The organism is Burkholderia sp. DN3021 (assembly GCF_049805555.1).
GTDB lineage: Bacteria > Pseudomonadota > Gammaproteobacteria > Burkholderiales > Burkholderiaceae > Burkholderia > Burkholderia pyrrocinia_C.
The window spans coordinates 1-56,323 of sequence record NZ_JBNCAB010000042.1; the positions used below are offsets into that span (position 1 = coordinate 1).

A 56,323-nucleotide genomic window follows, 5' to 3' on the forward strand; every position below is an offset into this window, starting at 1 on the left:
GCGCGGCATCGGCCGCGACGGCCGCTTCACCGTCGGCCGGCGCGGCCGAAGCCGTTTCGGCCGACGTGCGCGGCGCCGGCAGGCAGCGGGTCGCGGGCACCGCGCTCAGGTGCCGGTGGCCGGCCGCCGCGAACGCGTCGCAGATCGTGCGGAACCACGCGCGATCGACCACGGCCAGCACGCGGCGCCCGTCGGGCAGCGCGGCCGGATCGAGCGCGATGTGGCAGCCGAGCGGATCCTGGATCAGCTGATCCTCGACGATGTTGGGCAGCGCCTGGCGCAGCTTCGGCCCCTTGAGCGGCGGCACCTTCGCGGCCAGCAGCAGCACGTCGCGCGCGGCGACGATCAACACCGTCGCATTCGCGCGCGGCAGCAGCGCGAGCGCGGCGCGGCCCGCGCGCTGCACCTGGCCGGCCTTGTCGACGAGCGTGAACGGCAGCTCGGGCCACTGCCATTCCTGCAACGGCACGGCAGGCTCGCGCGGCGGCAAAGAAACAATCAACGTGCTCACAAGAGCTCCTCTCCCGAATGGCGTCGTTATAGCTGGTCGCGGATACGCACGACCCGCGTCGAGTGCGTGGTCGGATCACGATACACGAGCGACGTGCGGTCGACCTCCGCACGTTCGTGCTGGATCCGGCCATGCACGATGAAATAGCTCGAATTGACGTCGACGAGGCTCGAGTCGAGCGTCACGTTCGGCGCGCCGGCGCCGCGCAGCGCGAGCTGCACGTCGCCGACGTTGCGGAAAAACACGGTCTCGCGGCGCGACACCAGCGCCTGCGCGGACGACACGCTCATCCCCGGCATGAGCGCCGCGATCACCTCGGCCGGCGCGGTGTTCATGTTCACGGGCGTCGTGGTCGGCAGTACGGTGACGAACGGGCGCAGCCGCGCGACCATCTCGGGCGTCACGCCGTCGACGTCGAGCAGGCTGTCGACGCTCGTCATCATCAGCGGCGCGGGCCCGCGGTCGCCGCCGGACATGCCGGGATCGTCGGTGAAGCCGCCGGTCTGCTGGTCGCTGGTCACCGGCGCAGTGGCTGGCGCCGTGCCGGCGCCGCCGGGCAGCGTCGGCATCTGGAAGCGTGTCGCCGAATGCAGCAGGCCCGCGCGCACCTGCAGCGCGACGCGTTTCGCGAACGCGCCGTCGTAGCCGAGCGTCGTCAGCAGGCGCTGGAACGCCTGCAGCTGCGTGACGTTCAACTGCAGCACGCCGGGCGCCGGCGACGACACGAGGTTGCGCAGGTTGAACTTCGCCTGCGCGTCCTCGATCGAGCCGGAGATATAGGTGTCTTCGCCGCCGTTGTCGTTGGGCGCGCCGATCCGGCCGAGGAAGTCCGACAGCTTCGTCTTCGCGATCGGCACGCCCCAGATCCCGCCGAGATACGTGATGCCGGGCGCCGTATCGCCTTCGGAGCGCAGGATCATCCGCGTCCAGTCGAGCGCGCCGCGCGCGACCCACTGCGCCTGCGCGATCACGCGCTGGTTCTCGATGCGGCGGATCTGCACCTGCTGGCGCCACAGCATCCCCGAGACGAGGATCGCCGACAGCGCGACGACGAGCAGCGCGGTGATGATCGCGGCGCCGCGCTGGCGGCCGCGTGCATGCGCGCGCGCGGCGGCGCGGTTGATGGTGAGCGGACGGTGAGAGCGCGCGCGCATCGTCATTCCCCGACGAGGAACACGCGCGTGACCGGCACGCGCAGCGACGTCGCACCGATGCTGACCTGCAGCCCCGTCACCGCGCGCGGCGGCGGCGCGTTGCCGATCTGCGGCACCTTGAGCGCATCGTTGTTCTGCGCGAGCGCGTCGTCGGCCGTCTGCAGGTTGGTGGTCCAGCCCACGCGCGGCACGTACAGCTTCGCGTCGATCGCGCCGACGCCGCCCATCAGCGCGACCCAGCTCCAGCCTTCGACGCTGCTGTCCTTCAGCACGCCTTGCAGCCGGTTCGCATCGTCGAGCGGCGGCGACGCGTAGCGCACGACGCGCCCGCCAGCGATCCGGTAGCGGACCACCTGCAGCCGCGGCGCGGCGCCCGGCACGTCGAATTCGCGAACGATCTGCAGCGTGTTGCCGGCGACGCCGATCGCCGGCTGGCCGGCCTCGTCGTCGGTCGCGGCAAGCCGCGCGTCGATGCGCATCTGGTCGAACATCTGCGCGAAGACGCGCTCGTCTTCCATCGCGGACGCCACCTTGTCGCGGCCGCGCATGACCTGGTCGAGCCCGCGCCACGCGAGGATGGCGACCACCGCGAGGATCGCGATCGCGATCATCAGCTCGATCAGCGTGAAGCCCCGGGCGGGGCGCGCGGGCGGGCGTCGCATCGGCGCGTCAGAGCGGACGGCTGGTTTCATTCGCGACCACCGTCACCATCTGCGCGAGCACGCCGGCGCGCCCGGGCATGCTCACCGAAACCCGGACGCGCCGGAACACCGGGTTCGGCGTGGCGCTCACGCTCTGCGTGCAGACGAGCTGCACATTGCCTTGCGAACAGTCGAAACTCTGGTCGCCGATCTGCGGCCACGCGTGCGTGAGCCGCAACTGCGCGAGCGCGTTGTCGGCGCTCCAGCCGGCCAGCAGCCGGCGATGGAGGTCGGATGCGTTGGTCGCCATCGTGCCGACCGCGCGGATCGACGCGGCGAGCGCGACCGCGATGATCGCGAGCGCGACCAGCACCTCGATCATCGTGAAGCCGCGCGACGAAGAAACGGGGAAGGGCAGGCGACGACGCATCGTCATTGCACCTCGTAGCGGCCGTTGCCGGTGCCGACGATCGTCGCGCTGCCGACGGCCGAATGCAGCGTCACGCGCACCGGCGTGTCGACGCTCTCGGTGCCGAACACGACGCGATTCGCGCGCGTGTCGGAGCCCGGGTAGTCGATGTCGGCGCCCGTGACGCCGCCATCCCAGTCGCGCGGGCGCAGCAGGTCGTCGCGCAGCGTGCGCCAGCCGTCGGGCGAGCTCACGTCGAAACGGAAGCCGTGCGCGGTCGGTTGCCACGCGATCGGGCGCGCGCGCACCTGTGCTTCATCGCCGGCGGTCTCGAACAGCAGCGCGATGCGCTGCGCTTCCTCGCGCAGGTCGGTGCGCGGATTGCGCGTCAGCGACAGCGACGCGAGCGACACGAGCAGCCCCGCGATCACGAGCACGACCAGCATTTCGAGCAGCGTGAAGCCGCGAGCGAGCGAGCGAGCGCGCCGCACTCCGTGCTTCATCGGCCCGCCATCGGCGCGCGCCGATACGGACGGCGCCGTGCCGCGATGCGCACGGCAATCGCGGCCGCAGCGGGAAGTCGTGCGAATGGCGAGCATGAAGAGCGGGAACGAAGCGTCGGAACGATCAGCGCCGGCTTATTGCCACGAACCGATGTCGGAGTCGTTGCTCTCGCCGCCTTCCTTGCCGTCGGCACCGTAGCTGAACACGTCGATCTCGCCATGTACGCCCGGATTCAGGTACTTGTACCCGTTACCCCACGGATCGTTCGGCAGGCGCTCGAGATAGCCGCCGTCCTTCCAGTTGTTCGGGATCGGATCGGTGGACGGCTTCTGGATCAGCGCGTTCAGGCCCTGTTCCTGGGTCGGATAACGGCCGTTGTCGAGACGGTACAGCTTGAGCGCCTGCATGATCGTGCCGATGTCCTGCTTCGCGGCGATGCGGCGTGCCTCGTCCGGGCGGCTCATGATCTTCGGCACGATCAGCGCCGCCAGGATCCCGAGGATCGCGACCACCACCATGATCTCGATCAGCGTGAAACCGCGCTGACGACGCACGGCCGCGTTGCGGCGAGTGATCCACGTTTGCATGACTGACTACCTCTTTCCAAAAAATGTCGTCGATTGAGTAACGCACCCGGCACACCCGGACGATTACCTGACGGCAACCTTCCGGACCCGCGGGCGCGGAGCACGCATTGTAAGGCGCGCATCGCCGAGGGCTTTCACCCAACGCAAATTTCATATACATCCGTACAATAGCGCGCATGAACGCGCTCTCGATCCGGATCCTTTCCCTAGCCCTCTTCGCGGGTTTGTGCGCGACGGCCACCTACTGGGTCGTCACGCTGTCGGCCCGCGAAGCGCCGCTGCCCGCCGCCGCCGCGCGGCCGCCGATCCGCACCGAGGACGCCGCGGCGCTCTTCGGCGGTCAGCTCGACAAGAATCCCGTGCAGGACATCCACCTGTTCGGCATCCTCGCGCTCCAGCGCGGCGCCGCCGCGATCATCGGCGTCGGCGGCGAACCGCCGCGCGCGGTGTCGCTCGGTGCCGAGGTCGCGCCCGGCGCGAAGCTCGCCGAAGTCCGCCCCCGCTCGATCATCGTCGACCGCAACGGCACCCGCGCCGAAATCCAGCTTCCGGCGAACACGCCGTCCCCCGCGATCTACATGCGCTGAACGGCGACGGCCTCATCGACCATCAGGGGCCGTCACTGCACCATGTTGTTCAGCTCGATGATCGGCAGCATCACGGCCAGCACGATCACGAGCACGATGCCGCCCATCGCCAGGATCAGCAGCGGCTCGAGCAGGCTCGTCAGGAACATCGTGCGGCGCTCGAGCTCGCGCGCTTCGCCTTCGGCCGCGCGATCCAGCATCGTCGTCACGTCGCCCGTCGCTTCGCCGGAACGGATCAGGTGCACGAGCACCGGCGGAAACGTCTTCACGTTGTTCAGCGCGCGCGACAGCGCGGAGCCTTCGCGCACGCGCACGATCGCGTCGTCGATGTTCGCGCGCATCGCGCGGTTCGACAGCGTCTCGCCGGCCGCCTGCAGCGCGCGCAGGATCGGCACGCCGGCCGCGGTGAGGATGCCGAGCGTGCTCGCGAAGCGCACCGTGTTGTAGCCGCGCACGAGCTTGCCCGCGAGCGGCGCGGTCAGCACCCAGCGGTCGAACGCGAGCCGCGGCCCGTCGCGCGACAGCGTCGCCTTCACGAACCACACGATCAGCGCGACCGCGATCAGGATCGCCCACCACCAGTGCCGCACGAATTCCGACAGCGCCATCATCACGACCGTGAGGATCGGCAACTGCTGTTTCGTACTCGCAAACACGTTGACGACCTGCGGCACCACGTAGCTCAGCAGGAACGTGACGATGCCGAACGCGATCAGCGTGACGATGCCCGGATACGTGAAGGCCAGCAGGATCTTCTGTTTCAGCGCGTTGCTCTGTTCGATGTAGTCGGCCAGGCGCGACAGCACGATGCCGAGCTTGCCCGTGTGCTCGCCGGCCGCGACGAGCGCGCGGTAGATTTCCGGAAAATCGCGCGGATGCTGGCCCAGCGCATTCGCGAGCGAATGGCCGCCGAGCACCTCGGCGCGGATCGCGGCCATCAGTTCGCGGATGTAGTCGCGCTCGGCCTGCTCGGTCAGCACGCCGAGCGCCTCGTCGAGCGGCAGCCCGGCGATCAGCAGGCTCGCGAGCTGGCGCGTGAGGATCGCCTGTTCGCGCTGCGACAGCTTGCGGCCGAACGCGAGCCGCTGCGTACGCGCGCCGCGCGTCGCGCTGGCGGCCGGCTCGACGACGAGCGGCGTGAGCCCCTGCGTGCGCAACTGGCTGCGCGCGGCACGCGCGCTGTCGGCATCGACGACGCCTTTCTGCGCGTGTCCCGCCGCATCGATCGCTTCGAAACGGAATGCCGGCATCGCGCTATGCGCCTCCCGTCACTCGCAGTACTTCCTCGAGCGACGTCGCGCCGGCCGCGAGCCAGCGTTCGGCGTCGTCGCGCAGCGTGCGCATCCCTTCCGCGCGGCTGGTGGCCAGAATCTCCGCGTCGGCCGCGTTGCGATGGATCAGCGAGCGGATCGTGTCGTCGACCAGCAGCAGCTCGTATACGCCGCGCCGGCCCGCGTAGCCCGAATGCCCGCACTTGTCGCAGCCGACCGGATGCCACAGCGTGCGGCCATCCTCGTGCCGCTCTTCCTTGCAGACGGGGCAGAGCTGCCGCACCAGGCGCTGCGCGAGCACGCCGAGCAACGACGATGCGAGCAGGTACGGCTCGACGCCCATGTCGGTCAGACGCGTGACGGCCGATGCCGCATCGTTCGTGTGCAGCGTCGCGAGCACGAGGTGGCCCGTCAGCGACGCCTGCACCGCGATCTGCGCGGTTTCGAGGTCGCGGATTTCGCCGATCATGATCACGTCCGGATCCTGGCGCAGGATCGAGCGCAGCGCGCGGGCAAAGGTCATCCCGATCCGCTCGTTCACCTGCGTCTGGCCGATGCCGCCGAGGTCGTATTCGATCGGGTCCTCGACGGTCATGATGTTGGTCGTCGCGGTTTCGAGCCGCGACATCGACGCATACAGCGTCGTCGTCTTGCCCGAGCCCGTCGGGCCCGTGACGAGCACGATGCCGTGCGGTCGCGCGATCAGCTTGTCGAACTGGACGAGCGTGTCGCGGCCCATCCCGAGCGCTTCGAGGTTCAGGCGCTTCGCATCCTTTTCCAGCAGACGCAGCACCGCGCGCTCGCCGTGCCCGGTCGGCAGCGTCGACACGCGCACGTCGACCGGCCGGCCGCCGACGCGCAGCGTGATGCGACCGTCCTGCGGCAGCCGTTTCTCCGCGATGTCGAGCTGCGCCATGATCTTGATCCGCGAGATCAGTGCGCCGTGCAGCGCCTTCTTCGGGCGCACGACGTCGCGCAGCGTGCCGTCGACGCGAAAACGCACGACGGACGAATTCTCGAACGGCTCGATGTGAATGTCCGATGCCTGTTCGCGCGCCGCTTGCGTGAGCAGCGCGTTGATCATCCGGATGATCGGCGCGTCGTCTTCCGATTCGAGCAGATCCTCGACCTCGGGAATGTCCTGCATCAGCCGCGACAGGTCGACTTCGCCTTCGACCTCGCCGACCACCTGCGCGGCGCTGCCGTCCTGGCGCGCGTATGCCTGGTTGATCGCCTGCGCGAGCTCGTCGGCCGGCACGCGGTGCACGGAAATCGAGCCGAAGTTGCGCGCGATCTCCGCGAGCGCGGCGTCGCTCGTGCGTTCGCTGATCCACACCTCGAGCGTGTCGTCGAGCTGGTGCGCGATCAGCACCTGGCCGCTCTTCGCGAAGCCGTACGGCAACAGGCGCGCGGCGAGCGGCGACGGCGGCTGCCGGTCGCCCGGCGCGCCGTCGTGGGCGGAAGATGCGGGCACGTCGCTCACTGCGAGGCTCCCGGGGCGGTCAGCGGCTGTTGCGGCACCGCCTGCTGCGGCACGCTCTGCGGCTGCGCGGGCGTCTGCTCCGGCAACGGTTGGGCCGGGACCGGCGCCACCTGGCGTTGCATCTGCTGGCGGCGCATCTTGTCGAGATCGAACAGGTTCCCGGCCGGCGTACCGCCCTGGCTCGGGCCGAGCGGCATCGGCGGGACGACCGGATCGTCCTTGTCGCGGATCACGTTGTTGTCCGACTTGTATGCGCCCGTCACGCCCTGGATGTAGTCATAGCGGTTGGCCGTGACTTCCTGTGCGGTACTGCGGTCGGAGATGATCACCGGGCGCAGGAACACCATCAGGTTGGTCTTCTGGCGCTGCTTCGATTCCGAACGGAACAACTGGCCGATCCACGGGATGTCGCCGAGCAGCGGTACCTTGCTGTTCGACACCTGGTAGTTGTCCTGCATCAAACCGCCGAGCACGATGATCTCGCCGTTGTCCGCCAGGATCGTCGACTGGATCGAGCGCTTCGTGAAGGTCGGGCCGGTCTGCGCGTTGGTGGTACCGCTGACGACCGCCGAATCCTCCGTGTAGAGCTGCAGCTTCAGAATCCCGCCGTCGGTAATCTGCGGCTTTACGTGCAGCGTCAGGCCGACGTCGCGACGGTCGTAGGTATTGAACGCATTGCTCGTCGTGCCGCTCGTCAGGTTCGAATACGAACCGGTCGCAATCGGCACGTTCTGGCCGACGACGATCTTCGCTTCCTCGTTGTCGAGCGTGATCAGGTTCGGCGTCGACAGCACGTTCGCGTCGCTCACGCCCGCGAAATACTGCAGCAACGCGCCGAGCCCCTGTACGCCGAACATGTTGTGCAGCCAGCCGATGTTGAGGCCTTGGCTCAACGCCCCGAGATTGGAAGCCAGCCCGCCTCCGGTGATCCCGCCGGTGGCGTTGGTCACGCCGCCCGCCGTCAGGTTGACGATGCTGTTGCCCAGGCCCAGCCCGGGGTTCAGGTTCGTGCCGCCGAGAAACTGGCCGCTCGCCACCTGCCACTGGATGCCGAGGTTGCCCTGCGTCGTCGAGTTCAGCTCGACGATCAGCGCTTCGATATAGACCTGCGCACGCCGCGCGTCGAGCTGGTCGATCACCGAGCGCAGGTTCCGGTAAACCGGATCGGACGCGGTGATGATCAGCGAGTTGGTCGCCGCATCGGCCTGGATCATCCCGCCCGGCTGGTTGTCGTCGCTCTTCTCCTTGTCGCCGCCGAGCAGGCCGCCGGAGCCGAGACCGCCGCCGCCCGACGAGCCGCCGTACCCCGACGACGAGGACGACGAGCCGCCGAGGCCGCCCGACGGCAGCGGCGGGGTGCCGGACGTGCCGGTCGAGAAGTTGCCGCTCGACGACGAGCCGCCGCTCTGGTTGAAGCTGTTCGCATCGTTGGACGACGCCGACGAGCCGCTGTCGCTGCCGCCCTTGCCGAGCATCCCGCGCAGCGTCTTCGCGAGCTTCACCGCATCGGCGTTGCGCAGCGGCACGACGTGCATGTTGCCGGGCACCGCGCTCGGCGCGTCGAGCTGCTGCACGAGGCGCTTCGCGGCCGCGAGGCGCGATGCGCTCGACGCGCGCAGCATCAGCGAGTTGGTGCGCGGGTCGGCCGTGACCGACACCTTCAGCGTTGCATCGCTGTTGCCGATCGCGCCCGGATCGAGCATTTTCTGCAATTGTGCGGCGAGGTCGATCGCGTTCGCGTTGCGCAGCGGAACGACCTGCACCTGCGCGCCCGCGGCGCTGTCGACGCCCGCGATGATCTGCGCGATGCGGCGCACGTTGTCCGCATAGTCGGTCACGACGATCGTGTTGTTCGCCGGGTAGGCCGTCACCGTGTTGTTCGGCGAGATCAGCGGCCGCAGCACGGGCAGCAGGTTGTTCGCCGATTCGTTGTGCAGCTCGAACACCTGCGTGATCACCTGGTCGCCGCGCGCCTGCGGCGCATTGCCGACATAGGTCGGCACGCCCTGCAGCTTCGCGTCGGCCTCGGGCACGACCTTCAGCACGCCGTGATCCTGCACGAGCGCGAAGCCCTGCATGCGCAGCGCCGACTGCAGCGTCTTCAGCGCCTGGTCTTCCGGCACCGGACGTTCGGCAACGAGGTTGAGCTGCCCCTTCACGCGGGGGTCGACGATGATGGTCTTGCCGGTTGCGGCGCCGATCGCCTTCGCGACCTGGTCGATATCCGCATTCACGAAGTTGAGCGTGACCTGAGCGTAGGCGGCCTGCGAGACGATGATGCCGGCGACGACGAGGGTCGTGGCAATGCGCCGCATAACGAAGCGATTTCTTGTCATGGATGAATGGGTCGATGCCGGCTCAGGCCGCTTCCGGCGGTAGTGCTGGGATCCAAGTCCGAAAAAGGCGACATTAGCAGTTTTTCATGTCCGAAATATCACATTGATCCGAAGACTGTCTCATATACGACATGTATCGGGCGAGTCGTATGTGATATGTAAGATTCGGTACCATACCGGCATGCCGGCCATCGCCCCCGTCTCGAGATGAACCGACACGGAAATGCGGTATAACCCGGCTGTCGTATTTCCGCATGTCGCAACCTGACGGACTGTCGGTATGATACGGGCGACACGTTTCTCGCCGCACGAATAACAGGCACGGGTTTTCCCGATCCTCGCGCAATTCCTTTTCGTTTTCGCCCCATGAACAGACGGTTCGCTTCGATTGCGTGGATTGCCGCCGGCGTGTGGTTCGCCAGCGCAAACGCTCGCGCGGATTGTTTCGACGAAGCCGCCAGATACCAGCAGGTCAATCCGCTGATCCTGCGCGCGATCGCGTGGCAGGAATCGCGTAACCGGCCCGGCGCGCTGAACAAGAACACGAACGGCTCGATCGACTACGGCCTGATGCAGATCAATTCGGTCCACCTGTCGACGCTGTCGCGCTACGGGATCGACCGCGGCACGCTGATGGAGCCGTGCAAGAACGTATACATCGCCGCGTGGCATCTGAAACAGAAGATGAACCGCTACGGCAACACGTGGCAGGCCGTCGGCGCCTACCATTCCGAAACGCCGTCGCTGCGCGACAAGTACGCGCGGCAGATCGCCGGCATCCTGACGCAATGGAAGCTGCTGCCGCCCGCGCCATGACGCCGCGCCGCATCGCGGCCTGACGCGGCGCCGGCCGCCCGGCGCGCGTTTGATGCACAATGCGGGCTCACGCCGCAAGTTCGCCCGTCCGCGGGCCGATCGCGCCCCGGAAGGGCGCCGCGGCCGCTTTTTCATCTTTTCCGTTGGTGTGTACCGCAATGAACCAGCCGTTGCCCGTCACCGTGCTGTCCGGCTTCCTCGGCGCCGGCAAGACCACGCTGCTCAATCACGTCCTCGCGAACCGTGCAGGCCTGAAAGTCGCCGTGATCGTCAACGATCTCGCGGCGGTCAACATCGACGCGTCGCTCGTGCGCGACGCGCAGGCGCTGTCGCGCGTCGAGGAACGCCTCATCGAAATGTCGAACGGCTGCATCTGCTGCACGCTGCGCGACGACCTGCTCGTCGAGATCCGCAATCTCGCGTCCGAAGGCCGCTTCGACGCGATCATGATCGAATCGACCGGTATCGCTGAGCCGATGCCGATCGCCGAAACCTTCACGTTCGTCGACGACGACGGCGAGTCGCTGTCGAAAATCGCGCGGCTCGACACGCTCGTCACCGTGGTCGATGCGTACAACTTCCTGCGCGACTACGGCTCCGACGACGCACTCGCGACGCGCGGCATCGCCGCATCGGAAGAAGACGATCGCACGCTCGTCGAACTGCTGATCGAGCAGATCGAATTCTGCGATGTGCTGGTGATCAACAAGGCCGACCTCGTCGGCGCGGACGAACTCGCGCGTCTGCAGCACATCCTCGCGCGGCTCAATCCGCGCGCGCACCAGGTCGTGTCGACGTTCGGCAACGTGCCGCTCGACGAAGTGCTGAACACGGGCCGCTTCGATTTCGACGAGGCCGCGAATGCGCCGGGCTGGCTCGCGTCGCTCGATCACGATCATACGCATTGCGACGACCCCGACTGCCATGACGAACATCATGCGCACGTGCACGGCGAAGCCGACGAATTCGGGATCGGCAATTTTGTTTACCGCGCGCGCCGGCCGTTCCATCCGGCACGACTCTGGGCGCTGCTGCACCAGGAGTGGCCGGGCGTACTGCGCAGCAAAGGCTTCTTCTGGCTCGCGACGCGCAACGACATCGCGGGCTCGCTGTCGCAGGCGGGCGGCGTATGCCGGCATGGCCCGGCCGGTCTCTGGTGGGCCGCGCAGGATCGCGCGGAATGGCCGGACGACGACGAGCTGCTCGCCGAAATCCGCGCCGAATGGCACGGCGATCTCGACGATCGCACGGTCGGCGATCGCCGGCAGGAGCTCGTGCTGATCGGCATCGCGCTCGATGCAGATGCATGGCGCGAGAAACTCGACGCGTGCCTGCTGACCGATGCGGAATTCGCCGTCGGCGCGGCAGGATGGAGCGCATTCGACGATCCGTTCCCGGCGTGGGATGTCGATTCGCACGACGACGACGATCACGGCGACACCCAAATCGTGCACGCGTAACGGCATGGTAACGGCTTGTAAAAACAACCGTTAAATCTTGCAAGAGCGGCGCGGACTGTGGCGAAAATGCCGCGCGCGCCCAACAAAAAACCCGCCGAAAGGCGGGTTTTTTTCTGGAACAGGCGCTGGTTTAACGCTTGTTGACGGCGTCCTTGAACGCCTTGCCAGCCGTGAACTTGACCGTCTTGGCTGCCGGGATCTTGATGGTTTCGCCGGTCTTCGGGTTGCGGCCCGTACGTGCTGCGCGCTTGCCCGAACCGAAGCTGCCGAAGCCGATCAGCTGAACCGCATCACCCTTCGACACGGCCTTCTTGATGACTTCGAGCAGCGTGTCCAGCGTTTCGCCGGTTTGAGCCTTGCTAGCGCCCGTTTGGGCGGCGACGGCGTCGATCAGTTCCTGTTTGTTCATTAAGGTTCCTTTATCAGGTTAGGTTGACACGAACAGCGCGAACGCGCCGATTATACGTGCGCGAACCGTGCCGTCGAGAGTCAGACTCCGACGACACAGCGCCGAATCCTGGCCCGCGCGACGCGCCCTCCGGCTTGCCGGCGGCCACCCCGCGGTACGGCGTTGCTATGATAGCGCAGCGCAAACCCAATAACGACAAGGGTTTCAAAGATTTTCATCAGTATTTCGCCGAACGAATCGTCGATTGCCCGTTTTTTGACCTGCGCCAACCGGACAGGATACGCAGCGCGGTCCGCCCGTGCGCCGCCCCGTTGGCTTTTTCCAACGGCCGCTCGGACGACCCCGCGCAATCCCTTGCCAGGCTTGGCTGCCACGTTTTTTGTTTCGCATGCCCGACCGACTTGTTCCCGCCACGCTCGCACTTCGCGACGACGGCACGCTCGTTTCGCCCGAGTACGGCGACCTCCATCGCCGCGCATCAGGTGCGCTTGCGCATCACCTGTGCGTCTCCGGCAACGGGCTGCCGGCGCGCTGGCAAGGCCGCCGCACGTTCACGATCGTCGCGACGGGATTCGGCGCGGGCAGCCACTTCCTCGCGACATGGGCCGCGTGGCGCGACGATCCGGCGCGCTGCGAGCGGCTGCATTTCGTCGCAGTCGAGCCGCATCCGTTCTCGCGCGACGACCTGCGCCGCGCGGTTTTGCATATCGTTGCGAACACAACCATATCGGCCGACGTCGACGCAATGGTCGACGCCTGGCCGATGCTCGTGCCGGGCCTGCACCGGCTGGAATTCGACGCAGGGCGCGTGGTGCTCACGCTCGCGTTCGGCGATGCAGTCGACATGCTGACCAGGCTCGTCGCGCGCGCCGATGCGTTCTATCTTGACGGCTTCACGTCGTCGAACGACGCGAATCTGCGCGCGACCGACGTGGTTCGTGCGCTCGCGAAAATCGCCGGCGAAGGCGCGACGTTTGCAACGCATGCGAATTCCGGCGCCGTGAAACACGCACTCGGCGAATCGGGTTTCACGTACCGTGAAGTCGACGATTCGCTCGTCGGCGAATATGCGCCGCGCTGGCGTGCGCGCCGGCACGAGCCGCCGCGCGCACTGCCCGTTGCGGCACGCCGCGCGATCGTGATCGGCGCGGGCCTGGCCGGCTGCGCGGTCGTCGAACGTCTGGCCGCGCGCGGCTGGGACGTCACGCTGATCGAGCGGCACGAACGGATCGCGAGCGAAGCGTCGGGCAATCCGGCCGGCGTATTCCATCCGCTGATGACACGCGACGACAACGTCGCAAGCCGGCTCACGCGCAGCGGCTTCCTGCACGCGATCGCACGCTGGCGCGCACTCGAACGCGCGGGCCATGCGTTCGCGCGCAGCACGCACGGGATGATCCATCTCGCCGAATCGGCCGACGACTTCGCGCGGATGCGCGATGCATTCGATGCGTTCGGCGCGCCGTCCGACTATGCGTCGCTGCTCGATACCGATGCCGCGCGCGCGCATCTGAACCTGCCGGTCGCGCATGGCGGCCTGCTGTTTCCGCATGGCGGCGCCGTCTGGCCGGCCGGGCTGTGCGCGGCGCAATGTGCAGCGGCCGGCGAACGCGTGCGCTTGCTCGCGTCTACCGGCGTCGCGCGGCTCGAGCGGCGGGGCGACACATGGCATGCGCTTGATTCGACCGGCGGCACGCTGGCCGAAGCGCCCGTCGTCGTACTTGCGAACGCGGGCGACGCCGTGCGTCTCGCGGGGCTGCAGCATGTCGTGCTGCAACCGGTGCGCGGCCAGCTCACGCTGCTGCCGCCCGGCAGCGCGGCGCCGCTGCCGTGCCCGGCGATCGGCGACGGTTACGCGGTGCCGCTCGACGACGGCACGCTGCTGATCGGCGCGACATTCGAACCCGACGACGTCGATCCGGCGATGCGCGCGGCCGGCCACGTCGAAAACCTCGACCGCGTGCGGCACCTGCTGCCGGGCTTGATCGGCGACGTTCCGGATCTCGACACGCTGCGCGGCCGCGTTGCATTCCGCTGGGTCGTCGCCGATCGTCTGCCGCTGATCGGCCCGCTCGCGGACGAAGCGCAGGCCGTCGCGAACGCACGCGCGCTGAGCGGCGCAAAGGCGCGCGACCTGCCGCGCACGCCCGGCCTCTACGGCGCATTCGGCTTTGGCTCGCGCGGCCTCGTGTGGGCCGCGCTCGGCGCCGAACTGATCGCATCGCAACTCGAAGGCGAGCCATGGCCGCTCGAGCGCGAACTCGCCGAAGCCGTCGATCCCGCACGCTTCCTGATCCGCGCACTGCGCGCACGCCGCATCGGTTCGGCCGGCTGACCGGCCGCGCGAATCGCTCACAGTTTCCCGATTTCCCCGCGCAAGGTTATCCACCCGGTGCTGTGGATAACCTTGCGAAATCCACACGCACTTCGTGTGTAATCACAGTGGACGTAAACTGGGCAACTTGGCACAGCTGTGAAACGGCCCCAAAGTTACTCATCTCAAACTTCTGTGCACGAACAGCCTGTGCAACGGGTTATGGTTTCGCCAACACGTTGATCCGTCAGCGTAAACCGAAGTTATCCACAGAACTGTGGATCCTTTGTTAACTTCTACTACGTATATATACAGGTAAACCTTTGAAACCAAAGGCCTGTGGTGCCGCACAGCGCCGCGAGTCGTATTCAATGGGTTCCAGACCGAAAAAGCTGTGGCACAATCGGTTTCCTTCGCGTTCGTCCGGCCAGGCGCCGGACAAGCTTCAATGGAACGGTCGGCACGATTTCGAATCTGAATCTTCGAGACTGCGCAGTCCGTTCACACACCAGGCCGACAATCCAGATCGGCAACCTGTGCGACTTTCCGCCGGATGGCGGAACAGGCGGACCCCATGTCCCGCCGTCGTCGACCACAACAATCACATTCGGGGCGATACCCAGCCGGCGCGCATCCATTTCTGACGCTTGACCCCGCGTCGCTGGCGGTCGCTTCCAAAGGAGAAGTCACCACGATGAAGTCGGCGTTCTCATTTCTGCCCAACTGGCCGCTCGCGCCGGATGCCGTGTTCTGGGCCGGGCTCGCGCTGTTCGCGGCCGGCCTGTGTGGCGAACTGTGCTATCGCGCATGGCGCCTGCCGCGCATCACCGGTTATGCGGTAATCGGTCTCGTCGCCGGTTCGTTCGGATTCGGCGTGATCGACGCAAGCACCGACGAAACGTCGCGGCTGCTGATCGACGTCGCGCTCGGCCTGCTGCTGTTCGAGCTCGGCAGCCGCCTCGACCTGCGCTGGATCCGGCGCAATCCGTGGCTCGTCGCATCGAGTCTCGCGGAAGCCACGCTGACGTTCGTGCTCGTGCTGTTCGTGATGCTTGCGCTCGGCGTGTCGGGAATGGTTGCGCTCGTGCTGTCGGCGATCGCGATCGCGACGTCGCCGTCGATGGTGATCCAGCTCAAGACCGAACTGCGCGCGGAAGGGCAGGTGTCGCAGCGCCTCATCACGCTCACGGCGCTCAACAGCGTGTACGCGATCGTGCTGACCAAGCTCGTCACGAGCTGGCTGCACCAGGAAGCGTACGGCAACGTGTTCGCGACGATCCTGCAGCCGCTCTACCTGATCGCCGGTTCGTTCTTCGTCGCGTATCTCGTCGCGCGTTCGTGCAATTTCCTGTTCCGCCACATGACGTCGACGATGCGCGACGAGCATTCGTTCGTCGCGCTGTTCGGGCTCGTGATGCTGGCGATCGCAGTGGCACAGGCGCTGAAGCTGTCGACGCTGCTCACGCTGCTGCTCGCGGGCATCATCGTGAAGAACCTCGAAGCGCGTCCGCAGCTGTGGCCCGAGCATTTCGGCACGGCCGGCTGGCTGCTGACGGTGGTCCTGTTCGTGCTGACGCTCACGTCGTTCACGTGGGGCGACATCGCGCTCGGCGGGCTGCTCGCGATCGTGCTGATCGTCACGCGGCTCGTCGCGAAGCTGGCCGGCGTCGTCGCGTTCGCGAAGCCGAGCGGCATCGGGATGAAGCAGGGCGTCGCGCTCGGCATCGCGCTGACGCCGATGTCCGCGCTGTCGTACCTGCTCGTCGACGATACCTACCAGCTCTATCCGAATTTCGACCCGCACCTGCGCGCGATCGTGATGTGCACGATCGTGATCCTGCAGCTCGTCAGCCCGTTCGTCGTCTACCGCTGCCTGTCGGCGGTCGGCGAACGCAGCGACAGCAACTGATTCCGGAACCTGCCATGGCACTCGAAACCTTCGTCAATTCCGAACCGTTCACGTTCGGCGTCGAACTGGAGATCCAGGTCGTCAACACGCACAACTACGACCTGACCAAGGCTGCATCCGACCTGATGCGCCTGATCCAGGGCGAGACCTTTCCGGGCAACATCACGCCGGAAATCACCGAGAGCATGATCGAGCTGTCGACCGGCATCTGCCATTCGCACGAGCAGGCGGTCAGCGAGCTGCATGCGATCCGCGACGTGCTCGTGAAGGCGGCCGACCAGCTCAACGTCGGGCTCGCCGGCGGCGGCACGCACGCGTTCCAGCAATGGAGCGACCGGCAGATCTACGATGCGCCGCGCTTCCAGTACATCTCCGAGCTGTACGGCTATCTGGCCAAACAGTTCACCGTGTTCGGCCAGCACGTGCATATCGGCTGTCCCGATCCCGACAGCGCGCTGTTCCTGCTGCACTCGATGTCGCGCTTCATTCCTCACTTCATCGCGCTGTCCGCGTCGTCGCCGTTCGTGCAGAACGTCGACACCGGCTTCCATTCGGCACGCCTGAATTCGGTGTTCGCGTTCCCGCTGTCGGGCCGCGCGCCGTTCGTGCTGACCTGGGACAGCTTCGAGGAGTACTTCATGAAGATGGTGAACACGGGCGTCGTCAACTCGATGAAGGACTTCTACTGGGACATCCGCCCGAAGCCCGGCTACGGGACGATCGAGGTGCGGGTGATGGATACGCCGCTGTCGGTCGACCGCGCGGCGGCGATCGCCTGCTACATCCAGACGCTCGCGCGCTACCTGCTGACCGACCGGCCGCTGAAGCTGTCGGAGGACGATTACCTCGTCTATACGTTCAACCGTTTCGAAGCGTGCCGTTTCGGGCTCGAGGGCACCTGCGTGAATCCTCAGACGGGTGAACGCCGCACGATCGCGGAAGACATCCTCGACACGCTCGACCGGATCGCGCCGCATGCGGCCGCGCTCGGTTCGCGCGCGGCGCTCGACGAGATCGGCGCGCTTGCCAAGGCGCGCGTGAACGACGCATCGTGGTTGAGAACCGTTTTCAAACAGGAAAAATCGCTGAACGAAACGGTCCGGCAGCAGTGCTTACGCTGGCGTGAATGAAAAAATGTTTTGCAGATTACAGGCTCGACCGCGTCGCGATTCGCTGAACGACGGCCGGCCCGGTTTCAGGCCGAAATCGTTGCCAGTCGCCCTGAAAATCTGTGGATAACCCGACATTCCTCTGCAAAGTCAACGATCTGCGGGCGGGATAACCCGGTGGATCATTGCCATTCACCCGATGGCCGATCCGAACAGGAAAATGCCGGCGCAGCCCGTTCAGCGGGTGCGCGGCATTGCAGGCACAACGAAAAAATTCAGTTATCCAGTGATTTTCCACAGAATGCAGGGGATAACTTAGCTGTGCGATTTTCCGCTCTCGCTTAGAATGTCGGCTTTGCGGACACCGGAACGACGCGTGTCTCACCGGTCGCCGCGAATGCGACCGCCGCGTGTGCCTCGCGACGGCCGTGCTGACGCACTCGCAAGAGCGCGTCTGTTTTGAGATGGACATTCGATCTCCACACTACGGCCGCTCGGCATTCCGGGCGGCGGCAAAGCGAAAAGACTATGAGCGAAGGCGTTTACGGGAACCAGGCTTCGGGACGTGTCACCCACAGCCTGCTGCGGTTGAGTACGGCCATGCGAAGCCAGGCATGGGATTGGGCGGAAGGCGCGGGCCTGACGCCGACGCAGGGCGAAATTCTCGTGCTGCTGCTGCAGCGCAAGGGCCCGATGCGGCTCGGCGAGATCGCGCGCGAGACGCAGCTCACCGCGGCGACCACGAGCGATGCGGTCAGCACGCTCGAGACGAAGGGGCTTGTCGAGAAGCGTCGTGCGCTGGACGACGGCCGCGCACTGGCCGTGCGCCTGTCGGCCCGTGGCCGCACGGCCGCGAAGAAGGCGCTGCAATGGCCTGAATTCCTGACGAAAGCGGTCGGCAAGCTCGGCGCGGACGAGCAGGGCGCACTGTATCGCGCGCTGCTGAAGACGCTGCGCGAGCTGCAGGTGGCCGGCGCGACGCCGCCGCAGCGCATGTGCTTGACGTGCGCCCACTTCCAGCCGGGCAAGCTGTCGAAGAAGACCGTGCATTACTGCGCGGCGCTCGACATCTCGATGTCCGACAGCGACCTGCGTCTCGACTGCTCGGTGCAGGAAGAAGCCGACGCGGCGACGCAGAAGAAGACCTGGAAGATTTTCGCAGGCTGACGTCCGTCGATCGACCGGGAGGCCGATGATGAACGCTGAAGTCGTGGCGATCCGCCATGTGCATTTCGAGGATCTCGGGAGCTTCGAGCAGGTGCTCGGCGAACGGGGCCGGCGGGTGCGCTATGTAGACGTCGGGTCGTCGCGGTTCGAGGTGCTCGACGTGCTCCAGCCGTCGCTGTTCGTCGTGCTCGGCGGGCCGCTCAGCGTGTACGACGATGCGCAGTATCCGACGATCGCACCGCTCGCGGCGCTCGTGCGCCAGCGCATCGACGCGGGGCTGCCGATCCTCGGCATCTGCCTCGGCGCGCAGTTCATCGCCCGTGCGCTCGGCGCGCGCGTTTATCCGGCTGCGCAGCACGAACTCGGCTGGGCGCCGCTGACGCTCACCGATGCCGGTCGCGCGTCGCCGCTGCGCCATCTCGATGGCGCGGCGACTTCGATGCTGCACTGGCACGGCGATACGTTCGACCTGCCGGGCGGCGCGATCCATCTCGCGTTGACGCCGGCCTGCCGCCACCAGGCATTCGCATGGGGGCAGCACGTGCTGGCGCTGCAGTGCCATCCGGAAATCCGCGCCGACCGCTTCGAACCGTGGCTGATCGGGAACGCCGGCGAAATCGCGGCGACGCCGGGCATCGACGCCCGTCAGTTGCGTGCCGATACAGCGCAGCACGGCCCCGCGCTCGAGACGGCCGCGCGGCGCATGTTCGCGGAGTGGCTCGACAGCATCGGGCTCTGACGCCGCGGGCGGCGCCGTTCGCCGCGAATCCTTGGCCCGGCCCGCATCCGTTGCAGGCCGGCGCATCGCTGCTTGCAACGCATGTCCCGCCGCGCCGGCAACCTGCTGCCGGCCGTACCTGACCATCCGCTTACTGCCGATCGCGCCATCTGCACGCTTCAAGCCTGCGTGCTACGCTCGTCCGCTCTTTCCCTTTCCAGGCGAGTGGCCTCCATGACTGCGCTGTTTTCCCCATTCACGCTGCGCGGCGTGACCCTTCCGAACCGGATCGTGATCTCCCCGATGTGCCAGTATTCGGCCGAACGCGGCGAAGCGACCGACTGGCACATGATTCACCTCGGCCATCTCGTGCTATCGGGCGCGGGCCTGCTCTGCATCGAGGCGACTGCGGTGGAGCCCGACGGGCGCATCACGCACGGCGATCTCGGCCTTTGGGACGATGTGACCGAAGCCGCACTGAAGCCCGTGCTGGCCGCGATCCGCAAGCATTCGCCGGTCCGCATCGCGATGCAGTTGTCGCATGCGGGGCGCAAGGCATCAAGCGACGTGCCCTGGCAGGGCGGTCAGCTCGTGTCCGTCGCCGACGGCGGCTGGCTGCCGCACGGGCCGTCGGCCGTACCGCACAAGGAAGGCGAGACGCCGCCGCTCGCGCTCGACGCCGCGGGCCTGAACCGGATCCGCGATGCGTTCGCGGCTGCCGCGAAGCGTGCCGCGCGGCTCGGCATCGACGCGATCGAAGTGCATGCGGCGCACGGCTACCTGCTGCACCAGTTCCTGTCGCCGCTCGCGAACCGGCGCACCGACGAATACGGCGGCTCGCGCGAAAACCGGATGCGTTTTCCGCTCGAGATCTTCGAGATCGTGCGTGCGGCGTTTCCGGAAGACCGGCCGGTCGGCGTACGCGTGTCCGCGACCGACTGGGTCGAAGGCGGCTGGGAGCTCGACGACACGATCGCGTTTGCGCACGAACTGGAGCGCCGCGGCTGCGACTGGATCGACGTGTCGTCCGGCGGGGTGTCGCCGCTGCAGAAGATTCCGCTGTCGCCCGGCTACCAGGTGCCGTTCGCGCAGGCCGTGAAGCGCGCGGTCGGGATGCCGACGGTGGCGGTCGGCCTGATCAACGAGCCCGCGCATGCAAACCGGCTCATCGAGGCCGGCGATGCCGATTTCGTCGCGATGGCGCGCGCGATGCTGTACGACCCGCGCTGGCCGTGGCACGCGGCGGCCGAGCTCGACGCGCAGGTGACGGCGCCGCCGCAGTACTGGCGCTCGCAGCCGCGCGAGCACAAGGCATTGTTCGGCGACATTGCGTTCGGCCAGCGTTGAAGCGTCAAGCGCGCAATATTGCGCGCGATGTTGAACGAAGCAATATCGAACGTGTAGGATGCGGATGATTCGCCGCATGCCCCGACGCGGCACCGACCGGTGCCGCGTTTTCGTTTGGCGCGCGCCGGGCCGCGATCGCGGCCGTCTTCCATTCATTCGTCTTCACAAGGATTCGTTCGATGAGTTCACGCAGGATCGCGGTGCGCCGCTCGGGTGTACACGGCAAGGGCGTGTTTGCGGTGGCGCCGATCATGGCCGGCGAACGCGTAGTGGAATACAAGGGCGAGCGAATTTCGTGGAAGGAAGCGCTGCGTCGCCATCCGCACGATCCGAGCGAGCCGAACCATACGTTCTACTTCGCACTGGACGAAGGCGGCGTGATCGACGGCAAGATCGACGGCAACAGCGCGCGCTGGATCAACCATTCGTGCGCGCCGAACTGCGAAGCGGAGGAGGTCAAGGGCCGCGTGTATATCCACGCGCTGCGCGACATCGGGCCGGAAGAGGAGCTGTTCTACGACTACGGCCTCGTGATCGACGCGAAGCTGACGAAGAAGCTCAAGCGCGAATACGCATGCCATTGCGGCGCGGCGTCGTGCCGCGGCACGCTGCTCGCGACGTCGGACGACGGCGAGAAGAAGAAAAAGAAGAAGGACAAGAAGGACGGCAAGTCCGAGTCCGGCGCGAAGGACAAGAAAAACAAGAAGTGAAGCCGGCGGCGGCGCATCGTGCGCAGCCGATTCAGCAGACGGCTGTCGCGTTGCGCGGCAGTCCTTCCCGTTTCCTTATCCGTCGGGCGGCCCGGCAACGGTCGCCCGATGCGAATCGCCCGGGGAATCGCTCAATGCGCCGACGCGGTGGCCGGCGTTTCGCTGGCCGGTTTCTCCGTGCGCTGGGCGAGCGGCACCCGCACCACGAAGCGCGAACCGCCTTCCGACGCATCCTCGTACGACACGGTGCCGCCATGCATCGCGATGATGTCGTGCACGATCGCGAGGCCGAGCCCGGCCCCCGTCTCGACGCCGTTGCCGCTTTGCGCGTCGCCGCGGAAGAAGCGCTTGAACAGGTCGGCCTGCTGGTTAGCGGGTACGCCCGGGCCGTTGTCCTCGACGACGATCTCGGCGGCCGGCTGGCCGTCTTCGAGCGCACTGCGCGCGACGTTCACCGTGATCCGCGCGCCGTCCGGCCGCGCGAGCGGCACGTATTTCAGCGCATTGTCGAGCAGGTTCGCGATCACCTCGCGCAGCAGCACGGGGTTGCCGCGCACCATCAGCTTCTCGTCGTCGCCGGGGTCGTCGCTGCGCTGGAAGCCGAGGTCGACATGCGACGCGAGCGCACGCGGCACCCACTCGGCACCCGTTTCGAACGCCATTGCCGCGAGGTCGACGTCGACGAACCGCGCGGCCTGTTCGCCCGGCTCCGCACGCGCGAGCGACAGCAACTGGTTCGACAGCCGCACCGCGCGGTCGGCGGCCGCGCGCAGTTCGCGCACCGCGGCGAAGGTCTGGTGCGGGTCGCGTGCGACGGCCGCCTGCTCCGCATGCAGCTTCACGGCCGTGAGCGGCGTGCGCAACTGGTGCGCGGCATCGGCGATGAACTTGCGCTGCGCGTCGAGCGCGGTCTTCAGGCGGCCGAGCAGCGCATTCATCGCGCTCGTCAGCGGCCGGATCTCCAGCGGTACCTCGGTTTCGTCGACCGGTTCCAGCGACGTGTGCGTCTGCCGGTTCAGCGAATCGGCGAGATGCGTGAGCGGGCCGAGCTGCTGGTTCACGACGCGCCACACGATGCCCCAGCCCGCGAGCAGCAGCAGCAGCAACGGCATCATGATCGCGACGAGGAATTCGGCCGCGATCCGGTAGCGATGCCGCACCGGCTGAGCGACCTCGACGACCATCGGCTTGCCGCCTTCGACATCGTCGACGCGCACCTGCGCGACGCGCACCGCACGGTTGTCGTACTCGGCCTCGAACACGTACGCGTGATGCATGCGGCGCACGTTGATGCCTCGCAGCGGCAGCTTCGGATCGCCGGCGAGTTCCTGTTCGCCGTCGCTGATCCGGTAGATCAGCGCTTCGGCCGGATCGGAGAACATCGCCTGCGCGAGCGGCGGCACCGTGAACGGCGCATCGGGGCCGGCGATCTGGATCTGTTTCGAGATGGCGGTCGCGAGATCGGCGAGCGAGCGGTCGATCACGTGCTGCGTGTATTGCCACGCGAGCCAGTAGGCAATCAGGCCGCTCATCAGCGCGAGCATCGACAGCGGTGCGGCGAGGCGCCGGAGCAGCGAGCGGCGCAGGCTGGTGGTCACAGCCGGATCAGGAGACATTTCGACGGGCAAATGGATAAGCGCCGCTCACGAGGAGCGGCGCGGTCGTGCGCCGGGCGGCGACGCGGAGCAGCGCGCATACGCCGGCGGCACACGGCCGGCCGGGCGCTCGGCCGCTCAGACGCTCGCTGTCTGGCGGATTTCCTGCAGCAGGTAGCCGAAACCGCGCACCGTGACGATTTCGACGCGGCACTGCTCGAGTTTCTTGCGCACGCGGTGCACATAGACTTCGATCGCGGTATCGCCGAGATCGCCGCCGAAATGCGTGAGGTGATCCTGCAACTGGGCCTTGCTGACGACGCGGCCGTGACGCAGCAGCAGCATCTCGAGCACCGCGAATTCGCGCGGTGACAGTTCGAGCGGCTTGTCGTCGTTGAAGATGCGGCGGTCGACGCCCGACAGGCGGACGCCGCCGAGCGACACTTCCGGACGCGGCATGTCGCTGTGCGGGCCGCTGCGGCGCATCACCGCGCGGATGCGCGCTTCGAGCTCGGCCGGCTCGAACGGCTTGAGCATGTAGTCGTCGGCGCCCGAGTTCAGGCCCTGGATCCGGTCGTTCAGCTCGTCGCGTGCGGTCAGCACGATCACGGGTGTGTGGCGGTTGGTCTGGCGGAAGCGCGTGAGCAGCGTCATTCCGTCGATGCCCGGCAGGCCGAGATCGAGGATCACGAGTTCGTGGCGGTTTTGTGCCAGCGCCTGTTCGGCAAAAATGCCGTCATGCACCATGTCGACGGTGAAGCCAGCCTGCTCGAGGCTGCTCTGGATACCGCGTGCGATGGGGCGGTCGTCTTCGATCAGAAGGAGTCGCATGAAGTTCGCTCAAGTACAATGGGTTGGCGGTTCAGGCACGCGGACAGCACGAAGCCGTTTCCACAGGGGCGCCGCATCGCGTGACATCAAGCATGGCGGCCAGCGAACGATTAAATCCAATCATGTCCGATATTTCGATCAACGACCTTGAAGCCGCGATCAATTTCTGGCGCGCCCGCTCGCCGTCGAGCGGCGACGAACTCAAGCTCTGCGAAGAGGCCAGCGCGCTCTCCAAGCCGTATGCGCTGCTGATTGTACAGCGCGAAAGCGCGCTGCAACTGGAAGGTTTGGACCCCAAGGCGCGGAAAGCATACGAGACTTACGTGCGGCTTAAGGATGGCTTGGAAAGCTGAAGGCTTTCGCTGACTACATCCTAGAAAACGTTCAGCGAAATGAAAAGTTGACGCCCGCGCGCCGAAAGACGCGCGGCGGCAGAGGAAGGGCTCAGGCGGCCGGTTGCGCGTGCGCGCCGGCGCGGTCGACGAACAGCGCGAGTTCGATGTCGCGTTCGGTCAGGCCGTCGGCGTCGTGGGTCGACAGCGTGATGTCGACGCGGTTGTACACGTTGAACCATTCAGGATGGTGGTTCATTTCCTGCGCCTTGATCGCGACGCGCGTCATGAAGCCGAACGCTTCGTTGAAATCGGCGAAGCGCAGGCTGCGCTGGATCGCGTCGCGGCCCGGCACGGCCGTCCAGAGCGGCAGGCCTTCGAGCCGGGTCTTGCGTTCTTCTGATGTGAGCTTGTGGATCATCTTGCACCTCTCGTTCGGTAACGGCGCTCGTGCGCGGCTGCGCCGCGCGGCGCAGCCGGCACCGGTCATTGTTTCATAGTTGTGGGACGGCCATCCGGGGACGGCCATCCGGGGACGGGCATCCGGGGACGGGCATCCGGGGACGGGCATCCGGGGACGGCCATCCGGCATCCGGCGCGCGCTGGCGCGTTACGCGTCGGCGTCGTCGGGCCAGCCTTCGCCCGTGCCGCGATGCAGCACGCGGTCGGTATCGAGCACCGCGCCGGCCGCGAATTCGGGCAGCGCCGCGAGCCGGTCGGCCAGCGCGCGGCCGTCGACGTCGGCGAGCGCGAACAGCTGCGCGAAATCGTCGATCACGAAGTAGGTCTTCTGGAACGTGTCGATCCGGTATTTCGTGCGCATCACGCGTTCGAGGTCGAAGCCGAGCCGGTTCGGCGCCGCGCTTTCGAGGCTGTACAGGCTCTCGCCCTTGCTCGACACGATCCCGGCGCCGTAGATCGACAGCCCGTTCGTGCCGCGCGGGTCGCGGATCAGCCCGAATTCAACTGTATACCAGTAGAGGCGAGCGAGCCGCGCAAGCGCCGCTTCGTCGTCGGCGACCGCGAGCGCGGTGCGGCCGTACGCCTGCATGTAATCGGCGAACACCGGGTCGATCAGCAGCGGCACATGGCCGAACAGGTCGTGGAAGCAGTCGGGTTCCTGCAGGTAGTCGAGCTGGTCGGGACGGCGCATCCACCAGGTGACCGGAAAACGCCGGTTCGCGAGATGCCCGAAGAACACGCGGTCTGGCACGAGGCCCGGCACGGCGACGATCTCCCAGCCCGTCGCGGGCTTCAACTGGCGGTTCACGTCCGCGAACGACGGTACGCGATCGGCCGGCAGGTCGATCTTGCCGAGCCCCGCGACGAACGCGTCGCAGGCGCGCCCGCGCAGCAGCGCCGACTGGCGTGCATAGAGCTGCTTCCACACCGCATGGTCGACCTGGCCGTAGCGTTCGAGCGGCTGGTCGATGGTGAAATCTGCGCGGGTTTCGAGGCCCGCGTCGAACTGCTCCTGCAGTTTCGCGGTGACGACGGTGGACATGATCAGGCTCTGCACGCTGTGGTTGGGTACCATGCAAGTGTAGAGCGGCCTGCGCGCGGAATGGGCGCAAAGTTGGCGTTGATTTGCCTCGTGATGCGATAATCTCGCATCAAATCACGAATCAATGCGGAGAATGCTCATGCTGGAACTTGATCACTTCGATCTCGCGCTGCTGGACGTGCTGCAGCGCTTCGGTCGCGCGACGCATCAGCAGCTCGGCGAGGAGGTGCCGCTGTCGCCGTCGCAGATCGGCAGGCGGCTGCAGCGGCTCGAGGCGGCCGGCGTGATCGAAGGCTACCGCGTGATGCTGCGGCCCGAAAAGCTCGGGCTCGGTGTCACCGCGTTCACGAGCCTGAAGCTCAAGCACCACGGCGATTCGATCATCGAGCAGTTCCAGCAGCAGATCGACGTGCTGCCGGAAGTGCTCGAATGCCATGCGGTGGTGGGCGATGCCGACTACCTGCTGCGGATCGTCGCGCCCGACCTGAACGCGCTGTCGCAGTTCGTGATGAAGAAGCTGATGCGCGTGCCGGGCGTCGACAGCGTGCGCTCGAACATCGTGCTGACGACCTTCAAGCGCAACGGCGCGCTGCCGCTCGCCCACCTGGCGCCCGGCGCCGCGTGACGCGGTGGCCAGAGCAAGCCTGCTATCAGCGGGAACCGGCCCCAGGCGGCGCGTGCCGCACCGTCGCCGGCGGGGCCGGATCAGGCCGCTTCGTGCGGCGTGTCGGCGTTCAGCAGGTCGACGTACGCGACCGCGACCAGATCGTCCTGCGACACGCCGAGCTTCGTGAACACGTCGTGCGCTTCGGCTTCGCCGCCGGCTTCGTCGTCGTCGGGGCCGAGCACGACTTCCAGTTCGATGAAGTCGCCGAGGCCGTCGACGCGGTCGAGGTGGATGCGCGTGCGGCCCGCGAGGTACACGTGCCGTTCTTTCGTCACGATCCCGCGCGTGGTCAGCGCGGTCGCGAGCAGCGCGTGCATCGCGTCGGGATTCGTCACGGGGCTGCGCGTGTAGTACGACGCCTTCGGGCCGTCGCGGTCGTCGCGCTGGTAGAAGATCAGTTCGGCCGGCGTGCCGTCCTCGAAGCGGCGCAGCTTCAGCCGGCCGCGCGGCACGTCATAGAAGAAATCCTGCTGGCGGTAGAACAACGGTGCTTCGGCCGCGAGCGTCGCCGCGCGTTCGCGCAGCTGGTCGAATTCGCGGGCGCGGGCTTTGATCTCGATGTTGCGGGCCATGCGGGTCTCCTTCAATCGGGGTCTCGCGGTGTGCGAACGCTCAATCTAGCAAAAAGGCGGGGACGGCGGCGTGACGGCGGGCAGGGGGCGGCGAGATGACGCGTGTTGCGCGCGACGCCGGCGCCCGGCGTGTGGCGGCCGCGCCTTCATCAGCATCGCTCATATCGCCCACTGGGCTTCGATCAGCCGCAGCGCGGCCGCGATCGCCGGCTCGTCGCGCCGCTCGGCGAGCGTCACGAACGTCAGTTCGGTCGGCACCGTCACGCGTTCGACGATCGTCAGCGCGTGCGCGTGCGCTTCGGCCAGCGCGGTCGAGTCGCGCGCGAGCGTCAACCCGATGCCCGATTTGACGAGGTCGAGCATCGACTGCTCCTGGTCGACCTCGGCGACCTTCACGGGCTGCGCGCCGGCTTCCGCAAAGCGCCGCGACAGCAGCCGGTGATGCGCGGACGCCGGCGGCGTCCAGATCCACGGTAGCGCGGCGAGCGCGCGCCAGTCGTGCGCGCGCTGCACGCGCTCCTTCCAGCCGGCCGGCGCGAGCACGCGGTACTGGAAATGCGTGAGCGTGACGGTGTGGAACAGCGTGCCGTCGAGCTGATCGTCCTCGCCCGGCCGGCCGATGTAGTAGCCGACGTCGAGCGCCTGTGCGCGCACCTGTTCGATCACCCAGCCCGACATCCCGTGCCGCAGCGCGGTTTCGATCTGCGGATGGGTCTCGACCAGCGCGCGCAGGAAGCCGCCGAGCCGCAGGAAGCCCGGATCGAGGATCGTGCCGATCCGCAGCCGGCCGCGCACCTCGTGCCGCAGCGCAGCAGCGGCGCGCTGCACGTCGGCGGCCGCGGCGAGCGCGCGTTCCGCGTGCGGCAGCAGCGTCTGGCCGTCGCGCGTGAGCGCGAGCCCGCGCGACGTGCGCGTGAACAGCGTGACGCCGAGCGTTTCCTGCAGATGCTTGATCTGCAGGCTGACGGCCGGCTGCGTCAGGTGCAGTTGCGCGGCGGCGCGCGTCAGGTTGCCTTCGCGCGCGACCGTCGCAAACGCGCGGAGCAGGGTGAGATCCATCGTCGTGATATGAGCGCTGCTTATAACGCAGTTCAGCATAACTCATTGGATCGGCGGCCGGCAGCCGGAGTACGCTTCATCGGTCGTGTCGCCCGGCGCGTTCCGGTGGAATCGGGCGGGGAGTATGGCCGGGCAGGCGGGCGCTGCTGCAGACACCCGCCGTGACGCACTATGCTGGAAATGATGCGCGGCATCGCAGCGCGCGGCGCACAACAACGAGATTTGCATGGGACCGGCGTAAGCGCTAAAGCACGAACTCAGGTCGACCGCCGTGGGGATGGAGTAAGCGCTGAAGCGCTAACTCCATCCAGCCACGCCATGGGATCAGAGTAAGCGCTGAAGCGCTAACTCTGATCGACAGGAGACAAGCAGTGACTACTCAACGCACGCTCGAAGGCGAATTCGACTACGTGATCGTCGGCGCGGGCACCGCGGGTTGCGTGCTCGCGAACCGCCTGACCGAGGATCCCGACATCCACGTGCTGCTGCTCGAAGCGGGCGGCAAGGACGACTATCACTGGATCCATATCCCGGTCGGATATCTGTATTGCATCGGCAACCCGCGCACCGACTGGCTGTACAAGACGCAGCCCGAAGCGGCGCTCAACGGCCGCGCGCTGTCGTATCCGCGCGGCCGCGTGCTCGGCGGCTGCTCGTCGATCAACGGGATGATCTACATGCGCGGCCAGCGCGAGGATTACGACAGCTGGGCGCAGGAAACCGGCGATGCGGGCTGGTCGTGGGACAGCGTGCTGCCGATCTTCAAGCGCAGCGAGGATCACCATGCGGGCGCGAGCGACGCGCACGGCGCGGGCGGCTACTGGCGCGTCGAGAAGCAGCGGCTGCGCTGGGAGATCCTCGAATCGTTCGCGCAGGCCGCGCAGCAGACGGGCATCCCTGCGACCGACGATTTCAACCGCGGCGACAATTCCGGGGTCGGCTATTTCGAGGTGAACCAGAAGCGCGGCGTGCGCTGGAATACGTCGAAGGCGTTCCTGCGGCCCGCGATGGTGCGCCCGAACCTGACCGTGATCACCGGCGCGCAGGCGCAGCGCGTGATCTTCGAAGGGCGGCGCGCGGTCGGCGTCGAGTATCACGGAGGTGGCACCGGTTATGTCGCGCGGGCGCGTGCGGAAGTGCTGCTGACGTCCGGCGCCGTGAATTCGCCGCAACTGCTCGAACTGTCGGGTATAGGCTGTGGCCGGCGGCTGCAGGCGCTCGGCATCGACGTCGTGCAGGATCTGCCGGGCGTCGGCGAAAACCTGCAGGATCACCTGCAATTGCGGATGGCGTTTCGCGTCGAAGGCGTGCGCACGCTCAACACGCTGTCCGCGCACTGGTGGGGCAAGCTGATGATCGGCGCCGAATATGCGTTGCTGCAGCGCGGGCCGATGTCGATGGCGCCGTCGCAGCTCGGCGCGTTCGCGAAATCCGATCCCGAAGATCTCGCACTCACGCACCCCGATCTCGAATACCACGTGCAGCCGCTGTCGCTCGAACGCTTCGGCGAACCGCTGCACAGCTTCAACGCGTTCACGGCGTCCGTCTGCCATCTGCGGCCGACGTCGCGCGGCAGCGTGCATGTCACGAGCGCCGATCCGGGCATCGCGCCCGCGATCGCGCCGAACTATCTGTCGACCGACCACGATCGCCATGTCGCCGCGAACGCGCTGCGCCTCACGCGCCGGATCGCGTCCGCGCCGGCGCTTGCGCGCTATCGTCCCGAGGAAATCCTGCCGGGCACACGGTATCGGACCGAGGCAGAACTGATCGAAGCGGCCGGCGCCGTCGGCACGACGATCTTCCATCCCGTCGGCACCTGCCGGATGGGTCGTGCCGACGATGAGCGCGCGGTGGTCGACAGCCGGCTGCGCGTGCGCGGCATCGCGGGGCTGCGGATCGTCGATGCATCGGTGATGCCGTTCATTACGTCGGGCAACACCAATTCGCCGACGCTGATGATCGCCGAGCGTGCGAGCGACATGATTCGTGCCGATCGCCGCGCGGCGCGCGACGCGACGCCGATGCGAACGGAGGCCACGGTGACGGCCGCATGACGGCACGCTGACACGCGCGACAGCGGGCCGTCATGCGGGCGCCTGCTGATTCGATATGCGAAACAAGCTGCCGTGCCGTTGCAGCGGCCATGCCGGTTGCGGCGGTTCGAACGGCAAGATCCATGCGAGCCGCGCTGTTTTTTTTAATTGCACGCGAGCCGCGCCGTGCGGGCGGTCAACGGTCGATGATGCACGTGTCAAAAAAGCGTGGCGAAAAACCGTGCATGGCCGCATGCGGCATCGCGGCCAGCCCTATAAGTGCAAATCCCGATGATTGCACTGCACCAACGGCGCGACAATGTTGCGCAATGTGCATACGCGTCGGCGCGGGAGACCACCCTCGAGGCGTACCACGGCGCCCGGGGGCAGCCGGCTGATCCGCTGACCTGTTCGCGGCCGCTTGCGCCACGCTTCCCGGTGCTTCGCCTGACTTCGTACGGAAGGGAACATGATTCTCGGCGACACGATTCTGGAAACACGCGGACTGACGAAGGAATTCAGGGGTTTCACCGCCGTGAACGGCGTCAACCTGCGTGTGCGGCGCGGCGCGATTCATGCGCTGATCGGGCCGAACGGCGCGGGCAAGACGACCTGCTTCAACCTCCTCACCAAGTTCCTGACACCGACGGCCGGCCAGATCGTCTTCAACGGGATCGACATCACCGACGAGCGGCCTGCGCAGGTGGCACGGCGCGGCATCATCCGCTCGTTCCAGATCTCGGCCGTGTTCCCGCACCTGACCGCGCTGCAGAACGTGCGCATCGGCCTGCAGCGCGCGCTCGGCACCGAATTTCACTTCTGGCGCAGCGAACGCACGCTGAAGCGGCTCGACGATCGCGCGATGGATCTCCTCACGCAGGTCGGCCTCACCGATTTCGCGCACGTGCCGACCGTCGAACTCGCGTACGGCCGCAAGCGTGCGCTCGAGATCGCGACGACGCTCGCGATGGAGCCCGAACTGATGCTGCTCGACGAGCCCACGCAAGGGATGGGCCACGAGGACGTCGACCGCGTGACCGCGCTGATCAAGAAGGTCGCGAGCGGCCGCACGATCCTGATGGTCGAGCACAACATGAACGTGATCGCGGGCATTTCCGACACGATCACCGTCCTGCAACGCGGCGAGGTGCTGGCCGAAGGCTCGTATGCGGAAGTGTCGAAGAATCCGCTCGTCATCGAGGCCTACATGGGCAGCGCCGATGCGGCGCTCGCGGGGGCGCACGCATGAAGCACAGCGAACGGGAGGAACGCGAATTGAGCGGCGTCGAGAGCGCTACGCCCGCGCTGGAGATCACGGGCCTGGAGGCCTGGTACGGGGAATCCCACATATTGCACGGTGTCGACCTGACGGTGCATCGCGGCGAGGTCGTCACGCTGCTCGGCCGCAACGGCGCGGGCCGCACGACGACGCTGCGCGCGATCATGGGCCTCACGGGGCGCCGCAACGGGTCGATCAAGGTCGCGGGCAACGAGACGATCGGCCTCGCGACGCACCGCATTGCGCATTTCGGCATCGGCTACTGCCCGGAGGAGCGTGGAATCTTCTCGAGCCTGTCGTGCGAGGAGAACCTGATGCTGCCGCCGCCGATCGGGTCGCGCGAGCATGCGATGTCGCTCGACGAGATCTACGCGATGTTCCCGAACCTCGCGTCGCGCCGGCAGAGCCAGGGCACGCGGCTGTCCGGCGGCGAGCAGCAGATGCTCGCGGTCGCGCGGATCCTGCGCACCGGCGCGAACCTGCTGCTGCTCGACGAGATTTCCGAAGGCCTCGCGCCGGTGATCGTGCAGGCGCTCGCGCGGATGATCGTCGCGTTGAAGGCGCGCGGCTACACGATCGTGATGGTCGAACAGAATTTCCGCTTCGCCGCGCCGCTTGCCGACCGCTTCTACGTGATGGAGCACGGCCGCATCGTCGAGCATTTCCGCGCGGCCGAACTGGAAAGCAAGATGCCGACGCTGCACGACCTGCTCGGGGTGTGACGCCGCCCCGTTTCCCTTGCCGCTAGCCGTGGCGGCCCTCGAACAACCACAACGCATCAGAACAACAGGAGACGTCAATGAAAATGAAGACCCTCGCACACGCCTGTCTCGCGCTCGCGACCGCCGCACTCACCGCCGGCGCCGCGCATGCCGCGGATACCGTGAAGATCGGCTTCATCACCGACATGTCGGGGCTTTACGCGGACATCGACGGGCAGGGCGGCCTCGAGGCGATCCGCATGGCGGTCGCCGACTTCGGCGGCAAGGTACTCGGCAAGCCGATCGAGGTCGTCTATGCCGATCACCAGAACAAGGCCGACATCGCCGCATCGAAGGCACGTGAATGGATGGACCGCGGCGGGCTCGACCTGCTGGTCGGCGGCACGAACTCGGCCACCGCGCTGTCGATGAACCAGGTCGCGGCCGAGAAGAAGAAGGTCTACATCAACATCGGCGCGGGCGCCGACACGCTGACCAACGAGCAGTGCACGCCGTACACGGTCCACTACGCGTACGACACGATGGCGCTCGCGAAGGGCACCGGTTCGGCGGTGGTGAAGCAGGGCGGCAAGTCGTGGTTCTTCCTGACCGCCGACTACGCGTTCGGCAAGGCGCTCGAGAAGAACACGTCGGATGTCGTGAAGGCGAACGGCGGCCAGGTGCTCGGCTACGTGCGGCACCCGCTGTCGGCGTCGGACTTCTCGTCGTTCCTGCTGCAGGCGCAGTCGTCGAAGGCGCAGATCCTCGGCCTCGCGAACGCGGGCGGCGACACGATCAACGCGATCAAGGCCGCGAAGGAATTCGGCATCACGAAGACGATGAAGCTCGCCGCGCTGCTGATGTTCATCAACGACGTGCACAGCCTCGGCCTCGAGACGACGCAGGGCCTCGTGCTGACCGACAGCTGGTACTGGAACCGCGATGCGGCATCGCGCCAGTGGGCGCAGCGCTACTTCGGCAAGATGAAGAAGATGCCGTCGAGCCTGCAGGCGGCCGACTATTCGTCGGTGACGACCTACCTGAAGGCCGTGCAGGCAGCCGGCACGACCGACTCCGACAAGGTGATGGCCGAGCTGAAGAAGGCGAAGGTCAACGACTTCTACGCGAAGGGCTATATCCGCGCGGACGGCAGCATGATCCACGACATGTACCTGATGGAGGTGAAGAAGCCGTCCGAATCGAAGGAGCCGTGGGACTACTACAAGGTGCTCGCGACGATTCCGGGCGAACAGGCGTTCACGACCAAGCAGGAAACGCGCTGCGCGATGTGGAAATAAGCGCGACGTAGCGGCGCGCAGGGGCGCGCCGCGCGATGGCGGCTGCAGCGATGTGCCCGCTGCGCCGCCCGCGTGTGCAATGCAGAAAGGTTGCGCACGCAACGAAACTCATTCTGACGGCTAAGTCGATGGAAATCTTTGGCATTCCGTTGCCGGCGATGCTGAGCCAGTTGCTGCTCGGGCTCGTCAACGGCTCGTTCTACGCGATCCTGAGCCTCGGGCTCGCGGTGATCTTCGGGCTGCTCAACGTGATCAACTTCGCGCACGGCGCGCTGTTCATGCTGGGCGCGATGCTCGCGTGGATGGGGCTGTCGTATCTCGGGCTGCCGTACTGGGCGATGCTCGTGCTGGCGCCGCTGGTCGTCGGCGCGTTCGGGATCGCGATCGAGCGCTCGATGCTGCGCTGGCTGTACAAGCTCGATCACCTGTACGGGCTGTTGCTGACGTTCGGCCTGACGCTGGTCGTCGAGGGCGTGTTCCGCTCGATCTACGGCGCGTCGGGCCAGCCGTACGACGTGCCGTCGCAGCTTTCCGGCGCGACCAACCTCGGCTTCATGTTCCTGCCGAACTACCGCGCGTGGGTCGTCGTCGCGTCGCTTGCGGTGTGTCTCGCGACGTGGTTCGTGATCGAGAAGACGCGCCTGGGCGCGTATCTGCGCGCGGGCACCGAGAACCCGAAGCTCGTCGAGGCGTTCGGCGTGAACGTGCCGATGATGATCACGCTCACCTACGGCTTCGGCGTCGCGCTCGCCGCGTTCGCGGGCGTGCTGGCCGCGCCGGTGATCCAGGTGTCGCCGCTGATGGGCCAGCCGATGATCATCACCGTGTTCGCGGTGGTCGTGATCGGCGGGATGGGCTCGATCCTCGGCTCGATCGTCACGGGCCTGATGCTCGGCGTGATCGAGGGTTTCACGCGCGTGTTCTATCCCGAAGCGTCGGCCACCGTCGTGTTCGTGATCATGGCGATCGTGCTGCTGTTCCGCCCGGCGGGCCTCTTCGGCAAGGAAAAATGATGCAGAGAAAAGTGCTCTACGGCGTGCTGCTCGCCGCACTGCTCGTCGCGCCGTTCATCGGCGCGTATCCGGTCTTCGTGATGAAGGTGCTCACGTTCGCGCTGTTCGCGGCCGCGTTCAACCTGCTGATCGGCTATACGGGGCTGCTGTCGTTCGGCCATGCGATGTTCCTCGCGACCGCCGGCTACGCGACCGGCTATTCGATGCAGACGCTCGGTTTCACGCCGGAGCTCGGCGTGCTCGTCGGCACCGTCGCCGCGACGCTGCTCGGGCTCGTCGTCGGGTTGTTCGCGATCCGCCGGCAGGGCATCTACTTCGCGATGATCACGCTCGCGTTCGCGCAGATGGTCTACTTCATCTACCTGCAGGCGCCGTTCACGCACGGCGAGGACGGCCTGCAGGGCGTGCCGCGCGGCCACCTGTTCGGGTTGCTCGACCTGTCGAACGACGTCGCGCTGTACTACGTCGTGCTGGCGGTGGTCGTCGTCGCGTGCGCGTTTATCGTGCGGGTCGTCCATTCGCCGTTCGGGCAGGTGCTCGTCGCGATCAAGGAGAACGAGGCGCGCGCGATCTCGCTCGGCTACGACACCGACCGCTTCAAGCTGCTCGCGTTCATCCTGTCGGCCGGGCTCGCGGGGCTGGCCGGCTCGCTGAAGGTGCTCGTGCTCGGCTTCGAGACGCTCTCCGATGCGCACTGGACGATGTCGGGCCTCGTCGTGCTGATGACGCTCGTCGGCGGGATGGGCACGCTGTTCGGGCCGTTGCTTGGCGCGGCGCTGATCGTCGCTTTGGAAGACCGGCTGGGCGACATCGGCGAATGGCTCGCGTCGACGACGGGCGTCGCGTGGTTCCATTCGCTCGGCGAATCGACGACGATCGTCACCGGGCTGATCTTCATCGCGTGCGTGCTCGCGTTCCGGCGCGGCATCGTCGGCGAGATGGTCGCGCGGATCAAGCCGCTCAGGGCGTCCTGAGCGCATGTCGCGCGCGTCGCGGCACGTTGATGCGAAGCACCATCCGGCGCGCTCCGGAACGGCGTCGCAGCGGGCTCGAGACGGTGCCGCGCGGCAGGCTGGTGCCCCATTTTCGTGCGGCGATGCACCATAGGGGTAAATGCTAAGTTGCCGTGGTGCTTAAGCCTCTTTAAGATTCATTTCAGTTCTGATGCACCGCGAAACGAATTTGCAGGTGGAGAACGAGGAGACAATCGAGGCACAAAGTGCCCGGACCCCAAAGCGCTGTTGGACGGAATCCAACAGCGCTTTTTCATTTGCGTGCACGGATTTCCACCGATGGTGCATCGGCCTGCGCAATTGCCGTATTCCGCGCTTGCGTTCGCACCGCGTCTTTTCCGCGCTTCGCCGTGTCCCCCGTTTTTCCCTTTCCCGCAATCCGGTCGTAGATGGCGCGTTGCGATGCGCAGGCCGTCCGGGCTTACCCGGTTGGCGTGCGCGAAACGCGTCCGTTACACTTGGCTTTCGCCGACCGTGCGGTCGGGAAAATCGGTCGGCAGTTCTCCTACAAGCACAATGCAGAAGAGGGAGTACGGTTGGATGAGCAGCGCAGGACGATGGATCGGGGTAGAAAGGGCGGCTGGCGCCGCTCGTTCGTCATTGGGTGCGCATCGGTACTTCCCGGCCTTTCCGAGCCGTCCTGCGGCCGGTACGCGCGTTCCTGCGCAATTCGCCGGCACGGCGCCTTCGCCGGTCGTTGCGCTCGCACCCGTTTCGGCATGAACCGCCGCTTTTCCGATCTTTCGCCGCCGCCGCGCGTGGCCGGGCCGAGCCCGGCCGGCGCACTTTCCGACGATCGTTGCGCGCGCATCGATCTCGCGCACGCTTCCGCATTTCTTCGCCTTCTTCATCCTGACGACACTGGTGCTGCGCATCGTGACGGTCGAACAAACGTGTCGGCCGCGATGTACGCGCATGCGCCGCGCCGTCGGGATCCTGTCGCGGTGGCGGCGTTTCACGGGAAAACGAGCGTAGGCGCGGCAAGACGAGATAGTTAAATTATTAACTTGTTTGGGAAACGGGAGCCGCCCGAGCGACCCGCGGATTTTTCGAGCAGCGTTTGGAGACAACATAAATGAAGATGAATCGATGGATGGAGGCCGTGCTTGCCGCGGGCCTCGTGTGCGCGGCGGCCACGGCGTCGGCGCAGGTGAAGATCGGCGTGACGCTGTCGGCCACCGGGCCGGCCGCTTCGCTCGGGATTCCGGAAAAGAACACGATCGCGCTGCTGCCGAAGGAAATCGCGGGCAAGAGCGTGCAGTACATCGTGCTCGACGATGCGTCCGACACGAGCCGCGCGGTGCAGAACGTGCGCAAGCTGATCGACGAAGACCACGTCGACGCGATCATCGGTTCGTCCGTCACGCCGAATTCGCTCGCGATGCTCGACCCCGTGTCGCAGGGCAAGACGCCGACGATCTCGCTCGCGGCGAGCGCGCAGATCATCGCGCCGATGGACGCAAAGCGCGCGTGGATGTTCAAGGTGCCGCAGAACGACCAGCTGATGGCCGACGCGATCGCAGGCTACATGGCGAAGCACGGCGTGAAGACGGTCGGCTTCATCGGCTTCGCCGATGCGTACGGCGACAGCTGGTACAAGACGTTCAGCGCGGCGGCCGAGAAGAACGGCCTCAAGATCGTGTCGAACGAGCGCTTCAACCGCACCGATGCATCGGTGATGGGGCAGGTGCTGAAGCTGATGGGCTCGAATCCGGACGCGATGCTGATCGCCGGCTCCGGCACGCCGGCCGCGCTACCGGCCAAGACGCTGAAGGAGCGCGGCTACAAGGGCAAGGTGTACCAGACGCACGGCGTCGCGAACAACGACTTCCTGCGCGTGTGCGGCAAGGATTGCGAAGGCGAGATCCTGCCGGCCGGTCCGGTGCTCGTGACCGACCAGCTCCCGGATTCGAACCCGGTGAAAAAGCCGGCGCTCGGCTACAAGGCTGCATACGAGAAGGCCTATGGTGCGGGCTCGCTGGCGACGTTCGGCGGCCATGCGTGGGATGCGGGGCTGCTGCTGCAGCGCGCGATTCCGGAAGCGCTGAAGAAGGGCCAGCCGGGCAGCGAGGCATTCCGCGAGGCGCTGCGCGCGTCGCTCGAAAGCGTGAAGGACCTGCCGGTGTCGCACGGCGTGATCAACATGACGTCGACTGATCACAACGGCTTCGACACGCGTGCGCGCGTGATGGTGCAGATCGTCGACGGCAAGTGGAAGCTGCAGGCCGAGTAAGCATCACGTGAAACCGGCGTGCGCGGCGCGAACCGCGCCGTGCACGCCGTCGGCAGGGCGCCGGGCCTGACGGGCCGCGCCCGTGCCGCATGGAACCACCGGGGTTCGCCGCGTGGCGCGCTGACGTGCCGATCTTGCCGTCCGTGCAACCGGCCGTTCCCGTCGCCGTTTTTCCGCAGCATTCTCGATACAAGACACGTATGGATCTCTCGATTGCGGCGATCCTCGCGCAAGACGGCATCACGACCGGCGCCATTTATGCATTGCTGTCGCTGGCGCTCGTGCTGGTGTTTTCCGTTACGCGGGTGATCTTCATTCCCCAGGGCGAATTCGTCGCCTACGGTGCGCTGACGCTTGCGGCGTTGCAGGCGCAGAAATTCCCCGCCACCTGCTGGCTGCTGTTCGTGATGGGCATCGCGTGCTTCCTGCTCGAAGTCGGCGGCCTGATCCGGCATCGCGAACGCCGCCATCAGCTCGGCCGCACGCTCGCGACGCTCGGCAGCCGCTACATCCTGCTGCCGCTCGCGGTGTTCGCGATCACGCGCAGTTTTGCCGCGCAGCCGATGCCGATGCTCGCGCAGATCGCGCTGACACTCGCGATCGTCGTGCCGATGGGGCCGTTCGTCTACCGGCTCGTGTACCAGCCGATCGCCGAGGGCACGACGCTGCTGCTGCTGATCGTGTCGGTCGCCGTCCATTTCGCGATGGTCGGCCTCGGGCTCGTGATGTTCGGCGCGGAAGGCTCGCGCACCAACGGATTCTCGGACGCGTCGCTGTCGATCGGCAACATGACGGTGTCGGTGCAGAGCATCCTCGTCGTCGTCACGGCACTCGTGCTGATCGGTGCGCTCTACGTGTACTTCGGCCGCACGATCGCAGGCAAGGCGCTGCGCGCGACGTCGGTGAACCGGCTCGGCGCGCAGCTCGTCGGCATCGGCACGACCGAAGCAGGGCGGCTCGCGTTCACGTTCGCGGCGGGGCTCGGCGTGCTGTCCGGGATCCTCGTTGGCCCGCTGACGACGATCTACTACGACTCGGGCTTCCTGATCGGCCTGAAGGGCTTCGTCGGCGCGATCATCGGCGGGCTTGTCAGCTATCCGCTCGCGGCCGCCGGCTCGCTGCTCGTCGGCGTGCTCGAATCGTATTCGTCGTTCTGGGCGAGCGCATACAAGGAGGTGATCGTGTTCACGTTGATCATTCCGGTGCTGCTGTGGCGCAGCTTCGTGACGCCGCACTCGGAAGAGGAAGAGGAGTGACGCGATGAAGACGATGGTACGCAACAAGACCTTCTGGGGGTTTCTCGTGGTGCTGTTCGCGCTGCCGGTGCTGCCCGGCGCGCTGCAGGTGCCGGAGTACTGGATCACGCTGCTGAACTACATCGGCCTCTATGCGATCGTCGCGATCGGACTCGTGCTGCTGACGGGCGTCGGCGGGATGACGAGCTTCGGGCAGGCCGCGTTCGTCGGCATCGGCGCGTATGCGACCGCGTTCCTGACGACGCGGTACGGCGTATCGCCGTGGCTCGCGCTGATCGTCGGCGTCGTGCTGACGGCGCTCGTCGCGCTCGTGCTCGGCGCGGTCACGATGCGGCTGTCCGGGCACTTCCTGCCGCTCGGCACGATCGCGTGGGGTCTCGCGCTGTTCTACCTGTTCGGCAACCTCGAACTGCTCGGCAAGTACGACGGGATCAACGGGATTCCGGCGCTGAACCTGTTCGGCATCGCCCTCGACAGCGGCCGCAGCCTGTATTTCCTGATCTGGGCCGTCGTGCTGGCCGCGATCGTGTCGGTGCAGAACCTGCTGAACAGCCGGCCGGGCCGTGCGATCCGCGCGCTGCGCGGCGGCGGCGTGATGGCCGAGGCGATGGGCGTGAACACCGCGTGGATGCGCGTTGTGATCTTCGTCTATGCGGCCGTGCTCGCAGCCGTGTCGGGTTTCCTGTACGCGCACCTGCAACGCGCGGTGAACCCGACCCCGTTCGGCCTGAACCACGGGATCGAATTCCTGTTCATGGCCGTGGTCGGCGGCGTGTCGCATGTCTGGGGCGCGGTACTCGGCGCGGCAATCCTCACCGTACTGCAGGACTATTTGCAGACGCTGCTGCCGAAGCTGCTCGGCTCCGAAGGCAACTTCGAGATCATCGTGTTCGGCGTGCTGATGGTGCTGCTGCTGCAGTACGCGCGCCAGGGCGTTTGGCCATTCGTCGCGAGGCTGTTCCCGCGCGGGCCGCGCGCGCATGTGCCCGAGCATGCCGATCCGTTGCCGCAGCGCGCGAAGCCCGCGACCGGCGAGCCGCTGCTTGTCGTCGACAACGCACGCAAGCAGTTCGGCGGGCTCGTGGCCGTCAACGACGTCAGCTTCGACGTGAAAGCAGGGCAGATCATCGGGCTGATCGGCCCGAACGGCGCCGGCAAGTCGACCACGTTCAACCTCGTGACGGGCGTGCTGAAGCCGACAGGCGGTGCGATCACGTTCCGCGGCGAGCGCATCGACGGGCTCACGTCGCGCCAGATCGTCCGGCGCGGCATCGGTCGCACGTTCCAGCACGTGAAGCTGCTGCCGGCGATGACGGTGCTCGAGAACGTCGCGATCGGCGCGCATCTGCGCGGCCATACGGGGGTCTGGCGCAGCGTCGCGCGGCTCAATGCACACGAGGAAGCGCAGTTGCTGGCCGAAGCTGCGCGCCAGATCCGTCGCGTCGGGCTTGAAAAGCACATGTACGACGAAGCAGGCAGCCTCGCGCTCGGCCAGCAGCGGATTCTCGAGATCGCGCGCGCACTGTGCTGCGACCCGACGCTGCTGCTGCTCGACGAGCCGGCCGCCGGGCTGCGTTACCAGGAGAAGCAGCAGCTCGCCGACCTGCTGCGGCGGTTGAAGGCGGAAGGCATGAGTGTGTTGCTCGTGGAGCATGACATGGACTTCGTAATGAACCTCACCGACCGGCTGGTGGTGATGGAATTCGGCACGCGGATCGCGGAAGGTCTGCCGCAGGACGTGCAGCAGGATCCGGCGGTGCTCGAAGCGTATCTGGGCGGGGTGGAGTGATGACGGACACGACGATGCCGATTCTCGACGTGCGCGGGCTGGCAGTCCGGTACGGGAAAGTGGAGGCGCTGCACGGCGCGGCGATCAAGGTTGGTGCCGGGCAGATCGTCAGCGTGATCGGCCCGAATGGGGCAGGCAAATCAACGCTGCTGAACGCGATCATGGGCGCGCTGCCGGTGACCGGGCATGCGTCGGGCGCGGTCGTGTATCGCGGCAACGACGTCGGCGCGTTGCCGGTCGAGCAGCGTGTCGCGCGCGGGATGTGCCTCGTACCGGAAAAGCGCGAGCTGTTCAGCACGATGACGGTCGAGGACAACCTCGTGCTGGGCGCGTATCGGCGCAAGCAGGCCGGTGAATTGAACTTTCTCGACCAGCTCGATCACGTGTTCGCGCTGTTTCCGCGGCTGAAGGAGCGCCGCAAACAGGCGGCCGGCACGCTGTCAGGCGGCGAGCGGCAGATGCTCGCGGTCGGCCGCGCACTGATGGGCAAGCCCGACCTGCTGATGCTCGACGAGCCGAGCCTTGGGCTCGCGCCGCTGATCGTGAAGGAGATCTTTCATATCATCAGTGCGTTGCGCGGTACGGGCGTTGCAACGCTGCTGATCGAGCAGAACGCACGGGCCGCGTTGCAGATCTCCGACTACGGTTATGTGCTGGAGACGGGCGAGTTTGCGCTGGAAGGGCCGGCGGCCGAACTTGCGCAGAATCCGCGCGTGATCGAAACGTACCTCGGGTTGGCGAAGAAGACGGCTTGATAGTCGCGGCGGTTGGCGGGAAACGGACGGCGTGTTTCACGTGAAACACGCCGTTTTTGTTTGTGGGGTTGGAGCAATGTCTCGATGGCCGGTGGTTCGCGGCCAGCGGATAAGTATCCGGGGAATAGTCGGAAGTTCTGTGTGGCGGCGGTGGGTAACGCGTCCACAGAGCGGGTGACGATCCAGTGTCTCGCTCGGGAGTGGGTGGCCGCGTGTTCCACAGGCTGGATTCCTGGTGCATGGATCTCTGCACAGGCTGACGATGTGCCGAATCTCGGGGATAAGTGCCGGACCAACAACAGGGAAGTCGGTGAGGAGGCGGGGGCACAGGATCTGGCGCCAAGGCTGTCGTGCCGGCCACAGGAATCGATGTCGGTCTGTCCTCTGCGGGCTATTTCCCCGCTGCTCTGTTTTTTGCACAGCCACGACGATATGCGTCATCCCGGCCGGGAGCCTTGCTGGAGAAGGCGCGACCCCACGAATTCATTCATCCGCAGTCGAAAAAATGACGAAATGAACGGACCCTACCATTCGGACGGCCTTCGAGTGAAAAGCGAACCCGCTATAATTCGGCCCATACATTTCTCTGATAGGTTCGTGCGCAGCCCTGCGTACGGAATCCACCATGCTTTTTCCCACAGAATTTGACGTCATCGTCGTCGGTGGCGGTCACGCCGGCACGGAAGCGGCGCTGGCGTCCGCCCGAATGGGCGCGAAGACGCTGCTGCTGACCCACAACATCGAAACGCTCGGGCAGATGAGCTGCAATCCGTCGATCGGCGGCATTGGCAAGGGCCATCTGGTCAAGGAAGTCGACGCGCTGGGCGGCGCGATGGCCGCCGCGACGGACGAGAGCGGTATTCAGTTCCGGATCCTCAATTCGTCGAAGGGCCCGGCCGTGCGTGCGACGCGTGCGCAGGCCGACCGCATCCTGTATAAGGCCGCGATCCGCCACCGGCTCGAGAACCAGCCGAACCTGTGGCTGTTCCAGCAGGCCGTCGACGACCTGATGGTCGAAGGCGACCGCGTGGTGGGCGCCGTCACGCAAATCGGCATCCGCTTCCGTGCTCGCGCAGTCGTGCTGACGGCCGGTACGTTCCTCGACGGCAAGATCCACGTCGGCCTGAACAACTACACGGGCGGTCGTGCGGGCGATCCGGCGGCCGTGTCGCTGTCGTCGCGCCTGAAGGAGCTGAAGCTGCCGCAGGGCCGCCTGAAGACCGGTACGCCGCCGCGTATCGACGGCCGAACGATCGACTTCTCGAAGCTGGACGAGCAGCCGGGCGACCTCGATCCGATCCCCGTGTTCTCGTTCCTGGGCCGTGCAGAGCAGCATCCGCAGCAGTTGCCGTGCTGGGTCACGCATACGAACGAGCGCACGCACGACATCATTCGCGGCGGTCTCGACCGTTCGCCTATGTATACAGGCGTGATCGAAGGCGTCGGGCCGCGTTATTGCCCGTCGATCGAGGACAAGATCCACCGGTTTGCATCGAAGGAATCGCACCAGATCTTCCTCGAGCCGGAAGGGCTGACGACCAACGAGTTCTACCCGAACGGAATCTCGACAAGCCTGCCGTTCGACGTCCAGCTCGAGCTCGTGCATTCGATGCGCGGCCTCGAGAACGCGCATATCCTGCGCCCCGGCTACGCGATCGAGTACGACTACTTCGACCCGCGCGCGCTGAAGGCATCGCTCGAGACGAAGGCGATCAACGGGCTGTTCTTTGCGGGCCAGATCAACGGCACGACCGGCTATGAAGAAGCGGCCGCGCAAGGCCTGCTGGCCGGCCTCAATGCGGGCCGCTACGTGCAGGAGAAGGACGCATGGTGCCCACGCCGCGACCAGGCATACCTTGGCGTGCTCGTCGATGATCTCGTGACGCGCGGTGTGGCCGAGCCGTACCGGATGTTCACGAGTCGCGCCGAATATCGCTTGAGCCTGCGTGAAGACAACGCCGATATGCGCTTGACCGAGATCGGCCGCGAACTGGGCCTCGTCGACGACGTGCGTTGGGACGCATTCAGCCGGAAACGCGACGCTGTTTCACGTGAAACCGAACGCCTGAAGTCGACGTGGGTCACGCCGAAGACGCTGCCGCCGGAAGAGGCGACCGCGCTGCTCGGCAAGGCGATCGATCACGAATACAGCCTCGCCGAGCTGCTGCGCCGTCCGGGCGTCAGCTACGACGGCGTGTGCGGCCTGAAGGGCGGCGAATGCGGCCCGGCCGAGCCGTTGACCGATGATTCGGTGCTGCTCGAACAGATCAAGGAGCAGGTCGAGATCGGCATCAAGTATCAAGGTTATATCGAGCGCCAGGCATCCGAGATCGAACGTAACGACGCGAACGAGAACACGCGTCTGCCGGACGGTATCGATTACCGCGAAGTTCGTGGCCTGTCGTTCGAGGTGAGCCAGAAGCTCAACGAGTTCCGGCCGGAAACGATCGGGCAGGCGTCGCGCATTTCGGGCGTCACGCCGGCGGCGATCTCGCTGCTGATGGTGCACCTGAAGCGCCGCGGCCTGGGCCGCCGTAATGGCACTGCCGCTGAGGCAACGGAGCAGGGGGTCGGCGCCGTCCCGACGCAACAATGACGGCGCGTCGCGCGCCGGCGGTTAATCGGGATGTACTGGAAGGGATGCTCGTCGACGGCACGACGGCGCTCGACCTCACACTGACGGATGCACAACGCAACCAGTTGCTCGACTATGTCGCGCTGCTCGGCAAGTGGAACGCGGTCTACAACCTGACCGCGATCCGCGACCCGAAGCAGATGCTGATCCAGCACATCCTCGATTCACTTTCGATCGTCCCGCATCTGCGTGGCCGTGCGTCGGCCCGCGTGCTCGACGTCGGCTCGGGCGGCGGGTTGCCCGGGATCGTGCTGGCGATCGTCGAGCCGGACTGGCAGGTCACACTGAACGATATCGTGCAGAAGAAGTCGGCATTCCAGACGCAGATGCGCGCGGAGCTGAAGCTCGCGAACCTGTCGGTGGTCACCGGGCGAGTCGAATCGCTGCAGCCGGGCGTCGAAGTGCCGGAAAAATTCGACATGATCGTATCCCGCGCCTTCGCTGATCTGTCCGACTTCGTTAAACTTGCTCGACATCTGGTTGCGCCGGGCGGATCGATCTGGGCAATGAAGGGCGTACACCCGGACGACGAGATTGCACGGTTGCCGGAAGGCAGCCGTGTGAAGCAGACGATGCGGCTGACGGTGCCGATGCTCGATGCTGAGCGGCATCTGATCGAAGTGGCTGTCGACGAAGCGAAATGAAGGCGCGCGGTACGCGCCGTTTGTTTGAAGGTAAAGGGAACACACCAACGATGGCAAAGATCTTCTGCGTTGCGAACCAGAAGGGGGGCGTCGGCAAGACGACGACATCGGTCAATCTCGCCGCAAGCCTTGCAGCGCAGGAGCAACGAGTCCTGCTGATCGATCTCGACCCGCAGGGCAACGCGACGATGGGCAGCGGGATCGACAAGGCCGCGTGCGAATCGACCGTGTACGAAGTGCTGGTCGACGGCGTGTCGGTGACCGATGCGCGCGTGCGTCCGGAAGGCGTCACCTACGACGTGCTGCCCGCGAACCGCGAGCTGTCCGGTGCCGAGATCGAACTGATCAGCATCGACAATCGCGAGCGCCGGCTGAAGGTCGCGCTCGAGCACGTGGCCGACGACTACGACTTCGTGTTGATCGATTGCCCGCCGACGCTGTCGCTGCTGACGCTGAACGGGCTGTGCGCGGCGCATGGCGTCGTGATCCCGATGCAGTGCGAATACTTCGCGCTGGAAGGGTTGTCGGACCTCGTCAATACGATCAAGCAGGTTCACGCAAACATGAACCGCGACCTGAAGATCATCGGCTTGCTGCGCGTGATGTTCGATCCGCGCATCACGCTGCAGCAGCAAGTCTCCGATCAACTGAAAGCGCACTTCGGCGACAAGGTGTTCGACGCGGTGATTCCGCGCAACGTGCGCCTGGCGGAAGCGCCGAGTTACGGGCTGCCGGGCGTCGTGTTCGACCGCAACTCGCGTGGCGCGCAGGCGTATATCCAGTTCGGTGCCGAGATGATCGAACGCGTTCGCGCGTTCGAGGTGTCGTGATCCGGACATGAGCGAAGCGAGGAAGAAAGACATGAACGCGGTACCAAAGAAGAAGGGCTTGGGACGTGGCCTCGAAGCGCTGCTCGGCGGCAGCGCCGATATCACCGAAGCGGTGAAGATCGAAGGCGCACCGAACACGCTCGCGCTCGGCAAGCTGCAGGCCGGCAAGTACCAGCCGCGGACGCGAATGGACGAAGGCAGCCTGCAGGAGCTCGCGGCAAGCATTCGCGCGCAGGGGGTGATGCAGCCGATCCTGGTGCGGCCCATTTCATCAGACAAATACGAGATCATCGCGGGCGAGCGGCGTTTCCGCGCGGCGCGCCTGGCAGGCCTCGACGAAGTGCCGGTGCTCGTGAAGGATGTGTCCGATCAGGCCGCCGCGGCGATGGCGCTGATCGAGAACATCCAGCGCGAGGATCTGAACCCGCTTGAAGAGGCGCACGGCATCCAGCGCCTGCTCGACGAGTTCGGTTTCACGCATGAACAGGCGGCCGAATCGGTCGGCCGTTCGCGCAGCGCGGTGTCGAACCTGCTGCGCCTGCTGAACCTCGCCTCGCCGGTGCAGACGATGCTGCTGGCCGGCGATCTCGACATGGGGCACGCGCGTGCGCTGCTCGCCGTCGATGCGGCAACGCAGATCACGCTCGCCCACCAGGTCGTCAACAAGCGCATGTCGGTGCGCGAAACCGAGAAGCTCGTCGCACATACGACGAAGGAAGCGCCGGCCGTGAAGGCGCGCGCGAAGGACGACGGCGGCCGCGACACGCGCCGTCTCGAGGAGGAGTTGTCTGACCTGCTCGCGTCGACGGTGAAGATCAAGCTCGGCCGCCGCGGTCGAGGGCAGGTGCTGATCGACTTCGGCAACCTCGATGCACTCGAGGGCATTCTCGCGCGGCTGCGCGGCAACGTAGCGACCGAAGAGTAACGCGTTGACGATGAAGGAGACGGGCGCACCGGCGCCGCACCGGTGGCTCGGATGGCTTGTGCAGGAGCCCGTGTTATCGGTGCTCGTGCTTGGCCTGCTCGTGCTGCAATGGGTGCGTCCGCAACCATTTTCCGTGCTCGCCGGTCGAGTCGACTGGCAGACGGTCGCGACGCTCGCGGGCCTGCTGATGCTGACCAAGGCGCTCGAGTTGTCCGGCTGCCTGATGTGGCTCGCGCACCGCATCGTGCATCACGTGCATTCCGAGCGCGGGCTCGCGATGTTGCTCGTCGTGTTCGCGGCAGCGCTGTCGATGTGGCTGACCAACGACGTCGCGCTGTTCGTCGTCGTGCCGTTAATGGTGTCGCTGCGTGCGCTGACGCCGCTGCCGTTCCGGCGGCTCGTGATCGTCGTCGCGCTGGCCGTCAATGCGGGGTCCGTCGCGACGCCGCTCGGCAATCCCCAGAATCTTTTCCTGTGGCAATTGAGCGGCATGTCGTTCGGCCGCTTCGTGGTCACGCTCGGGCCGCTCGCGATCGCGCTGATGGCGCTGCTGCTCGCGCTGACCGCATGCGCGTTTCGCGCGAAACCGCTCGACCTGTCCGGCGACGTCGTCGCATTGCCCGTGCAGCGCATGCACGCGCTGATTGCAGCGGTGCTGTTCGCGGCATTCGTGCTGCTCGCCGATGCGCACCATCCGCTGCCGGGTCTGGTTGCGGTCGCGATCATGCTGTTCGCCGTAAAACGTGACGCAGTCCTGAAGATCGACTGGCTGCTGCTGCTGATCTTCGTGCTGATGTTCGTGGTGCTGCGCAGCGCGGCTGCGCTGCCCGTCGTGCACGACGCGATTGCGCATGCGCGCCTCGATTCGCCGCTGCGCGTATTTGCGGCCGGCGCCGTCCTGTCGCAGGGGATCAGCAACGTGCCGGCCGCGATCCTGCTATCGGAATTCACGCACGACTGGCGCGCGCTCGCGTTCGGCGTATCGGTCGGCGGCTTCGGTTTCGCGATCGGTTCGCTCGCGAACCTGATCGCGGTGCGTCTCGCGAAGGAGCCGCGCATGTGGCTGCCGTTCCACCTGGTCTCGATTCCGTTCGCGCTCGTGAGCGCGGCACTCGGCGCGTGGCTGCTCGTGCGCGGTTGAGCGTTGCGGCACAGGTGTGCGGTTCGAGAGGCGGGGAGGGCGCACAGCGTTCGCGATGGTTGCGAGGCTGTTGATAAGTGCGGCGATTCACAGTCGATCGTCTGTGGTGGCGCGACAACTGGCTGGATGGTTCGATGCACCGGCATCCGATCGAATTGCGTGTATCGGGTGCGGCTGACTGGCCACAGTGTTTTGCTTGTCCCGGGATGTCGCGCCGAGTCGTTCCGGGCAGTTGCATCACAGCGGATTTTCGGCGGCGATCGTGCCGTTTCGTTCGATCCCGCGTCGGGCATCGCTTCCACGCCATCCACCGTCACCGGACATTTTTCGAGCAAGAAATACCGGTGCAAAAATCCGACCTTACAACTGTCATCGTACGTCGTCGAATCGCGTGTTTTTCACATGATGAGGCGTCGTTTTATGCAGGTTTTTGTCGCGTCTAAAGCCTTGAATCACTTGCAACTATCGCTTACAATCGCCCGGATTTGTTAGCTAGGCACCCCTGAAAGCTTTCGGAAAGCTTGGGGCCGGATTCAAGGATTTTGCGGAAGATTGCGATGGCGGGTCAGGCGCCGGACGACAGGCACGATGATCAGCGCACGCAACGCACCGCTTCGGCGGCCGGCGAGCGGCGCGAATCCGACGATGACTGGGATGCCGAGCAACAAGATAACAATATCGTTCCGCTCACACGGGCAGAAGCCGAGAGGCTGTTCGGTCCGGACGTGAGCAAGCCCTCGCGCGTGACCCCCTCCAAGGTGGTGTTCGCGCAAGTGGTCTTGTCCCTGGTTGCAACGCTGGCGTGGTGGCTGTTTTCGAAGTCGCCGGGCGCCGCTGCGCAATCCGCGTTTCTGGGTGGAGCGATCGGCTGGGTACCAAGTGCGCTGTTCGTGGCACGACTGAAGGCAGGTGGTTCGGCCACCGTGATGAGCTGGGTGATGGGCGAAGCCCTGAAGCTCGGCTTGACGATCGGGATGTTCGCAGCAGTGGCGTTCGGCTGGTCCGGCGTGCACTGGGTGCCGTTCCTCGTCACGTACCTCGTCGTGCTGAAGACGTACTGGATCGCGCTGGCCTGGCGGTAAGCAACAAGCAGCGTGCGGTTTCGACAACGAACCGCACCGGCCCGTTCCCGCAATAGCGTGTTGCGGAACAGGCAAAACGATTTTCGACAATTTGGGTGGCATTAACGATATGGCAGCTAGCGAAGGCACGCGCGGTCCGGATCCGTCCGAGTACATTGCGCACCACTTGCAGAATTTCTCCACCTCGCATCAGACGTCGATTTTCGACATCCACGTCTGGAATCTCGACACGCTGTTCTGGTCGATCGTATGCGGCATCGTGACGATCCTCCTGCTGCGTCTGGCCGCCCGCAAGGCGACGTCGGGCGTGCCGGGCCGTTTCCAGTGCGCGATCGAGATGCTCGTCGAAATGGTCGAAGACCAGTCGAAGGCCATCGTCCACGGCAATCGCACCTTCATCGCTCCGCTCGCCCTCACGGTGTTCGTGTGGGTCGCGCTGATGAACTCGCTCGACTTCCTCCCGGTCGACCTGCCGGGCCGCGTCATCGGCCTGCTCGGTCTGTCGGACGTGATTTCCCACCATCGCATCGTCCCGACGGCCGACCTGAACGGCACGCTCGGCATCGCGCTCGGCGTGTTCGTCCTGATGATCTACTACAGCATCAAGATCAAGGGCGCGGGCGGCTTTGTGCATGAGCTGCTGTCGGCCCCGTTTGGTGCCCACCCGCTGCTGTGGATCCCGAACCTCGCGCTCAACATCGTCGAATATCTCGCGAAGACCGTCTCTCTCGGTATGCGGCTGTTCGGCAACATGTACGCGGGTGAGCTGTTGTTCCTGTTGATCGCCCTGCTCGGCAGCATGTGGAGCTTCGGTGGCGACGCAACGTTCCTCGGCTTCGTTGGTCACGTGATCGCGGGTAGCGTCTGGGCAATCTTCCACATCCTGATTGTTCTGTTGCAGGCATTCATTTTCATGATGCTGACGCTGGTGTATCTCGGCCAGGCGCACGACACGCACTAAGCGCGGCGTGCAACAAAGAGTCTTCGTTTTAGTTTTTTAAATCTCAGTTCCAAGTCTTTTCACAAAGGAGTGATCATGCAAGCTTACATCGCCAACATCCAGGGTCTGACCGCCATCGGTATCGGCATCATCATCGGCCTGGGTGCAATCGGCGCCTGTATTGGTATCGCGCTGATGGGTGGCAAGTACATCGAAGCCTGCGCACGTCAGCCGGAACTCATCAACCCGCTGCAAACGAAGATGTTCCTGCTGGCTGGTCTGATCGACGCTGCATTCCTGATCGGCGTTGGTGTCGCAATGCTGTTCGCGTTCGCGAACCCGCTCCTGTCGAAGCTCGTCGCAGGCTAAGGTTCCTCGGAAATATGCGTCCGGCGCAAGCCGGCGCAGGGCGGAACGGAGACTTGGGGCGCTGATCGAATGCAACTCGATGAGCGCCTTACCGTTTCATTTTTCCGGAATAGCAGATAAGGAAACACCGTGAATCTCAACGCAACTCTGTTTGCGCAAATGGTCGTGTTCCTGGTCCTCGCGTGGTTCACGATGAAGTTCGTGTGGCCGCCGTTGATCAACGCCCTCGACGAACGTTCGAAGAAGATCGCCGACGGCCTCGCCGCCGCGGAGAAGGGCAAGGCGGAACTCGACGCAGCGCACAAGCGCGTGGACCAGGAACTCGCGCAGGCCCGCAACGACGGCCAGCAGCGCATCGCCGACGCTGAAAAGCGTGCACAGGCGGTCGCCGAGGAAATCAAGGCCAACGCCCAGGCTGAAGCCGCCCGCATCGTCGCCCAGGCGAAGGCGGAAGCAGAACAGCAAATCGTGAAGGCGCGCGAAGCGCTGCGTGGCGAAGTCGCCTCGCTGGCCGTGAAGGGCGCCGAGCAGATCCTGAAGCGCGAAGTCGATCAAACGGCCCACGCCCAACTGCTGAATCAACTGAAAGCCGAGCTCTGATCATGGCCGAACTTGCAACCATCGCCCGCCCTTACGCAGAAGCGCTGTTCCGCGTGGCCGAGGGCGGTGACATCGCCGCCTGGTCCACGCTCGTGCAAGAGCTGGCCCAGGTTGCGCATCTGCCGGAAGTGCTGTCGGTCGCGTCGAGCCCGAAGGTGACGCGCACGCAAGTAGCCGAGCTGCTGCTTGCTGCGGTGAAGTCGCCGCTCGCGGCCGGCGCCGAAGCGAAGAACCTCGTGCAGATGCTGGTCGACAATCATCGCATCGCGCTGCTGCCGGAAATTGCCGAGCAGTTCGAGGCGCTCAAGAACGAACGTGAAGGTGCTGCCGACGCCGAGATCGTGAGCGCGTTCCCGCTGAACGGCGCGGATCTCGAAAGTCTCGTCTCGGGCCTCGAACGCAAGTTCAAGCGCAAGCTGAAACCGACGGTCGAAGTCGATTCGTCGCTGATCGGCGGCGTGCGCGTGACGGTCGGCGACGAAGTGCTCGACACCTCGGTTCGCGCGCGCCTCGCATCGATGCAGGCTGCCTTGACCGCCTGAGCGCCACGCCGGCACGCAACAGAATTGACTATCAGGAGCGAATAATGCAACTCAATCCCTCTGAGATCAGCGAGCTGATCAAGAGCCGGATCCAGGGCCTTGAAGCGAGCGCAGACGTTCGCAACCAGGGCACCGTGATCTCCGTGACCGACGGTATCGTGCGTATCCACGGCCTGTCGGACGTGATGCAGGGCGAAATGCTCGAGTTTCCGGGCAACACGTTCGGCCTCGCGCTGAACCTCGAGCGCGACTCGGTCGGCGCGGTGATTCTCGGCGAATACGAACACATCTCGGAAGGCGACGTCGTCAAGACGACGGGTCGCATTCTGGAAGTCCCGGTCGGCCCGGAACTCGTCGGCCGTGTGGTCGATGCGCTCGGCAACCCGATCGACGGCAAGGGCCCGGTCAACGCGAAGCTGACCGACGCGATCGAAAAGATCGCCCCGGGCGTGATCTGGCGTAAGTCGGTGTCGCAGCCGGTGCAGACGGGCATCAAGTCGATCGACGCGATGGTGCCGATCGGCCGTGGCCAGCGTGAGCTGATCATCGGCGACCGTCAGTGCGGCAAGACCGCGGTGGCGCTCGACGCGATCATCAACCAGAAGGGCAAGGACCTGATCTGTATCTACGTCGCGATCGGCCAGAAGGCTTCGTCGATCATGAACGTGGTTCGCAAGCTCGAAGAAACGGGCGCGATGGAATACACGATCGTCGTCGCCGCCACGGCATCGGATTCCGCAGCAATGCAGTATCTGGCACCGTACGCCGGCTGCACGATGGGCGAATACTTCCGCGACCGCGGCCAGGACGCGCTGATCATTTATGACGACTTGACCAAGCAGGCTTGGGCATACCGTCAGATCTCGCTGCTGCTGCGCCGCCCGCCGGGCCGTGAAGCGTACCCGGGCGACGTGTTCTATCTGCACTCGCGTCTGCTGGAGCGTGCGGCTCGCGTGTCGGAAGAGTACGTCGAGAAGTTCACGAACGGCGAAGTGAAGGGCAAGAGCGGTTCGCTGACGGCACTGCCGGTCATCGAAACGCAGGCAGGCGACGTGACCGCGTTCGTTCCGACGAACGTGATCTCGATTACCGACGGCCAGATCTTCCTGGAAACCGACCTGTTCAACGCAGGCATCCGCCCGGCAATCAACGCCGGCGTGTCGGTGTCGCGAGTCGGTGGCGCCGCTCAGACGAAGGTCGTGAAGAAGCTGTCGGGCGGTATCCGTACCGACCTCGCGCAGTACCGTGAACTGGCGGCATTCGCGCAGTTCGCATCGGACCTCGACGAAGCGACCCGCAAGCAGCTCGAGCGCGGCCGCCGCGTGACGGAACTGCTGAAGCAGCCGCAGTACCAGCCGCTGCAGGTGTGGGAACTGGCCGTGTCGCTGTACGCCGCGAACAACGGCTACCTCGACGACCTCGACGTGAAGCAAGTGCTGCCGTTCGAGAAGGGCCTGCGCGAAAGCCTGAAGACCAGCAACGCTGACCTCATCAAGCGCATCGAAGACACCAAGGATCTCTCGAAGGACGACGAAGGCGCACTGCGCTCGGCGATCGAATCCTTCAAGAAGTCCGGTGCCTATTGATCCGCGAGTGACACACTGAGGCCGCGCGGGTGCTGACGCGCTCGCGCCGCTTCGGTCAAGGAGCAAGCTATGGCTGGAATGAAGGAAATTCGCGGCAAGATCAAGAGCGTGCAGAACACGCGCAAGATCACGAAGGCGATGGAGATGGTGGCCGCATCGAAGATGCGCCGCGCGCAGGAACGCATGCGCGCTGCTCGTCCGTACGCGGACAAGGTCCGTGCCATCGCCGCGCACATGAGCCGTGCGAACCCGGAGTACCGCCACCCGTTCATGGTGGCGAACGACGGCACGAACACGGCCGGCATCATCCTCGTCACGACGGACAAGGGTCTGTGCGGTGGTCTGAACACCAACGTGCTGCGTGCGACGGTGCAGAAGTTCAAGGAGCTGGAAGAGAAGGGCCAGAAGGTCGAAGCCACCGCGATCGGCAGCAAGGGCCTCGGGTTCCTGAACCGCTTCGGCGCGAAGGTGATGTCGCAGGTCGTGCACCTCGGCGACACCCCGCATCTGGACAAGCTGATCGGCGCGGTGAAGACGCAGCTCGACCTGTACTCGGAAGGCAAGCTGTCGGCGGTTTATATCGCTTACACGCGCTTCGTCAACACGATGAAGCAGGAAGCCGTGATCGAGCAGCTGCTGCCGCTGTCGTCGGAACACTTCGAGGCCGATGACGGTACGCCGGCCACGTCGTGGGACTACATCTACGAGCCGGACGCGCAGGCAGTCGTCGACGAACTGCTCGTGCGTTACGTCGAGGCGCTGGTGTACCAGGCCGTCGCGGAGAACATGGCGTCCGAGCAATCGGCGCGGATGGTCGCGATGAAGGCCGCGTCCGACAACGCGAAGACGGTGATCAGCGAACTGCAGCTCGTGTACAACAAGAGCCGTCAGGCCGCGATTACGAAAGAACTGTCGGAGATCGTCGGCGGCGCAGCCGCTGTTTAAGCGCGCGCCCGGACGACAACTGCGCCTTTGCGCGAGTAAAGAATCAGGTATTTAAAGGAAAAGCGATGAGTACTGCTGCTTTGGTAGAAGGCAAGATCGTACAGTGCATCGGCGCCGTTATCGACGTGGAATTCCCGCGCGACAGCATGCCGAAGATCTACGACGCGCTTATTCTCGATGGCTCGGAACTGACGCTCGAAGTCCAGCAGCAGCTGGGCGACGGCGTGGTCCGCACCATTTGTCTGGGTGCATCCGACGGCCTGCGCCGCGGTCTGACCGTGAAGAACACGGCAAATCCGATCTCGGTGCCGGTCGGCAAGCCGACCCTCGGCCGGATCATGGACGTGCTCGGCCGTCCGATCGACGAGGCTGGCCCGATCGTGAGCGAACATACGCGCTCGATCCACCAGAAGGCTCCGGCGTTCGACGAACTGTCGCCGTCGACCGAACTGCTCGAAACGGGTATCAAGGTCATCGACCTGATCTGCCCGTTCGCAAAGGGCGGCAAGGTTGGCCTGTTCGGTGGTGCTGGCGTGGGCAAGACCGTCAACATGATGGAGCTCATCAACAACATCGCGAAGGAACACGGCGGTTACTCCGTGTTCGCGGGCGTGGGCGAGCGTACCCGTGAAGGGAACGACTTCTACCACGAAATGAAGGACTCGAACGTTCTCGACAAGGTCGCGCTGGTGTACGGCCAGATGAACGAGCCGCCGGGCAACCGTCTGCGCGTCGCGCTGACCGGCCTGACGATGGCCGAGCACTTCCGTGACGAAGGCCTCGACGTGCTGTTCTTCGTCGACAACATCTACCGTTTCACGCTGGCCGGTACCGAAGTGTCGGCACTGCTCGGCCGTATGCCGTCGGCAGTGGGCTATCAGCCGACGCTGGCTGAAGAAATGGGCAAGCTGCAAGAGCGCATCACGTCGACCAAGAAGGGCTCGATCACGTCGGTCCAGGCCGTGTACGTCCCCGCGGACGACTTGACCGACCCGTCGCCGGCTACGACCTTCGGCCACCTTGACGCAACCGTCGTTCTGTCGCGTGACATCGCTTCGCTGGGTATCTACCCGGCGGTCGACCCGCTCGACTCGACGTCGCGCCAGATCGACCCGAACGTGATCGGTGAAGAGCACTACTCGATCACCCGTCGCGTTCAGCAGACGCTGCAGCGCTACAAGGAACTGCGCGACATCATCGCGATTCTGGGCATGGACGAACTGTCGCCGGAAGACAAGCTGTCGGTCGCGCGCGCACGTAAGATCCAGCGTTTCCTGTCGCAGCCGTTCCACGTCGCTGAAGTGTTCACGGGCTCGCCGGGCAAGTACGTGCCGCTGAAGGAAACGATCCGCGGCTTCAAGATGATCGTCGACGGCGAGTGCGACCACCTGCCGGAACAGGCGTTCTACATGGTCGGCACGATCGACGAAGCCTTCGAAAAGGCCAAGAAGATCCAGTAAAGGTCTGAGTGGCAGCAAGCTGGTGCGATCCGGCCACGGTGCAGTGAATCGCTGTTGTCGATTTGCTTCACGGCCGGTCGCGCCGACCGCAACACGCTCAACCGCCGTGCATGGGACGGGAGTAAGCGCTGAAGCGCTAACTCCCGTCGACAGGAGTCGATATGGCAACCATCAAAGTAGACGTCGTCAGCGCGGAAGAGCAGATCTTCTCGGGCGAGGCGAAATTCGTCGCGCTGCCGGGCGAAACGGGTGAGCTGGGTATTCTGCCGGGCCACACGCCGCTGATCACGCGGATTCGTCCGGGTGCGGTGCGCATCGAAGTCGAGGGCGGCAACGACGAATTCGTGTTCGTCGCAGGCGGCATTCTCGAAGTGCAGCCGGGCGCCGTGACGGTGCTCGCCGATACCGCGATCCGCGGCAAGGACCTCGACGCGGCGAAAGCCGAGGAAGCGCGCAAGCGTGCCGAGGAAACGCTGCAGAACGCGAAGTCGGATCTCGACCTCGCGAAGGCGCAATCCGAGCTCGCGACCGCGATGGCGCAGCTCGAGGCGATCCAGCGTCTGGCGAAGATTCGCAGCCGGCACTGAGCCGCGCCGCGTATCCCGCGAAAGAAAGCAGCCTTCGGGCTGCTTTTTTTTCGCCTGTCCTTTGCGTGCCGCGGTGTTTCGTCCGGTCGTGCTATTTCATCCGTCCGCCGCGAATTGATGTCAGAGTGTCGTCAGCGGAGCGCGTCATCATCCGCAGTCAGGCCGCCCGTCGCGAGTGTGGCGACGGAGGCGGGCGCAGCAAGCGCACGCGGGCCGATCGGACAAAAAAGACGGAGACATTCATGGCAGCAGACCTTGGCGTGGGGGCGCTGATCGCGCCCGAAAACGGAGTGTCGTACGTGCGCGGCGCGACCGACGTGCCGCTATCCGAAGCGACGATCGGCCGGTTCCTGCGCGATACCGCCGGCCGCTTCCCCGAACGTCCGGCGGTCGTGCTCCGCGAGCAGCAGGTGCGCTGGACCTGGCGCGAATTCGCAGACGAGGTCGACGTGCTCGCGGCCGGCCTCGCCACGCTCGGGATCGTGAAGGGCGACCGCGTCGGCATCTGGTCGCCGAACCGCAGCGAATGGCTGCTCACGCAGTTCGCGACCGCGCGTATCGGCGCGGTGCTCGTCAACATCAACCCGGCCTACCGGCTGTCGGAACTCGAATACGCGCTGAACAAGGTCGGCTGCAAGGCCGTGATCGCGGCCGAGCGCTTC

General features: G+C 65.8%; 54 protein-coding genes (1 of these 54 cut by a window edge). 37 read left to right on the forward strand and 17 right to left on the reverse strand.

Annotated features, from left to right (window positions below; translation table 11 throughout):
* The 6 genes from gspL to gspG form a co-directional block, all read right to left on the reverse strand.
* The coding region (gene gspL / locus ACPUER_RS20625) for a type II secretion system protein GspL (protein WP_425131991.1) at positions 1-511 on the reverse strand (511 nt) is incomplete at its 3' end.
* Positions 512-537: 26 nt separating this feature from the next.
* Complete coding sequence (gspK, locus tag ACPUER_RS20630; RefSeq protein WP_175962656.1) at positions 538-1,665, reverse strand: type II secretion system minor pseudopilin GspK; 1,128 nt, start codon at positions 1,663-1,665, stop codon at positions 538-540.
* A 2-nt stretch (positions 1,666-1,667) separates the two neighbouring features.
* Complete coding sequence (locus ACPUER_RS20635) at positions 1,668-2,357, reverse strand: PulJ/GspJ family protein (RefSeq protein ID WP_175962657.1); 690 nt, start codon at positions 2,355-2,357, stop codon at positions 1,668-1,670.
* Positions 2,335-2,736 carry a type II secretion system minor pseudopilin GspI gene (gene gspI / locus ACPUER_RS20640; protein WP_034183977.1) on the reverse strand — a complete coding sequence of 134 codons (402 nt, stop codon included), beginning with the start codon at positions 2,734-2,736 and terminating at the stop codon, positions 2,335-2,337. The genes ACPUER_RS20635 and gspI overlap by 23 nt, the downstream gene beginning before the upstream one ends.
* A 2-nt stretch (positions 2,737-2,738) precedes the next feature.
* Positions 2,739-3,314 (reverse strand): GspH/FimT family pseudopilin, encoded by a 576-nt coding sequence (locus tag ACPUER_RS20645; protein ID WP_425131992.1) that lies wholly within the window; start codon positions 3,312-3,314, stop codon positions 2,739-2,741.
* 39 nt (positions 3,315-3,353) lie between these two features.
* Entirely contained in the window at positions 3,354-3,806 is a 453-nt protein-coding gene (gene gspG, locus ACPUER_RS20650) for a type II secretion system major pseudopilin GspG (RefSeq protein ID WP_006751354.1), read from the reverse strand.
* A 176-nt stretch (positions 3,807-3,982) separates the two neighbouring features.
* Here gspG and ACPUER_RS20655 point away from each other — a divergent pair, with 176 nt between their 5' ends.
* The gene (locus ACPUER_RS20655) at positions 3,983-4,393 is read left to right on the forward strand and encodes a type II secretion system protein N (protein WP_425131993.1); all 411 of its coding nucleotides are present in this window, start codon (positions 3,983-3,985) and stop codon (positions 4,391-4,393) included.
* A gap of 32 nt (positions 4,394-4,425) precedes the next feature.
* Here ACPUER_RS20655 and gspF read toward each other — a convergent pair whose 3' ends face one another.
* The 3 genes from gspF to gspD are packed head-to-tail and all read right to left on the reverse strand — an operon-like array spanning position 4,426 to position 9,483.
* The gene (gene gspF / locus ACPUER_RS20660) at positions 4,426-5,643 is read right to left on the reverse strand and encodes a type II secretion system inner membrane protein GspF (protein ID WP_425131994.1); all 1,218 of its coding nucleotides are present in this window, start codon (positions 5,641-5,643) and stop codon (positions 4,426-4,428) included.
* A gap of 4 nt (positions 5,644-5,647) precedes the next feature.
* Positions 5,648-7,147 carry a type II secretion system ATPase GspE gene (gene gspE / locus ACPUER_RS20665; RefSeq protein WP_310139191.1) on the reverse strand — a complete coding sequence of 500 codons (1,500 nt, stop codon included), beginning with the start codon at positions 7,145-7,147 and terminating at the stop codon, positions 5,648-5,650.
* The gene (gene gspD / locus ACPUER_RS20670; protein ID WP_175962661.1) at positions 7,144-9,483 is read right to left on the reverse strand and encodes a type II secretion system secretin GspD; all 2,340 of its coding nucleotides are present in this window, start codon (positions 9,481-9,483) and stop codon (positions 7,144-7,146) included. The genes gspE and gspD overlap by 4 nt, the downstream gene beginning before the upstream one ends.
* Positions 9,484-9,849: 366 nt before the next feature.
* Here gspD and ACPUER_RS20675 point away from each other — a divergent pair, with 366 nt between their 5' ends.
* Positions 9,850-10,299: a lytic transglycosylase domain-containing protein gene (locus tag ACPUER_RS20675; protein WP_072442622.1), complete on the forward strand. Its 450-nt coding sequence runs from the start codon at positions 9,850-9,852 to the stop codon at positions 10,297-10,299.
* Positions 10,300-10,445: 146 nt separating this feature from the next.
* Complete coding sequence (locus tag ACPUER_RS20680) at positions 10,446-11,759, forward strand: GTP-binding protein (RefSeq protein ID WP_425132007.1); 1,314 nt, start codon at positions 10,446-10,448, stop codon at positions 11,757-11,759.
* Positions 11,760-11,889: 130 nt separating this feature from the next.
* Here ACPUER_RS20680 and ACPUER_RS20685 read toward each other — a convergent pair whose 3' ends face one another.
* Positions 11,890-12,168: an HU family DNA-binding protein gene (locus tag ACPUER_RS20685; protein ID WP_006401505.1), complete on the reverse strand. Its 279-nt coding sequence runs from the start codon at positions 12,166-12,168 to the stop codon at positions 11,890-11,892.
* Positions 12,169-12,556: 388 nt separating this feature from the next.
* Here ACPUER_RS20685 and mnmC point away from each other — a divergent pair, with 388 nt between their 5' ends.
* From mnmC to ACPUER_RS20720, 7 genes are all read left to right on the forward strand, one after another.
* Positions 12,557-14,503, forward strand: a complete 1,947-nt coding sequence (mnmC, locus tag ACPUER_RS20690) for a bifunctional tRNA (5-methylaminomethyl-2-thiouridine)(34)-methyltransferase MnmD/FAD-dependent 5-carboxymethylaminomethyl-2-thiouridine(34) oxidoreductase MnmC (protein WP_425131995.1) — start codon at positions 12,557-12,559, stop codon at positions 14,501-14,503.
* A 673-nt stretch (positions 14,504-15,176) separates the two neighbouring features.
* The gene (locus tag ACPUER_RS20695) at positions 15,177-16,391 is read left to right on the forward strand and encodes a cation:proton antiporter (RefSeq protein WP_175962664.1); all 1,215 of its coding nucleotides are present in this window, start codon (positions 15,177-15,179) and stop codon (positions 16,389-16,391) included.
* A 14-nt stretch (positions 16,392-16,405) separates the two neighbouring features.
* Positions 16,406-17,521: a YbdK family carboxylate-amine ligase gene (locus ACPUER_RS20700; protein ID WP_034183814.1), complete on the forward strand. Its 1,116-nt coding sequence runs from the start codon at positions 16,406-16,408 to the stop codon at positions 17,519-17,521.
* 507 nt (positions 17,522-18,028) lie between these two features.
* A complete protein-coding gene (locus tag ACPUER_RS20705) occupies positions 18,029-18,667 on the forward strand; it encodes a MarR family winged helix-turn-helix transcriptional regulator (RefSeq protein ID WP_175962665.1) in 639 nt (212 codons plus the stop codon).
* Positions 18,668-18,695: 28 nt separating this feature from the next.
* Complete coding sequence (locus ACPUER_RS20710; protein ID WP_175962666.1) at positions 18,696-19,406, forward strand: glutamine amidotransferase; 711 nt, start codon at positions 18,696-18,698, stop codon at positions 19,404-19,406.
* 213 nt (positions 19,407-19,619) lie between these two features.
* Positions 19,620-20,732: an NADH:flavin oxidoreductase/NADH oxidase gene (locus tag ACPUER_RS20715; protein ID WP_425131996.1), complete on the forward strand. Its 1,113-nt coding sequence runs from the start codon at positions 19,620-19,622 to the stop codon at positions 20,730-20,732.
* Positions 20,733-20,911: 179 nt separating this feature from the next.
* Positions 20,912-21,442: an SET domain-containing protein gene (locus ACPUER_RS20720; RefSeq protein WP_175962668.1), complete on the forward strand. Its 531-nt coding sequence runs from the start codon at positions 20,912-20,914 to the stop codon at positions 21,440-21,442.
* 131 nt (positions 21,443-21,573) lie between these two features.
* Here ACPUER_RS20720 and ACPUER_RS20725 read toward each other — a convergent pair whose 3' ends face one another.
* Positions 21,574-23,058, reverse strand: coding sequence for a sensor histidine kinase (locus ACPUER_RS20725; RefSeq protein ID WP_425131997.1), 1,485 nt, complete (start codon positions 23,056-23,058; stop codon positions 21,574-21,576).
* A 117-nt stretch (positions 23,059-23,175) separates the two neighbouring features.
* Entirely contained in the window at positions 23,176-23,868 is a 693-nt protein-coding gene (locus tag ACPUER_RS20730; RefSeq protein WP_006401494.1) for a response regulator, read from the reverse strand.
* A gap of 122 nt (positions 23,869-23,990) precedes the next feature.
* Between ACPUER_RS20730 and ACPUER_RS20735 the strand changes: the two genes are divergently transcribed.
* Positions 23,991-24,221, forward strand: coding sequence for a DUF3717 domain-containing protein (locus ACPUER_RS20735; protein WP_034183818.1), 231 nt, complete (start codon positions 23,991-23,993; stop codon positions 24,219-24,221).
* A 91-nt stretch (positions 24,222-24,312) separates the two neighbouring features.
* Here ACPUER_RS20735 and ACPUER_RS20740 read toward each other — a convergent pair whose 3' ends face one another.
* Both ACPUER_RS20740 and phhA read right to left on the reverse strand, forming a co-directional pair.
* Positions 24,313-24,690, reverse strand: a complete 378-nt coding sequence (locus ACPUER_RS20740; RefSeq protein WP_310139223.1) for a 4a-hydroxytetrahydrobiopterin dehydratase — start codon at positions 24,688-24,690, stop codon at positions 24,313-24,315.
* Between the two features lie 120 nt (positions 24,691-24,810).
* Positions 24,811-25,737 (reverse strand): phenylalanine 4-monooxygenase, encoded by a 927-nt coding sequence (gene phhA, locus ACPUER_RS20745; protein WP_310139224.1) that lies wholly within the window; start codon positions 25,735-25,737, stop codon positions 24,811-24,813.
* Positions 25,738-25,843: 106 nt separating this feature from the next.
* Here phhA and ACPUER_RS20750 point away from each other — a divergent pair, with 106 nt between their 5' ends.
* Positions 25,844-26,329 (forward strand): Lrp/AsnC family transcriptional regulator, encoded by a 486-nt coding sequence (locus ACPUER_RS20750; RefSeq protein WP_006408082.1) that lies wholly within the window; start codon positions 25,844-25,846, stop codon positions 26,327-26,329.
* 80 nt (positions 26,330-26,409) lie between these two features.
* Here ACPUER_RS20750 and ACPUER_RS20755 read toward each other — a convergent pair whose 3' ends face one another.
* Both ACPUER_RS20755 and ACPUER_RS20760 read right to left on the reverse strand, forming a co-directional pair.
* Complete coding sequence (locus ACPUER_RS20755) at positions 26,410-26,943, reverse strand: class IV adenylate cyclase (protein ID WP_072442643.1); 534 nt, start codon at positions 26,941-26,943, stop codon at positions 26,410-26,412.
* Between the two features lie 159 nt (positions 26,944-27,102).
* A complete protein-coding gene (locus ACPUER_RS20760; RefSeq protein WP_425131998.1) occupies positions 27,103-28,002 on the reverse strand; it encodes a LysR family transcriptional regulator in 900 nt (299 codons plus the stop codon).
* 371 nt (positions 28,003-28,373) lie between these two features.
* Here ACPUER_RS20760 and ACPUER_RS20765 point away from each other — a divergent pair, with 371 nt between their 5' ends.
* The 6 genes from ACPUER_RS20765 (at position 28,374) to ACPUER_RS20790 (ending at position 35,303) form a co-directional block, all read left to right on the forward strand.
* Entirely contained in the window at positions 28,374-30,059 is a 1,686-nt protein-coding gene (locus ACPUER_RS20765; protein ID WP_425131999.1) for a GMC family oxidoreductase, read from the forward strand.
* Positions 30,060-30,507: 448 nt separating this feature from the next.
* The gene (locus tag ACPUER_RS20770) at positions 30,508-31,287 is read left to right on the forward strand and encodes an ABC transporter ATP-binding protein (protein ID WP_006477266.1); all 780 of its coding nucleotides are present in this window, start codon (positions 30,508-30,510) and stop codon (positions 31,285-31,287) included.
* Positions 31,284-32,039, forward strand: a complete 756-nt coding sequence (locus tag ACPUER_RS20775; protein WP_310139236.1) for an ABC transporter ATP-binding protein — start codon at positions 31,284-31,286, stop codon at positions 32,037-32,039. The genes ACPUER_RS20770 and ACPUER_RS20775 overlap by 4 nt, the downstream gene beginning before the upstream one ends.
* Positions 32,040-32,116: 77 nt before the next feature.
* Positions 32,117-33,316 carry an ABC transporter substrate-binding protein gene (locus ACPUER_RS20780; RefSeq protein WP_072442651.1) on the forward strand — a complete coding sequence of 400 codons (1,200 nt, stop codon included), beginning with the start codon at positions 32,117-32,119 and terminating at the stop codon, positions 33,314-33,316.
* Positions 33,317-33,444: 128 nt separating this feature from the next.
* Positions 33,445-34,329 (forward strand): branched-chain amino acid ABC transporter permease, encoded by an 885-nt coding sequence (locus ACPUER_RS20785; protein ID WP_034183825.1) that lies wholly within the window; start codon positions 33,445-33,447, stop codon positions 34,327-34,329.
* Positions 34,329-35,303 carry a branched-chain amino acid ABC transporter permease gene (locus tag ACPUER_RS20790; protein ID WP_072442717.1) on the forward strand — a complete coding sequence of 325 codons (975 nt, stop codon included), beginning with the start codon at positions 34,329-34,331 and terminating at the stop codon, positions 35,301-35,303. The genes ACPUER_RS20785 and ACPUER_RS20790 overlap by 1 nt, the downstream gene beginning before the upstream one ends.
* A gap of 491 nt (positions 35,304-35,794) precedes the next feature.
* On the opposite strand, the gene ACPUER_RS20795 is transcribed toward ACPUER_RS20790, so the two are convergent.
* Positions 35,795-36,193, reverse strand: coding sequence for a hypothetical protein (locus ACPUER_RS20795; protein WP_425132000.1), 399 nt, complete (start codon positions 36,191-36,193; stop codon positions 35,795-35,797).
* Between the two features lie 224 nt (positions 36,194-36,417).
* Here ACPUER_RS20795 and ACPUER_RS20800 point away from each other — a divergent pair, with 224 nt between their 5' ends.
* The 19 genes from ACPUER_RS20800 to ACPUER_RS20890 form a co-directional block, all read left to right on the forward strand.
* Entirely contained in the window at positions 36,418-37,575 is a 1,158-nt protein-coding gene (locus ACPUER_RS20800; RefSeq protein WP_175962674.1) for an ABC transporter substrate-binding protein, read from the forward strand.
* Between the two features lie 200 nt (positions 37,576-37,775).
* Positions 37,776-38,831, forward strand: coding sequence for a branched-chain amino acid ABC transporter permease (locus ACPUER_RS20805; protein WP_310139250.1), 1,056 nt, complete (start codon positions 37,776-37,778; stop codon positions 38,829-38,831).
* A gap of 4 nt (positions 38,832-38,835) precedes the next feature.
* A complete protein-coding gene (locus ACPUER_RS20810) occupies positions 38,836-40,620 on the forward strand; it encodes an ABC transporter permease subunit (RefSeq protein ID WP_425132001.1) in 1,785 nt (594 codons plus the stop codon).
* A complete protein-coding gene (locus ACPUER_RS20815) occupies positions 40,620-41,375 on the forward strand; it encodes an ABC transporter ATP-binding protein (protein WP_425132002.1) in 756 nt (251 codons plus the stop codon). The genes ACPUER_RS20810 and ACPUER_RS20815 overlap by 1 nt, the downstream gene beginning before the upstream one ends.
* 625 nt (positions 41,376-42,000) lie before the next feature.
* Positions 42,001-43,971 (forward strand): tRNA uridine-5-carboxymethylaminomethyl(34) synthesis enzyme MnmG, encoded by a 1,971-nt coding sequence (gene mnmG / locus ACPUER_RS20820; RefSeq protein ID WP_425132003.1) that lies wholly within the window; start codon positions 42,001-42,003, stop codon positions 43,969-43,971.
* Positions 43,968-44,654: a 16S rRNA (guanine(527)-N(7))-methyltransferase RsmG gene (gene rsmG / locus ACPUER_RS20825; protein ID WP_175962678.1), complete on the forward strand. Its 687-nt coding sequence runs from the start codon at positions 43,968-43,970 to the stop codon at positions 44,652-44,654. The genes mnmG and rsmG overlap by 4 nt, the downstream gene beginning before the upstream one ends.
* A 50-nt stretch (positions 44,655-44,704) precedes the next feature.
* Positions 44,705-45,484, forward strand: a complete 780-nt coding sequence (locus ACPUER_RS20830; protein WP_175962679.1) for a ParA family protein — start codon at positions 44,705-44,707, stop codon at positions 45,482-45,484.
* Positions 45,485-45,515: 31 nt separating this feature from the next.
* A complete protein-coding gene (locus tag ACPUER_RS20835; RefSeq protein ID WP_006482728.1) occupies positions 45,516-46,409 on the forward strand; it encodes a ParB/RepB/Spo0J family partition protein in 894 nt (297 codons plus the stop codon).
* Positions 46,410-46,419: 10 nt separating this feature from the next.
* The gene (locus ACPUER_RS20840) at positions 46,420-47,550 is read left to right on the forward strand and encodes an SLC13 family permease (protein ID WP_425132008.1); all 1,131 of its coding nucleotides are present in this window, start codon (positions 46,420-46,422) and stop codon (positions 47,548-47,550) included.
* A 557-nt stretch (positions 47,551-48,107) separates the two neighbouring features.
* Positions 48,108-48,632 carry an ATP synthase subunit I gene (locus tag ACPUER_RS20845; protein WP_425132004.1) on the forward strand — a complete coding sequence of 175 codons (525 nt, stop codon included), beginning with the start codon at positions 48,108-48,110 and terminating at the stop codon, positions 48,630-48,632.
* 109 nt (positions 48,633-48,741) lie between these two features.
* Complete coding sequence (gene atpB / locus ACPUER_RS20850) at positions 48,742-49,593, forward strand: F0F1 ATP synthase subunit A (RefSeq protein ID WP_034183834.1); 852 nt, start codon at positions 48,742-48,744, stop codon at positions 49,591-49,593.
* Between the two features lie 75 nt (positions 49,594-49,668).
* Positions 49,669-49,941, forward strand: a complete 273-nt coding sequence (gene atpE, locus ACPUER_RS20855) for a F0F1 ATP synthase subunit C (RefSeq protein WP_021160442.1) — start codon at positions 49,669-49,671, stop codon at positions 49,939-49,941.
* Positions 49,942-50,070: 129 nt separating this feature from the next.
* The gene (locus ACPUER_RS20860) at positions 50,071-50,541 is read left to right on the forward strand and encodes a F0F1 ATP synthase subunit B (RefSeq protein ID WP_006751767.1); all 471 of its coding nucleotides are present in this window, start codon (positions 50,071-50,073) and stop codon (positions 50,539-50,541) included.
* Positions 50,542-50,543: 2 nt separating this feature from the next.
* On the forward strand, positions 50,544-51,083 hold the full coding sequence (locus ACPUER_RS20865; RefSeq protein WP_006751768.1) for a F0F1 ATP synthase subunit delta: 540 nt from the start codon (positions 50,544-50,546) through the stop codon (positions 51,081-51,083).
* Between the two features lie 44 nt (positions 51,084-51,127).
* Entirely contained in the window at positions 51,128-52,669 is a 1,542-nt protein-coding gene (atpA, locus tag ACPUER_RS20870) for a F0F1 ATP synthase subunit alpha (RefSeq protein WP_034183836.1), read from the forward strand.
* Between the two features lie 69 nt (positions 52,670-52,738).
* Positions 52,739-53,614 (forward strand): F0F1 ATP synthase subunit gamma, encoded by an 876-nt coding sequence (gene atpG / locus ACPUER_RS20875; protein WP_034183837.1) that lies wholly within the window; start codon positions 52,739-52,741, stop codon positions 53,612-53,614.
* 65 nt (positions 53,615-53,679) lie between these two features.
* Complete coding sequence (gene atpD / locus ACPUER_RS20880) at positions 53,680-55,074, forward strand: F0F1 ATP synthase subunit beta (protein ID WP_034183838.1); 1,395 nt, start codon at positions 53,680-53,682, stop codon at positions 55,072-55,074.
* A 161-nt stretch (positions 55,075-55,235) separates the two neighbouring features.
* The gene (locus ACPUER_RS20885) at positions 55,236-55,661 is read left to right on the forward strand and encodes a F0F1 ATP synthase subunit epsilon (RefSeq protein WP_006477288.1); all 426 of its coding nucleotides are present in this window, start codon (positions 55,236-55,238) and stop codon (positions 55,659-55,661) included.
* A 242-nt stretch (positions 55,662-55,903) separates the two neighbouring features.
* Positions 55,904-56,323, forward strand: partial view of an AMP-binding protein gene (locus ACPUER_RS20890; RefSeq protein WP_425132005.1) — the beginning only. It continues 1,308 nt past the right edge of the window; only the first 420 of its 1,728 coding nucleotides appear in the window; it begins with the start codon at positions 55,904-55,906; its stop codon lies beyond the right edge, outside the window.

Excerpts from the sequence above, each read along its gene's own strand:
- ACPUER_RS20845 (WP_425132004.1), top strand. The coding sequence starts at position 48,108 with ATGGCGGGTCAGGCGCCGGACGACAGGCACGATGATCAGCGCACGCAA.
- ACPUER_RS20810 (WP_425132001.1), top strand. The coding sequence starts at position 38,836 with ATGAAGACGATGGTACGCAACAAGACCTTCTGGGGGTTTCTCGTGGTG.
- ACPUER_RS20705 (WP_175962665.1), top strand. The coding sequence starts at position 18,029 with ATGAGCGAAGGCGTTTACGGGAACCAGGCTTCGGGACGTGTCACCCAC.
- ACPUER_RS20775 (WP_310139236.1), top strand. The coding sequence starts at position 31,284 with ATGAAGCACAGCGAACGGGAGGAACGCGAATTGAGCGGCGTCGAGAGC.
- mnmG (WP_425132003.1), top strand. The coding sequence starts at position 42,001 with ATGCTTTTTCCCACAGAATTTGACGTCATCGTCGTCGGTGGCGGTCAC.
- ACPUER_RS20805 (WP_310139250.1), top strand. The coding sequence starts at position 37,776 with ATGGATCTCTCGATTGCGGCGATCCTCGCGCAAGACGGCATCACGACC.
- ACPUER_RS20885 (WP_006477288.1), top strand. The coding sequence starts at position 55,236 with ATGGCAACCATCAAAGTAGACGTCGTCAGCGCGGAAGAGCAGATCTTC.
- ACPUER_RS20760 (WP_425131998.1), bottom strand. The coding sequence starts at position 28,002 with ATGGATCTCACCCTGCTCCGCGCGTTTGCGACGGTCGCGCGCGAAGGC.
- rsmG (WP_175962678.1), top strand. The coding sequence starts at position 43,968 with ATGACGGCGCGTCGCGCGCCGGCGGTTAATCGGGATGTACTGGAAGGG.
- atpG (WP_034183837.1), top strand. The coding sequence starts at position 52,739 with ATGGCTGGAATGAAGGAAATTCGCGGCAAGATCAAGAGCGTGCAGAAC.
- mnmC (WP_425131995.1), top strand. The coding sequence starts at position 12,557 with ATGCCCGACCGACTTGTTCCCGCCACGCTCGCACTTCGCGACGACGGC.
- atpB (WP_034183834.1), top strand. The coding sequence starts at position 48,742 with ATGGCAGCTAGCGAAGGCACGCGCGGTCCGGATCCGTCCGAGTACATT.
- ACPUER_RS20695 (WP_175962664.1), top strand. The coding sequence starts at position 15,177 with ATGAAGTCGGCGTTCTCATTTCTGCCCAACTGGCCGCTCGCGCCGGAT.
- ACPUER_RS20785 (WP_034183825.1), top strand. The coding sequence starts at position 33,445 with ATGGAAATCTTTGGCATTCCGTTGCCGGCGATGCTGAGCCAGTTGCTG.
- ACPUER_RS20735 (WP_034183818.1), top strand. The coding sequence starts at position 23,991 with ATGTCCGATATTTCGATCAACGACCTTGAAGCCGCGATCAATTTCTGG.
- ACPUER_RS20700 (WP_034183814.1), top strand. The coding sequence starts at position 16,406 with ATGGCACTCGAAACCTTCGTCAATTCCGAACCGTTCACGTTCGGCGTC.
- ACPUER_RS20685 (WP_006401505.1), bottom strand. The coding sequence starts at position 12,168 with ATGAACAAACAGGAACTGATCGACGCCGTCGCCGCCCAAACGGGCGCT.
- ACPUER_RS20710 (WP_175962666.1), top strand. The coding sequence starts at position 18,696 with ATGAACGCTGAAGTCGTGGCGATCCGCCATGTGCATTTCGAGGATCTC.
- ACPUER_RS20715 (WP_425131996.1), top strand. The coding sequence starts at position 19,620 with ATGACTGCGCTGTTTTCCCCATTCACGCTGCGCGGCGTGACCCTTCCG.
- ACPUER_RS20770 (WP_006477266.1), top strand. The coding sequence starts at position 30,508 with ATGATTCTCGGCGACACGATTCTGGAAACACGCGGACTGACGAAGGAA.
- atpD (WP_034183838.1), top strand. The coding sequence starts at position 53,680 with ATGAGTACTGCTGCTTTGGTAGAAGGCAAGATCGTACAGTGCATCGGC.
- atpA (WP_034183836.1), top strand. The coding sequence starts at position 51,128 with ATGCAACTCAATCCCTCTGAGATCAGCGAGCTGATCAAGAGCCGGATC.
- ACPUER_RS20835 (WP_006482728.1), top strand. The coding sequence starts at position 45,516 with ATGAACGCGGTACCAAAGAAGAAGGGCTTGGGACGTGGCCTCGAAGCG.
- ACPUER_RS20675 (WP_072442622.1), top strand. The coding sequence starts at position 9,850 with ATGAACAGACGGTTCGCTTCGATTGCGTGGATTGCCGCCGGCGTGTGG.
- gspG (WP_006751354.1), bottom strand. The coding sequence starts at position 3,806 with ATGCAAACGTGGATCACTCGCCGCAACGCGGCCGTGCGTCGTCAGCGC.
- ACPUER_RS20750 (WP_006408082.1), top strand. The coding sequence starts at position 25,844 with ATGCTGGAACTTGATCACTTCGATCTCGCGCTGCTGGACGTGCTGCAG.
- gspI (WP_034183977.1), bottom strand. The coding sequence starts at position 2,736 with ATGCGTCGTCGCCTGCCCTTCCCCGTTTCTTCGTCGCGCGGCTTCACG.
- gspF (WP_425131994.1), bottom strand. The coding sequence starts at position 5,643 with ATGCCGGCATTCCGTTTCGAAGCGATCGATGCGGCGGGACACGCGCAG.
- ACPUER_RS20830 (WP_175962679.1), top strand. The coding sequence starts at position 44,705 with ATGGCAAAGATCTTCTGCGTTGCGAACCAGAAGGGGGGCGTCGGCAAG.
- ACPUER_RS20780 (WP_072442651.1), top strand. The coding sequence starts at position 32,117 with ATGAAAATGAAGACCCTCGCACACGCCTGTCTCGCGCTCGCGACCGCC.
- ACPUER_RS20645 (WP_425131992.1), bottom strand. The coding sequence starts at position 3,314 with ATGCTCGCCATTCGCACGACTTCCCGCTGCGGCCGCGATTGCCGTGCG.
- ACPUER_RS20725 (WP_425131997.1), bottom strand. The coding sequence starts at position 23,058 with ATGTCTCCTGATCCGGCTGTGACCACCAGCCTGCGCCGCTCGCTGCTC.
- ACPUER_RS20840 (WP_425132008.1), top strand. The coding sequence starts at position 46,420 with ATGAAGGAGACGGGCGCACCGGCGCCGCACCGGTGGCTCGGATGGCTT.
- ACPUER_RS20795 (WP_425132000.1), bottom strand. The coding sequence starts at position 36,193 with ATGAAGAAGGCGAAGAAATGCGGAAGCGTGCGCGAGATCGATGCGCGC.
- ACPUER_RS20865 (WP_006751768.1), top strand. The coding sequence starts at position 50,544 with ATGGCCGAACTTGCAACCATCGCCCGCCCTTACGCAGAAGCGCTGTTC.
- ACPUER_RS20755 (WP_072442643.1), bottom strand. The coding sequence starts at position 26,943 with ATGGCCCGCAACATCGAGATCAAAGCCCGCGCCCGCGAATTCGACCAG.
- atpE (WP_021160442.1), top strand. The coding sequence starts at position 49,669 with ATGCAAGCTTACATCGCCAACATCCAGGGTCTGACCGCCATCGGTATC.
- ACPUER_RS20815 (WP_425132002.1), top strand. The coding sequence starts at position 40,620 with ATGACGGACACGACGATGCCGATTCTCGACGTGCGCGGGCTGGCAGTC.
- ACPUER_RS20740 (WP_310139223.1), bottom strand. The coding sequence starts at position 24,690 with ATGACCGGTGCCGGCTGCGCCGCGCGGCGCAGCCGCGCACGAGCGCCG.
- ACPUER_RS20635 (WP_175962657.1), bottom strand. The coding sequence starts at position 2,357 with ATGAAACCAGCCGTCCGCTCTGACGCGCCGATGCGACGCCCGCCCGCG.
- ACPUER_RS20790 (WP_072442717.1), top strand. The coding sequence starts at position 34,329 with ATGCAGAGAAAAGTGCTCTACGGCGTGCTGCTCGCCGCACTGCTCGTC.
- ACPUER_RS20655 (WP_425131993.1), top strand. The coding sequence starts at position 3,983 with ATGAACGCGCTCTCGATCCGGATCCTTTCCCTAGCCCTCTTCGCGGGT.
- ACPUER_RS20800 (WP_175962674.1), top strand. The coding sequence starts at position 36,418 with ATGAAGATGAATCGATGGATGGAGGCCGTGCTTGCCGCGGGCCTCGTG.
- gspK (WP_175962656.1), bottom strand. The coding sequence starts at position 1,665 with ATGCGCGCGCGCTCTCACCGTCCGCTCACCATCAACCGCGCCGCCGCG.
- ACPUER_RS20730 (WP_006401494.1), bottom strand. The coding sequence starts at position 23,868 with ATGCGACTCCTTCTGATCGAAGACGACCGCCCCATCGCACGCGGTATC.
- phhA (WP_310139224.1), bottom strand. The coding sequence starts at position 25,737 with ATGGTACCCAACCACAGCGTGCAGAGCCTGATCATGTCCACCGTCGTC.
- gspD (WP_175962661.1), bottom strand. The coding sequence starts at position 9,483 with ATGACAAGAAATCGCTTCGTTATGCGGCGCATTGCCACGACCCTCGTC.
- ACPUER_RS20720 (WP_175962668.1), top strand. The coding sequence starts at position 20,912 with ATGAGTTCACGCAGGATCGCGGTGCGCCGCTCGGGTGTACACGGCAAG.